53 protein-coding genes and 1 pseudogene (1 of these 54 running past the window's edge) are annotated in these 57,671 nt (G+C 45.2%); 25 read left to right on the top strand and 29 right to left on the bottom strand.

The genetic code is table 11. The features are described 5' to 3' along the window. The 4 genes from BCU12_RS07510 to BCU12_RS07495 form a co-directional block, all read left to right on the top strand. A protein-coding gene (locus tag BCU12_RS07510; RefSeq protein ID WP_102403724.1) for a hypothetical protein crosses the window boundary here: on the top strand, window positions 1-167 show its final stretch. The gene continues 706 nt to the left of window position 1, outside the view; the window shows 167 of its 873 coding nt (coding positions 707-873); its start codon lies beyond the left edge, outside the window; its stop codon occupies window positions 165-167. A gap of 275 nt (window positions 168-442) precedes the next feature. Beyond that, window positions 443-874, top strand: coding sequence for a TetR/AcrR family transcriptional regulator (locus BCU12_RS07505; protein ID WP_102403723.1), 432 nt, complete (start codon window positions 443-445; stop codon window positions 872-874). Window positions 875-1,155: 281 nt separating this feature from the next. Then, window positions 1,156-2,226: an efflux RND transporter periplasmic adaptor subunit gene (locus tag BCU12_RS07500; protein ID WP_102403722.1), complete on the top strand. Its 1,071-nt coding sequence runs from the start codon at window positions 1,156-1,158 to the stop codon at window positions 2,224-2,226. 48 nt (window positions 2,227-2,274) lie between these two features. Beyond that, window positions 2,275-5,361 carry an efflux RND transporter permease subunit gene (locus tag BCU12_RS07495; RefSeq protein WP_102403721.1) on the top strand — a complete coding sequence of 1,029 codons (3,087 nt, stop codon included), beginning with the start codon at window positions 2,275-2,277 and terminating at the stop codon, window positions 5,359-5,361. Window positions 5,362-5,663: 302 nt separating this feature from the next. Here BCU12_RS07495 and BCU12_RS07490 read toward each other — a convergent pair whose 3' ends face one another. From BCU12_RS07490 to BCU12_RS07480, 3 genes are all read right to left on the bottom strand, one after another. After that, the gene (locus BCU12_RS07490) at window positions 5,664-7,337 is read right to left on the bottom strand and encodes an iron ABC transporter permease (protein ID WP_102403720.1); all 1,674 of its coding nucleotides are present in this window, start codon (window positions 7,335-7,337) and stop codon (window positions 5,664-5,666) included. A 67-nt stretch (window positions 7,338-7,404) separates the two neighbouring features. Further along, window positions 7,405-8,367 carry an extracellular solute-binding protein gene (locus BCU12_RS07485; RefSeq protein WP_102403719.1) on the bottom strand — a complete coding sequence of 321 codons (963 nt, stop codon included), beginning with the start codon at window positions 8,365-8,367 and terminating at the stop codon, window positions 7,405-7,407. Window positions 8,368-8,371: 4 nt separating this feature from the next. After that, entirely contained in the window at window positions 8,372-9,388 is a 1,017-nt protein-coding gene (locus tag BCU12_RS07480; protein WP_102403718.1) for an ABC transporter ATP-binding protein, read from the bottom strand. A 321-nt stretch (window positions 9,389-9,709) separates the two neighbouring features. Here BCU12_RS07480 and BCU12_RS07475 point away from each other — a divergent pair, with 321 nt between their 5' ends. From BCU12_RS07475 to BCU12_RS07455, 5 genes are all read left to right on the top strand, one after another. After that, window positions 9,710-11,245 (top strand): DUF1566 domain-containing protein, encoded by a 1,536-nt coding sequence (locus tag BCU12_RS07475; RefSeq protein ID WP_198599276.1) that lies wholly within the window; start codon window positions 9,710-9,712, stop codon window positions 11,243-11,245. 136 nt (window positions 11,246-11,381) lie between these two features. Next, window positions 11,382-11,687: a DUF1330 domain-containing protein gene (locus BCU12_RS07470; protein WP_102403717.1), complete on the top strand. Its 306-nt coding sequence runs from the start codon at window positions 11,382-11,384 to the stop codon at window positions 11,685-11,687. A 457-nt stretch (window positions 11,688-12,144) separates the two neighbouring features. After that, window positions 12,145-13,833 carry an ATP-binding cassette domain-containing protein gene (locus BCU12_RS07465; RefSeq protein WP_102403716.1) on the top strand — a complete coding sequence of 563 codons (1,689 nt, stop codon included), beginning with the start codon at window positions 12,145-12,147 and terminating at the stop codon, window positions 13,831-13,833. A gap of 297 nt (window positions 13,834-14,130) precedes the next feature. After that, complete coding sequence (gene rsgA, locus BCU12_RS07460) at window positions 14,131-15,198, top strand: ribosome small subunit-dependent GTPase A (protein ID WP_198599278.1); 1,068 nt, start codon at window positions 14,131-14,133, stop codon at window positions 15,196-15,198. Between the two features lie 118 nt (window positions 15,199-15,316). Further along, entirely contained in the window at window positions 15,317-16,135 is an 819-nt protein-coding gene (locus tag BCU12_RS07455; RefSeq protein ID WP_102403715.1) for a response regulator, read from the top strand. Window positions 16,136-16,295: 160 nt separating this feature from the next. Here the strand turns inward: BCU12_RS07455 and BCU12_RS07450 are convergent, their stop codons facing one another. Beyond that, window positions 16,296-17,336 (bottom strand): alkene reductase, encoded by a 1,041-nt coding sequence (locus BCU12_RS07450; protein WP_102403714.1) that lies wholly within the window; start codon window positions 17,334-17,336, stop codon window positions 16,296-16,298. A 167-nt stretch (window positions 17,337-17,503) separates the two neighbouring features. Between BCU12_RS07450 and BCU12_RS07445 the strand changes: the two genes are divergently transcribed. Together BCU12_RS07445 and BCU12_RS07440 are read left to right on the top strand one after the other, a co-directional pair. After that, window positions 17,504-18,082 carry a TetR/AcrR family transcriptional regulator gene (locus BCU12_RS07445; protein WP_102403713.1) on the top strand — a complete coding sequence of 193 codons (579 nt, stop codon included), beginning with the start codon at window positions 17,504-17,506 and terminating at the stop codon, window positions 18,080-18,082. A 125-nt stretch (window positions 18,083-18,207) separates the two neighbouring features. Next, on the top strand, window positions 18,208-18,465 hold the full coding sequence (locus BCU12_RS07440) for a YdcH family protein (protein WP_102403712.1): 258 nt from the start codon (window positions 18,208-18,210) through the stop codon (window positions 18,463-18,465). A 283-nt stretch (window positions 18,466-18,748) separates the two neighbouring features. Here BCU12_RS07440 and BCU12_RS07435 read toward each other — a convergent pair whose 3' ends face one another. The 4 genes from BCU12_RS07435 to uraH all read right to left on the bottom strand — a co-directional run bounded on the left by BCU12_RS07435 (window position 18,749) and on the right by uraH (window position 23,980). Next, complete coding sequence (locus BCU12_RS07435) at window positions 18,749-20,110, bottom strand: 8-oxoguanine deaminase (protein WP_102403711.1); 1,362 nt, start codon at window positions 20,108-20,110, stop codon at window positions 18,749-18,751. Between the two features lie 236 nt (window positions 20,111-20,346). Beyond that, a complete protein-coding gene (locus BCU12_RS07430; protein ID WP_102403710.1) occupies window positions 20,347-21,774 on the bottom strand; it encodes a nucleobase:cation symporter-2 family protein in 1,428 nt (475 codons plus the stop codon). A gap of 306 nt (window positions 21,775-22,080) precedes the next feature. After that, a complete protein-coding gene (locus tag BCU12_RS07425; protein ID WP_102403709.1) occupies window positions 22,081-23,421 on the bottom strand; it encodes an NCS2 family permease in 1,341 nt (446 codons plus the stop codon). Window positions 23,422-23,626: 205 nt separating this feature from the next. Further along, window positions 23,627-23,980 carry a hydroxyisourate hydrolase gene (uraH, locus tag BCU12_RS07420; protein ID WP_102403708.1) on the bottom strand — a complete coding sequence of 118 codons (354 nt, stop codon included), beginning with the start codon at window positions 23,978-23,980 and terminating at the stop codon, window positions 23,627-23,629. A 525-nt stretch (window positions 23,981-24,505) separates the two neighbouring features. On the opposite strand from uraH, the gene puuE reads away from it, so the two are divergent. The 5 genes from puuE to BCU12_RS07395 all read left to right on the top strand — a co-directional run bounded on the left by puuE (window position 24,506) and on the right by BCU12_RS07395 (window position 29,041). Beyond that, complete coding sequence (puuE, locus tag BCU12_RS07415; protein WP_102403707.1) at window positions 24,506-25,417, top strand: allantoinase PuuE; 912 nt, start codon at window positions 24,506-24,508, stop codon at window positions 25,415-25,417. Between the two features lie 27 nt (window positions 25,418-25,444). Then, window positions 25,445-25,960, top strand: a complete 516-nt coding sequence (uraD, locus tag BCU12_RS07410; protein ID WP_102403706.1) for a 2-oxo-4-hydroxy-4-carboxy-5-ureidoimidazoline decarboxylase — start codon at window positions 25,445-25,447, stop codon at window positions 25,958-25,960. Window positions 25,961-26,063: 103 nt separating this feature from the next. Further along, window positions 26,064-27,068: an allantoicase gene (alc, locus tag BCU12_RS07405; RefSeq protein WP_102403705.1), complete on the top strand. Its 1,005-nt coding sequence runs from the start codon at window positions 26,064-26,066 to the stop codon at window positions 27,066-27,068. A gap of 40 nt (window positions 27,069-27,108) precedes the next feature. Further along, on the top strand, window positions 27,109-27,702 hold the full coding sequence (locus tag BCU12_RS07400) for an ureidoglycolate lyase (RefSeq protein ID WP_241909772.1): 594 nt from the start codon (window positions 27,109-27,111) through the stop codon (window positions 27,700-27,702). Window positions 27,703-27,757: 55 nt separating this feature from the next. Beyond that, window positions 27,758-29,041, top strand: a complete 1,284-nt coding sequence (locus tag BCU12_RS07395; protein WP_102403704.1) for a urate hydroxylase PuuD — start codon at window positions 27,758-27,760, stop codon at window positions 29,039-29,041. 200 nt (window positions 29,042-29,241) lie between these two features. Here BCU12_RS07395 and BCU12_RS07390 read toward each other — a convergent pair whose 3' ends face one another. Next, on the bottom strand, window positions 29,242-30,117 hold the full coding sequence (locus BCU12_RS07390) for an AEC family transporter (protein WP_102403703.1): 876 nt from the start codon (window positions 30,115-30,117) through the stop codon (window positions 29,242-29,244). A gap of 253 nt (window positions 30,118-30,370) precedes the next feature. Here BCU12_RS07390 and BCU12_RS07385 point away from each other — a divergent pair, with 253 nt between their 5' ends. The 3 genes from BCU12_RS07385 (at window position 30,371) to BCU12_RS07375 (ending at window position 34,211) form a co-directional block, all read left to right on the top strand. Next, on the top strand, window positions 30,371-31,519 hold the full coding sequence (locus BCU12_RS07385) for a sugar diacid recognition domain-containing protein (protein ID WP_102403702.1): 1,149 nt from the start codon (window positions 30,371-30,373) through the stop codon (window positions 31,517-31,519). Between the two features lie 171 nt (window positions 31,520-31,690). Beyond that, window positions 31,691-33,046 carry a GntP family permease gene (locus BCU12_RS07380; protein ID WP_102403701.1) on the top strand — a complete coding sequence of 452 codons (1,356 nt, stop codon included), beginning with the start codon at window positions 31,691-31,693 and terminating at the stop codon, window positions 33,044-33,046. A gap of 22 nt (window positions 33,047-33,068) precedes the next feature. Beyond that, entirely contained in the window at window positions 33,069-34,211 is a 1,143-nt protein-coding gene (locus BCU12_RS07375) for a glycerate kinase (RefSeq protein WP_102403700.1), read from the top strand. A 453-nt stretch (window positions 34,212-34,664) separates the two neighbouring features. Here BCU12_RS07375 and BCU12_RS07370 read toward each other — a convergent pair whose 3' ends face one another. From BCU12_RS07370 to BCU12_RS07325, 10 genes are all read right to left on the bottom strand, one after another. Further along, window positions 34,665-35,030 (bottom strand): cupin domain-containing protein, encoded by a 366-nt coding sequence (locus BCU12_RS07370; protein WP_102403699.1) that lies wholly within the window; start codon window positions 35,028-35,030, stop codon window positions 34,665-34,667. Window positions 35,031-35,131: 101 nt separating this feature from the next. Then, complete coding sequence (locus tag BCU12_RS07365; RefSeq protein ID WP_102403698.1) at window positions 35,132-35,761, bottom strand: LysE family translocator; 630 nt, start codon at window positions 35,759-35,761, stop codon at window positions 35,132-35,134. Window positions 35,762-35,975: 214 nt separating this feature from the next. Next, on the bottom strand, window positions 35,976-36,368 hold the full coding sequence (locus BCU12_RS07360) for a GFA family protein (RefSeq protein WP_198599277.1): 393 nt from the start codon (window positions 36,366-36,368) through the stop codon (window positions 35,976-35,978). 122 nt (window positions 36,369-36,490) lie between these two features. Continuing rightward, on the bottom strand, window positions 36,491-36,949 hold the full coding sequence (locus BCU12_RS07355) for a hypothetical protein (RefSeq protein ID WP_102403696.1): 459 nt from the start codon (window positions 36,947-36,949) through the stop codon (window positions 36,491-36,493). A gap of 123 nt (window positions 36,950-37,072) precedes the next feature. Next, window positions 37,073-37,426 (bottom strand): RidA family protein, encoded by a 354-nt coding sequence (locus BCU12_RS07350; RefSeq protein WP_102403695.1) that lies wholly within the window; start codon window positions 37,424-37,426, stop codon window positions 37,073-37,075. 385 nt (window positions 37,427-37,811) lie between these two features. Further along, the gene (locus tag BCU12_RS07345; protein WP_102403694.1) at window positions 37,812-38,588 is read right to left on the bottom strand and encodes an SDR family oxidoreductase; all 777 of its coding nucleotides are present in this window, start codon (window positions 38,586-38,588) and stop codon (window positions 37,812-37,814) included. A gap of 60 nt (window positions 38,589-38,648) precedes the next feature. Further along, window positions 38,649-39,032, bottom strand: coding sequence for a MerR family transcriptional regulator (locus tag BCU12_RS07340; protein WP_102403693.1), 384 nt, complete (start codon window positions 39,030-39,032; stop codon window positions 38,649-38,651). 109 nt (window positions 39,033-39,141) lie between these two features. Further along, window positions 39,142-39,783: a LysE family translocator gene (locus tag BCU12_RS07335; protein WP_102403692.1), complete on the bottom strand. Its 642-nt coding sequence runs from the start codon at window positions 39,781-39,783 to the stop codon at window positions 39,142-39,144. 57 nt (window positions 39,784-39,840) lie between these two features. Further along, window positions 39,841-40,254, bottom strand: coding sequence for an NUDIX hydrolase (locus tag BCU12_RS07330; protein ID WP_102403691.1), 414 nt, complete (start codon window positions 40,252-40,254; stop codon window positions 39,841-39,843). A gap of 276 nt (window positions 40,255-40,530) precedes the next feature. After that, window positions 40,531-41,805: a glycosyltransferase gene (locus BCU12_RS07325; protein ID WP_102403690.1), complete on the bottom strand. Its 1,275-nt coding sequence runs from the start codon at window positions 41,803-41,805 to the stop codon at window positions 40,531-40,533. 188 nt (window positions 41,806-41,993) lie between these two features. Between BCU12_RS07325 and BCU12_RS07320 the strand changes: the two genes are divergently transcribed. Beyond that, window positions 41,994-42,584, top strand: a complete 591-nt coding sequence (locus BCU12_RS07320; RefSeq protein ID WP_102403689.1) for a TetR/AcrR family transcriptional regulator — start codon at window positions 41,994-41,996, stop codon at window positions 42,582-42,584. A 134-nt stretch (window positions 42,585-42,718) separates the two neighbouring features. Here the strand turns inward: BCU12_RS07320 and BCU12_RS07315 are convergent, their stop codons facing one another. Together BCU12_RS07315 and BCU12_RS07310 are read right to left on the bottom strand one after the other, a co-directional pair. Further along, window positions 42,719-43,117, bottom strand: coding sequence for a heme-binding protein (locus tag BCU12_RS07315; RefSeq protein ID WP_102403688.1), 399 nt, complete (start codon window positions 43,115-43,117; stop codon window positions 42,719-42,721). A 14-nt stretch (window positions 43,118-43,131) separates the two neighbouring features. Continuing rightward, window positions 43,132-44,103 carry an aldo/keto reductase gene (locus BCU12_RS07310; RefSeq protein ID WP_102403687.1) on the bottom strand — a complete coding sequence of 324 codons (972 nt, stop codon included), beginning with the start codon at window positions 44,101-44,103 and terminating at the stop codon, window positions 43,132-43,134. Window positions 44,104-44,281: 178 nt separating this feature from the next. Between BCU12_RS07310 and BCU12_RS07305 the strand changes: the two genes are divergently transcribed. Next, entirely contained in the window at window positions 44,282-45,175 is an 894-nt protein-coding gene (locus BCU12_RS07305) for a LysR family transcriptional regulator (RefSeq protein WP_241909771.1), read from the top strand. 36 nt (window positions 45,176-45,211) lie between these two features. On the opposite strand, the gene BCU12_RS07300 is transcribed toward BCU12_RS07305, so the two are convergent. From BCU12_RS07300 to BCU12_RS07275, 6 genes are all read right to left on the bottom strand, one after another. Beyond that, the gene (locus BCU12_RS07300) at window positions 45,212-46,216 is read right to left on the bottom strand and encodes an alpha/beta hydrolase (protein WP_102403686.1); all 1,005 of its coding nucleotides are present in this window, start codon (window positions 46,214-46,216) and stop codon (window positions 45,212-45,214) included. Then, window positions 46,213-47,121: a hypothetical protein gene (locus BCU12_RS07295; RefSeq protein WP_157939861.1), complete on the bottom strand. Its 909-nt coding sequence runs from the start codon at window positions 47,119-47,121 to the stop codon at window positions 46,213-46,215. The genes BCU12_RS07300 and BCU12_RS07295 overlap by 4 nt, the downstream gene beginning before the upstream one ends. Before the next feature lie 168 nt (window positions 47,122-47,289). Further along, the gene (locus BCU12_RS07290) at window positions 47,290-48,228 is read right to left on the bottom strand and encodes a DUF2860 family protein (RefSeq protein WP_102403684.1); all 939 of its coding nucleotides are present in this window, start codon (window positions 48,226-48,228) and stop codon (window positions 47,290-47,292) included. A gap of 408 nt (window positions 48,229-48,636) precedes the next feature. Continuing rightward, window positions 48,637-49,131 (bottom strand): YcxB family protein, encoded by a 495-nt coding sequence (locus tag BCU12_RS07285; RefSeq protein ID WP_102403683.1) that lies wholly within the window; start codon window positions 49,129-49,131, stop codon window positions 48,637-48,639. Between the two features lie 345 nt (window positions 49,132-49,476). Further along, entirely contained in the window at window positions 49,477-49,878 is a 402-nt protein-coding gene (locus tag BCU12_RS07280; protein WP_102403682.1) for an ACT domain-containing protein, read from the bottom strand. Window positions 49,879-50,333: 455 nt separating this feature from the next. Then, window positions 50,334-50,954, bottom strand: a complete 621-nt coding sequence (locus tag BCU12_RS07275) for an SGNH/GDSL hydrolase family protein (protein WP_102403681.1) — start codon at window positions 50,952-50,954, stop codon at window positions 50,334-50,336. A gap of 414 nt (window positions 50,955-51,368) precedes the next feature. Here BCU12_RS07275 and BCU12_RS07270 point away from each other — a divergent pair, with 414 nt between their 5' ends. The 3 genes from BCU12_RS07270 (at window position 51,369) to BCU12_RS07260 (ending at window position 53,472) form a co-directional block, all read left to right on the top strand. Continuing rightward, window positions 51,369-51,578: a hypothetical protein gene (locus BCU12_RS07270; RefSeq protein WP_102403680.1), complete on the top strand. Its 210-nt coding sequence runs from the start codon at window positions 51,369-51,371 to the stop codon at window positions 51,576-51,578. A 497-nt stretch (window positions 51,579-52,075) separates the two neighbouring features. Continuing rightward, window positions 52,076-52,888 carry a helix-turn-helix domain-containing protein gene (locus BCU12_RS07265; protein ID WP_102403679.1) on the top strand — a complete coding sequence of 271 codons (813 nt, stop codon included), beginning with the start codon at window positions 52,076-52,078 and terminating at the stop codon, window positions 52,886-52,888. Window positions 52,889-52,974: 86 nt separating this feature from the next. Next, window positions 52,975-53,472 (top strand): VOC family protein, encoded by a 498-nt coding sequence (locus BCU12_RS07260; protein ID WP_102403678.1) that lies wholly within the window; start codon window positions 52,975-52,977, stop codon window positions 53,470-53,472. Window positions 53,473-53,547: 75 nt separating this feature from the next. On the opposite strand, the gene BCU12_RS07255 is transcribed toward BCU12_RS07260, so the two are convergent. Both BCU12_RS07255 and BCU12_RS07250 read right to left on the bottom strand, forming a co-directional pair. After that, the gene (locus tag BCU12_RS07255; RefSeq protein ID WP_102403677.1) at window positions 53,548-55,029 is read right to left on the bottom strand and encodes a glutathione synthase; all 1,482 of its coding nucleotides are present in this window, start codon (window positions 55,027-55,029) and stop codon (window positions 53,548-53,550) included. A 51-nt stretch (window positions 55,030-55,080) separates the two neighbouring features. Further along, window positions 55,081-56,256 carry an aminotransferase class I/II-fold pyridoxal phosphate-dependent enzyme gene (locus BCU12_RS07250; RefSeq protein WP_102403676.1) on the bottom strand — a complete coding sequence of 392 codons (1,176 nt, stop codon included), beginning with the start codon at window positions 56,254-56,256 and terminating at the stop codon, window positions 55,081-55,083. A gap of 293 nt (window positions 56,257-56,549) precedes the next feature. Here BCU12_RS07250 and BCU12_RS07240 point away from each other — a divergent pair. Continuing rightward, window positions 56,550-56,990 (top strand): annotated as a pseudogene (locus BCU12_RS07240) (IS5 family transposase); the annotation flags it as partial. Window positions 56,991-57,671: the final 681 nt, after the last annotated feature.

The following is a 57,671-nucleotide window of genomic DNA, read 5'->3' as shown; positions in this document are numbered from 1 at the left end:
GATACAGTCAACTCGCTTGGGTGCTCCATGCGTATCTTAGGACTACAGATAACTCTGACAGCGGGGTGCAACGAGAAGAATTGATAAAGCCACTGACTGAGTTAATAAAGCATCTACGAAGTGTAGAGCAAGCAGAAAAGCAGCATTTTGTGCTTGAGAAAATCTAGTCAGTAGTTTGTAGGTGTTTTTAATGCTATATCAGCTAATTCATAGATTGCTAATTTAGCAAAGTATGTGATCTAGCTGATATGTATAGCTCAGATTTGCCCCAAAGTGAGTTTACAATGAAATATTGGAGATTCAAATTGGGCTCAGAATTACAGGGTTATCATTTAGTCTCTATTGCCAAGCATGGTTTATCAATGTTGTATGTTATTTGACTGCTTTGTTTCCAGCGTGTTGATATACGATATGAGAGATTCAGGTAATAAGAGGATAAACTATGGGTAGAGCAAGCGTCGCAGAAGCTGAGTTAACCAAGCAGAAAATCATTGATGCTGCTTTTAAGATTACGTTAGAGCAAGGTTTCAACCAACTTACGTTTTCTAATCTTTCCGATCATTGTGGCGTGTCTCGCTCAGGGATTAACCGCCACTTCCCAAAGAAAGCGGATCTCATTCAAGTTCTAAAATTAAAACTCAATCGAGTTCTAATGAAGCACCTTGATTTCACGTCGACGGATGCATTTTATCATTCTTGGGTCAACGGCTTATCCAATAATAAGGAGTTTAAGTCCGCCATTCTCGCGGCAGCCCCCATTATTCCAACACGAGAGGGAGTCAGCAATTTAAAGCATCTTATCCAGGGGGCCGAGGAAGAAGTGCTGAAATGCATCTATGTTTGTATTGGCTATGCTATTGTGAATTTACGCTAGACGCCAGTCTCATTGCTAATAAAAATCTAATCACTTAAGCAATTATTAATGTCTATATATAAATTAGATTGATATGAGTTATAATTCTTAGATACACGATAGGCACACTTGAAGTTTAGGTGTGAACCATAAATACCACCACATGTTGATATTATAGCGTCTAAATAGCGGAATTCATCCGCTATTTTAAAAGGTGTATTATTGATGTAATAGTGAGCTCTCCTCTTTTTTACTGGTTATGACAAACACGTGATTTGAGGATTGAGAATGAGGAAAGGTTAATGAGCCAAAAAGCAATAATGCGCCCACTTGTACTTCTGACCGCGACCATCGCGTTATTTGGGTGTAATAACGACAATGTAGCACAAGAAACTGAGCAAAAAGTTCGCCCAGTAAAGTGGGTTTTAACGGGCATTCATAATGCTGTTGAAGTGAGTAAATTCCCTGCCGTTGTGACAGATAATCAACTCGTTGAATTAAGCTTTCCGTTTGGCGGAAAAATCGAGCTATTTGATGTGCAAAGTGCTCAGGCTCTAAAAAAAGGTGATGTGATTGCAAAGCTCGATCAGCGCGAGTTGCTTAACAGCTTAAACAAAGCCAAAGCACAAAATAAAAATGCAGAAATAGAGTATCAAAGAGCGAGCAAACTTATAAAAAGTAAGGCAATTTCTCAAAGTACGTTTCAAGAGCTTGTGACTTCAAGGGATGTAAGTCGGGCGCAGTTGAATGCGGCAAAGCAAGCGCTAACCGATTCTGTATTAAGGGCTCCGTTTGATGGCGTCATTGCTAGCAAAATGAGCGACCAAGGCCAGGCTATTTCTGGGGGCCAAACGGCAGTTATATTCATTGGCGGTACAAAATTGGAAGCATCTATCGACTTGCCAGCTGACTACCTAGCTACACTCTATAAGCGCCAGTTTGAAAAGCGTTCAATTGATTCATTCATTGCATTAGATGTAGCGCCAGAAACAAGCATTCATGCGGTATACAAAGAAGCCACTCTTTTAGCGGATACTTCAACGCAAACTTATACAGTGACTTATGAATTTGAATCTCCAAAAGACTTGCTTGTGCTTCCAGGTATGAGCGGAACCATAGAGGTCCACGTCGGTGCACCAAGTGCAGGCAGTCACATCACTTTACCGTTAGCGTCCATTACCAGTGATGGCGAGGGTACTTATGTATGGGTTGTCGATAAACAGAGTATGAAGGTGGCGAAACGTGAAATTACGGTTGCGGAAGGCGTCGGTAATACCTTAATTGCAGAGTCAGGTTTGGAAAAAGATGAGTTGGTAGTAAGCGCAGGTGTTGCCTACCTATACGAAGGGATGAAAGTAAGAGAGTGGAAATAACCTTACTGAATCAGTTTGTAAAAGCGACCAACGAACAGGCGAATTGAAATGAATATAGCTGAATTTACAATTAAGAATACGGTGCTGAGTGTCATCGTTATTTTGCTAACCATTGCGGGTGGTTGGCAAGCATATCAAAACATGGCTCGTTTTGAAGATCCCGAGTTTACAATTCGACAAGCCGTGATTGTCACGGGTTATCCGGGGGCCAACCCACATGAGGTTGCTCTTGAAGTTACCGAGCCGTTGGAAAAAGCGATACAACAACTCGCTGAAGTGAAAACCATTGACTCAGTATCAACTTACGGCAAATCAGAGATTAATGTTGAAGTAAGATACGACGCCTCAAAAACGCGAGGTGATTTACAACTGGTTTGGAATAAGCTGAGAAATAAAATCAGTGATACGGCTGCAGGTCTGCCGCCGGGGGCTCAAACCCCTTATGTCGCGGATGATTTTGGTGATGTATTTGGCTTACTCTATTTCCTAACGGGCGACGGATATTCAAATCTCGAACTTAAGAAATACGCCAAAACACTGCAGAGTTCCTTACTGCAGGTAGACGGTGTGGCGCGTGTTTCTCTTGATGGTATAAAAAAGGAAGCCATCTACGTAGAAATATCTAAGCAAGATGCAAAAAGGCTTGGCCTGTCTGTTTCAAGCATTGTTGATATGCTAAGCCAGCAAAATGCAGTTGTCTCTGCAGGCAGTGTAAAAGTGGGCAGCAAACGCTTAGTGATTGACCCGACTGCCGCCATTGACTCTATCGATTCTATTCGTAATTTAATGATTTCGGTAGATTCTGACGGAAAGCTCATTTACCTCAAAGATATCGCAAATGTTTGGCGTGGTTACCAAGAGCCGACGGAAAAAGAGTTTTTGTATAATGGTCAGCCCGCAATTGCGCTTGGTATATCCGGAGTCCTCGGCAGTAACATTGTTCAAATTGGTCAAGAGATCGATCTTAAAATTGCCGAAACAGAAAATCTAAGACCGCTAGGTATTGAACTGCATGAGTTCTACCACCAAGGCAATATTGTTGATTCGTCGGTTGAAAATTTTGTTGTAAACGTTATTGCGGCACTGTTGATTGTTATCGTAACGTTGTTCATTTTTATGGGCTTCAAATCTGCGTTAGTGATTGGGTCCATTCTTCTGCTTACAATCTTTGCGACGCTAGCGACAATGAACTTTGTTGATATTCCGATGCACCGAATTTCGTTGGGTGCATTAATCATTGCACTAGGAATGATGGTCGATAACGCGATCGTTGTTACCGAAGGTATTTTGGTTGGCGTGAAGTCGGGGGCCAAGAAATTAGAGATAGCAAAGCAAATCGTTCAACGCTCTATCTGGCCTTTACTCGGCGGAACGTTAGTAGGAATCATTGCGTTCGCACCGATAGGTTTTGCTCCAGGGGCGACAGCTGAATATACCGGACATCTATTTTGGGTAATCCTAATTTCCTTGATGTTTAGTTGGTTGTTTGCCATTACGTTAACACCTTTATTTTGTCATTGGTTATTTAAAGAGTTAACTGTCGTCGAAGAGGGCAAGCAAAAAGAGAGCGGATTCACCAAAGCGTATAAACGTTTGCTGTTTGTTTCTCTTAAACAACGTTACCTAGTGGTTGTTGGTATTGTTGCTATGTTCTTTGTGTCGGTATGGGGTTTTCAGTTCGTGAAACCTGGCTTCTTCCCTGCCTCAACGACCCCGTTATTTGTTGTTGACTATTGGTTACCACAAGGGACGGATGCGAGCACTACCAAGAATGATGTTGAGCGTTTAAATAAGTATATTCAATCACTTGATGGCGTGGAGGATGTTCAAGCTTCCATTGGGGGTGGTGTTCCTCGGTTCATGTTGGTCTACGCTCCAGAGTCGTCGAACTCGGCTTATGGGCAATTGTTGGTTAAAACTAATGATTACCGAATCATCGATGGGTTGCTTGCTGATATTCAAAGCCATATTGATGAGTCGTTCCCTGACGCTCAAGGTAAAGTGTGGAAGTTTGTTCTTGGGCCGGGTGGCGGTTCCCGTATTCAAGCCAAATTCAGTGGTCCAGATACAAAAGTCTTGAGAGAGATTGCCAGCCAAGCGAAAGCCATTATGGCGGCAGATGGCAAAGCGTTATCAATTAAAGATAACTGGCGTCAGCCTATCAGCGTTATTGAGCCGATCTACTCAGAAAAGTCGGCGCAAAGAGTTGGGGTTTCTCGTGAAGATCTCGCCTCAGCGTTGGAAACCAATTTCTCTGGCAAAAATATTGGCGCATATCGTGAAAATGATGAGCTGATCCCGATTATTACTCGTGCTCCTGAATCTGAAAGTCACGATGTGAGGGACATTAAAAATATCCAAGTTATCAGCTCGGTAACAGGTCATGCGGTGCCTATTGGACAGGTTACCGACGGCTATCGCACAGTATGGCGCGATGGTTTAGTAAGAAGAGTTGATCGCCAATGGGAGATCAGAGCTCAGTCTGATCCAATTCCGAGTGAATTAACCTCCGATTTATTTGAGCGATTAAGGCCTCAAATTGAAGCGATTCCTCTTCCTGATGGCTATCAATTGGAGTGGGGCGGAGAGTACGGTGATTCTAAAGAATCGAATGAAAACCTAGCATCTACCATTCCACTTGGTTTGTTGGCAATGGTGATTGTGGTGTTCATCTTGTTTGGGACGGTAAAACAGCCGGTGGTGATATGGCTCGTGGTTCCGCTGGCGTTAATCGGTGTGTCAGCAGGTTTGCTTGCAACAGGGACCCCAATGGAATTCATGGCAATATTGGGCTTGTTGTCATTGTCTGGTTTGTTGATAAAAAATGCGATTGTTTTGGTGGATCAAACCGACTTGGAAATTGCTGAAGGTAAACCAAGGTTTGATGCCGTTATCGATGCTGCGGCAAGCCGTGTGAGGCCAGTTATCATGGGCGCGCTAACAACAGTCCTAGGCGTTATCCCACTGTTCTTTGATGCGTTCTTTAAGTCGATGTCTGTTGTATTGGTGTTTGGTCTTACTTTCGCAACATTATTAACGTTAGTTATTATCCCTGTCTTGTATGCCATTTTCTTCAGCATAAAGCCAAATGAAGTCGAACAAACAAAATTTGATAGCAACCGAAGAGTACGATAGCTATCTAAAGGTATAGTAGCGGTATTGGTAGCAATACTGCTAACTCACGCCTGTACTCTCAATTCTGATGGGTAAGACTTACACTATCACTTTTTGTCCAGAAATGTGATTACTTGATTTCTTATCCACGGCACTTTCTAACTCGAAAGTGTCCAAAAATGAGTTTGAAGTGCCCAAAACCAGATGTTTTATCTTTTAGGAATGGTTAGCATCGCACTGCTTTTCGCGAAAATGCCCTCACTTATCTATGGATGATAGGTGAGGGCATTTTTATAGGGCGAGTCATAGCCACTAAGCACTAGCTAGCTTTGACTCGACCGCTTCGATTCTATTATTTTGAGTAACGCCAAAATCGATACCGTGACGGTGACAACGACCAGCGCCATTGCCATTGCTAAGCTTGTGTTGCCTTGATCAAACTCACTGAAAATGAACGTCGCTGTGGTTTCAACACCAGGTGGTTTTACCATTAACGAACCGACTAATTCGCGTTGCCCAATTATGAAGCTCATTGTCCATCCGGCAATCACTCCAGGAAAAATCAGCGGTAGCGTAACCTTGGCAAAGTGATAAAAGGTAGAAGCACCGCTGACTTTGGCGGCATCTTCTAGGCTGTGACTTAACTGCTCAGCTGCTGATTTCACGTACTGAACTGTGTAGGGTAAAAATAGGACAACGTAGGTGATAACCAGCATGCCTTTGGTGTTGTAAAGTGGCGCAGGGTTATTGGGCGAGTTCCAAAATAGTATTAGGCCAAAAACGACGACAATCCCGGGCACCGTGTTAGACAAAAGGCTCGCAAAATCGATGACTTTAGTTAGCTTTGATTGACCCTTAACGATCAATAATCCATACCAAATTCCAAGTGCAGCGCAGAGTGTGGCTGAAATCAGGCTAAGCTGAATGCTGTTTAACAAGGCTTCAAACGCGTAGCCATCGGAATCAAAAACCTGAAGAAAATGTTTAAATGTTAAGTTGTCCCAACTTAATCCCAAACCCGCTAAATCAATCAGAGCTGTTGCCGTTATCGAGAAGTATGGCACACCAATCGAGAGCCCGAGTATGACCGTAATGATGCCCCAGCAGAGCAGCGTCGGCCAACGACCAAGATCAATGATTCGAGATTGATTGCCTTTACCTGAAATCAATTGATATTGATAGCGGTTAGAGATGTACAGCTGACCCATCCACATCAGCATACTGGTGCTCAGTAACACCAGAGATAAGATCGAAGCTTTGGCGAAATCGATCGGCCAGGTAGACGTAAAACGATGAATTTCTGTGGTGAGAACGTAATAACCGATCTGTTTACCGAGAGTGGCCGGTGTTCCGAATTCAGAGATGGTTTTGACAAACACTAAAAGCGCGCCCATAACATAGCCAGAAAGTACAAGTGGTGCGGTGATTTTCAGGAGAATTCTGCGCGATGACGCACCGTAGATGGTAGCGGCTTCCTCTAGGCTGGCATTCACACGTAATAGGCTATTTTTGATCACCAAATACATAAATGGAAACAGTGACAGACTCATGATCAGAACCATACCCGCGAGTGAAAAAAAACCGGATTGGAGCCCTGATAAACTAGGGAATAGTTGTTCCAGATAGCCCCTTGGTCTCATAAAAGTCATCCACCCCATTGAGTCAATAAATGGAGGTGTCATGAAAGGAATAAGAATGACTATGTCGAGCCATTTGTGTCGTCCCAAGGTTGTTTTTGCCGTTATCCACGCGAGAGGCGCAGCGAGTAGGGTAGCTACAATCGTCACAAGAAACGCCAGCTGAATAGAATTCCAAAGCACGCTAATGGTATAGCCATCAATCAGTTGATTGAATAACGAGATAAAATACCAATCACCACCTTGGTAGACGCTATTGGCGAGTATGGTGATCATTGGCATTAAGGTGAGAATGGCGAGGCTAACAAGAGCAAGTACAAGGTACTTGGCGTTCGATATATACGCTGAGAATGTGGTCATAAAGAATCAGTAATGGATGGATTGAGTAGAATATGGAGAGGTCCCCCCCTCCATAGAAAGTCGGTTTTTAGCGGAACATGTCACCAAATTTGTTGGTCACAGAGGCTTGGTTTTCGAACATCCAGTTCCAGTCATAATCGAGCTGTTTGATGTCAGCGTAATTAGGGCGAGTTGGGTGAGCTGGAATGTCACTTCGACCAGGCAATAATAATGCGTCTGCTACAATCTTTTGCGCTCGGTCACTGAGTAAGTATGCAACAAAGTCTTCTGCGGTCTCTTTATTCTTACTTGATTCAAGCACCATGGCCGGTCTTGGGGCAATTACAGTCCCTTCTTCTGGGTAGATCACTTCGATTGGATTGCCCTTTTTCTTTTCGCCGTAACCCATGTAATCGACACCAGCAAGTACGACAGACTTAGAACCGTTCACGACTTGATTGAGCGCAGGGCGGTTGGCACCATTAACATCCACTTCATTGTCATGCCAAGCTGAGAAAAGATCCCATGCGGCTTTTGAATCATTGGCAATAAAACCAGAAATGAAATCAAGGGCAGAACCGGACTCCGATGGATCGGGAATCACAACCTGGCCTTTCCAGTCACTTTCTGTGTACGCTTTTAAAGAAGCAGGGGCATCTGAAACTAATCGTGTGTTGTAAGTAATTCCTAACGCAGAGCCAGAATAGGCAAATAGCTGATTTTGATTGCTCCAACCTTCATGCAGTTTCTCGGCATTTTCTGGTGAGAACGAGTGCAACAATCCTTCACTTTGTAGCCCCATTGCAGCAGGCCAAGACGCCAGAATTACTGCGTCGGCTACTGGACGGGATTCTTCGGCTTTTAAGCGTCCAAGAATACGACCTGTTGTGGCTTGGTACGTGACGACTTTATTGCCAGAGGCCGCTTCATAATCTTTAATGAGCTTGTTGGCGAGGCCTTTTGGGCCAGCCGTATAGACAGTAAGATCCGCCGCCGCTAATGGTGTAGAAATTAGCCCTAGCGAGATGGCCAAAAGAGTGATTTTTTTCATGTTGCTATCCTTGTAACTGAATTTGGTTTATGTGTTCTGGAGCGCAGTAAAGTGACACACTTTGACCGGCTTCTAAGCGTTTAGGAGCACAGAAATACCACTGTTCTCCACCTACATCCGCTTCAATCAAATAGTGCTGTCCTTGAAAGCGAGCGTTCTTGATTGAGGCTTCGAATCGAACATCACTGTCGTTTGCGGCTTGTTGAAACTTAAGCGCTTCCATTCGAATAAAGGTTCGACCATTGCTATTGGGTAATCGGTTATTTTTACCAATGAAGTTGGCGACAAACTCAGTTGCCGGTTTGTGATAAATGGCTTCTGGTCGGTCAAATTGCTCCACTTTACCTTGATTCAATATCATCACCTTATCGGCCATTGACATGGCCTCGGCCTGATCATGAGTGACATACACTGCGGTTAACTGATGCTCCTTGAGAAGGGCAACGAGTAGCTGCTGAATTTGGTCTTTTAAGACAGCGTCGAGTGCAGACAAGGGTTCATCGAGCAAGATCAGTTGAGGTTGAATTACAATGGCTCGGGCAATCGAAACACGCTGTTGTTGCCCACCCGACAATTGGCTTGGGAAGCGTTGCGAAAATTGACTCAACTGCACTTGTTCGAGTGCATCAGAGACACGTTTATCTAAATTCTGAGTTTGCTTTCGGGCACGAAGGCCAAAGGCGACATTCTCAAAGACGGTTAGGTGTGGCCAGAGGGCGAAATCTTGAAAAACCATACCGAGGTTGCGTTGCTGAGTTGGTAACGAAATGGGTTTATTCTTTCGTCTATGGCTGACCTCGCCTTCTAAAACGTTGCCTGCATACACGACAGTGTCATTGATAATGATTTTTCCTGACGAAGGCTCTTCAAGGCCTGCGATACTTCTTAGTAGTGTTGTTTTTCCACAGCCAGAGGGCCCAACCAGAGCGGCCAGCTCTCCTTGTTGCAGATTTAAGTCAATATTAGAGAGGGCATCGACATCCCCAAATTTTTTACTGATCTTTTGTATTGTCAGACTCATCGACATCACCATTATCTTGCTGATGGGCTATGATGATTTTTTCGTATTAAAGATTTATTACTCTTCTATTAATGTTTTGATGAAACTATAAATAGCCAATGTGAAACACAAAAATGAAATACAAAGATCATCAAATAAACATGAATTTGTCATGATTCGGTCGCTCGTGCGTAGGAAGTGGTTTATCAATAGATGCGCAAAATGAATGCGCCATCAAAGAAGAGGGTAGGACGCTCTCTTTACGCAACTTTACCGCGACGCGCTGTTTATTTACTTAGCAGCATCTAAAGTAAGAAGAGTATTCATAGTAGGGAAAGCAGAATGACAATGGTTATAAGAAATGTACCGACTCAGTTGGCTTTAATCACCAGCGCGTTATTGGTGACCAATAGCGTGGCTTCAACGTTAACGACGCCCATCGTCGATACTCATCAGACACAGTGTTTCGGCAACAAAAGTAGCAAAAGCTGTTCGAGCGGTTCCAGCCTTAAAGGGCAAGACGCGAACTACCAGGGCAATCAACCCAGCTACAGCAATAACGGTGACGGTACGGTGAGCGACAATGTCACGCGCTTGATGTGGACGCAAACGACGGACACTGACGGCAATGGAATCATCGATGCCAATGACAAGTTAAGCTACGACGACGCGTTGAGCTATGTTTCATCGCTTACCACTGGCGGCTTCACGGACTGGCGCCTGCCCACGATCAAAGAGCTCTATTCGCTGGTGTTGTTTGATGGTCAAGACCCAAGCGGGCTTAACAGCTCAGGCAAGGTTAACCTCATTCCTTTTATTGACGGGCGTTACTTTGCGATCAACGCGGGCGACACAAAAGCGGGTGAACGACTTATTGACAGTCAGTTCGTGTCGAGCACTCGATATGTTTCTACCACCATGAATAAAGATGAAACCGTGTTTGGCGTTAACTTTATTGATGGGCGTATCAAAGGATATGGCATTGAAAGCCCGAGAGGCGGGAAGAAAACCTTCTATGTCTTAGCGGTGCGAGGCCATTCTGATTATGGAGTGAATACGTTTTCGGATAATAAAGACGGCACCATTACCGATTCCGCGACAAGCCTGGTTTGGCAACAGTCAGACAGTCAGCAGTCGATGGATTTTCCAAACGCATTGGAATACTGTGAAAGCCTCACTCTTGCGGTCAGCAGTGATTGGCGTCTTCCAAATGTGAAAGAGCTGCAATCTATTGTGGATTATTCCCGTTCACCTGCGACAACCAATTCCCCCGCGATTGATCCTATCTTTGCCAGCACTTCGATAACGAATGAAGCGAATCAGAGCGACTACGCAAGCTACTGGAGCAGTACCACTCATGTGAACCTGCGTAATGGCGCGAATGGTTCATACATTGCCTTTGGTCGTTCAATGGGCAACATGAATGGGAAATGGATGGACGTACACGGAGCCGGCTCACAGCGTAGCGATCCTAAGGTGGGCGACGCGAGTGATTACCCAACGGGGCACGGCCCACAAGGCGATGCGATTCGCATTAATAACATGGTTCGTTGTGTCTCGGGTGGTGCAAGCGAGTATGTAGACACCCCCACACAGGTTAAACGCCCGTCTATGAGTTTTGTGAACAGTGCGAATGGTGCATCTAACCAAATGAATCAGGGGCGGGGTCAAAAACCGAGTGGGCATCAATCGATGAAATCGAGCGGTGGAAAATCGAGCGGTGAAAAGTCGAGAAGTGGTCACTTTGAAAAAATGGATCGAAATGGCGATGGCAAACTGTCTCGCAGTGAGGTGAAAGGCCCACTTGGGAACGATTTTGATCGACTCGATAGCAATAGTGACGGTTACCTGTCGAGCGAGGAGTTGCCGAAAAGATAGCAGTGCGCAGTGAGGGAAGATGTACTAATGCTATGGTTTGATCAAAGTGATGTATCGACAACACGTTTCTTTTCCTAGCGCCTATACTGTTTGAGTAAATAGTAACTTACTAAATTATCAATAGAGGTAAAGTAAGATGTCTAAGTATTATTCAGTAGTAGAAGTGACGCCGAGCAGTACGGATTGGATTCCCGATTACATTGAACAGGTCACCAAGCTTGTCGCTAAGCATGGTGGCCAGTATCTCGCCAGAACAGGCAGCTTTGATCAGATGGAAGGCGATCGAGAAAAAGCCGCGTTGTGCGTGATCATTGAATGGCCGTCCAAAGCGGCAGCGTTAGGGCTGATGGAAGACTCAGATTATGCCCCTCATTTTAAAGCACGCTCTGAAGGCGCGATGAATCACCACATGTTTGTAGAAGCTAAGGATGATTTTATCTAGCCTGTGCTCTTTTCTATCACCGGAAGACAATCCCTATTCAACGGCAGCCATGAACATTGTCAAAGTCCTTGTTTTCTTGTCCTTGGGCAATGTTCAGTCAGGTAGAATAATGATCTTGTTGCTATTTTATACAAAGTGCCGTTACACTCCCTACATCCCACATTTAGGAGTTTACGCCAATATGAATAACTAATACCTGTCATCCATTTACACATTTATTTTTTTGGATCTACAGGGTTAGTAGGCGTAGCTTTTCGCTCGTTGCGAGCCAGAATGTCGTTCATCTTGAACTGCATTCCCTACATACAACACATTACATAGAAGATGCACTCGTTTTACTTTGCCATATACCTATGAGTAAATAGTTTGGTGTTGATCTATCTAAGGTTTCGCCTAGAGATTTGGGCGCTCCTTTTTATGGCTACGTCTTACGCCCCTGTCCTACAGGAGGCACTTTATGCCACATATACAATCGAAATCATTACTTGATAAACCATTGCAAGATAAACCGCTCGCGCATCAGCGTTCGGTACACGTATCCCATCCACCACACTCTGGTTCAAAGCGACGATCAACGCCTTTGATTCAGGCTAACAGTGTGAGCTACCAATTTGACGACGGAGAATACCTATTTCAAGGCATCTCTTGCACCCTAAATCATCGCCGTATTGGGCTTGTTGGGCGAAATGGGGTAGGGAAATCCATCTTTGCCTCTCTGCTGATTAAGCAGCTCGAACCTACGCACGGTAGCGTGCTGCTCAATGCCCGTGTAGCGAGTTACAGTCAGTTGCCTTCCGAGCTACTTGAAAGTGAGATGAGCATTGCTGAATACCTAAAGCTTGATGAGGTCATCATGGCGCTGGATAGAGTGGAAGCGGGGGAGTGTTCTGAGGCTCTATTTTCGACTATTGGTGAGCAATGGACGGTTAAGGGTGACCTAGAGCAGCAGCTTAGAGCGATGAAGCTGCCGCCGGATGCACACTTCCCTTGTCGCCTGCTCAGTGGCGGCCAATTGGCGCGGCTTCGTTTATGGCAACTGTTTCAATCAGACGTTGAATTGTTGGTGCTCGATGAGCCGTCAAACCATTTGGATGTAGACGGACGTTCGTGGTTGGTCAATCAGATGCAACGTTTTTCAGGTGATTTACTCTTGATAAGCCATGACCGTCAACTACTTAGGGAAATGGACCGAATTTGGGAATTAACAACGCTGGGTTTAACGCAATTTGGTGGCCATTTTGATTTTTATTTAGAGCAGAAAAATCAAGAAGTGATCGCGATTGAAAGGCAGATCAATAGTGTCACCAAACAGAAAAAACATATAGAAACCCAAGCCCAAAAGAACAAAGAAAAATACGAACAAAGAGCCGCAAAGGGCAACGCACTAAGGAAGACAGGGGGAGTGCCGAAGATTGTGCTGAATCAGCGTCGAAGTGACGCAACGGCCAGTGTATCGAATCGCTTAAAAAATGAAGGGGGTCGAAGAGAGCAATTGCGAGAAAAAGAAAAATCTCTACGAGTAAGACAAGAGCAACTAAAAACTCAAAAAGTGTATATGGCAGAGGGTGACAGTCGCGCTCGACACTGGGTGACCATCGTTAACGGGCAGCTGCCTTACGTTCAGAGCAATCCGATTAACCTTCAGCTGAGCAGTTCGGTCAAACTGCATTTGGAAGGGGGGAATGGCAGTGGCAAATCAACGCTGCTTAAAGTCATGCTAGGTGATGTTGAGCACGCAGGAGGAGAGTGGAGAATCAACGCGCCACTGTATTATCTTGACCAGCATTTTGGCTTGATGAAAGCGCAATTATCCATGCTCGAAAACGTCGTTCTGTTTTGCGATGGCTTGCTAGAAAATGACGCCAGAACATTGCTCGCAGGCATTGGTTTTCGCCGAGATGATGTTCATCGTACAGTGAACCAACTCAGTGGCGGTGAAAAGATGAAGCTGGCGATGCTGGTGGTGAGTCATCAAGAGAAACAGCCATTACTGTTGCTGGATGAGCCCGATAACCACTTAGACCTTGACTCAAAGAGCATTCTGGCTGATGTGTTGAGGCAATACAAAGGCCCATTCGTGCTCGTGAGCCATGATGCTGACTTTGTTAAAGAGAGTGGGGTGAATCAGGTTTATCGTCTTGATTAATGCTGATATTGGTCATGGCCTTAATCACCGCTAGGTAAGTGGTTTACTGAGTGAATTCATAAAGCGACGCCATTAAGAGGTGTCGCTTTCATTGCTCGCTTGATCCGCTGCCGTAAACCCCGTAACTGAAGATTAGGTGGATGACGTTAAGTCTTGACCTGTCTATCGCTTTATAGATTACCATGAACAAACGACCTAGAGAACCAATGCACAGACCGACAGTGAGAACTGCGCTAATCTTCACTTAGGCGACAGTTGCAATCCGTAGAATGACAAATGGTGAAACCCGTGAACCCAATGAATGAAACCCATGACGAGAATAAAATGCAAACACCCTCGCTAGTGCAACTTGGTTGGAGACCTTATTTCCAGCAGCAACTGAGTCTTGATGACTTGGACGCTTATCAAGTGGGTCGAGTGTTAGAGCAACATCGAAGTCAGCTTGTGGTCATGAGCGAACAAGGGCTAGTGAAACTGACGTTCACCCCCAACCATGATCGAGCATGCGTCGGTGACTGGGTATTGTTTGATAACGAACACCGCTTGCATAAGTTACTTGAACGGCAATCGCTGTTTCAGCGTAAAGCACCGGGTTCAAAGGTCGACACTCAGCTTATTGCTGCGAATATCGATAGTGTTTTCATCGTGTGTTCGCTTAATGACGATTTTAACCTCAGCCGAATCGAACGCTTTCTGGCCATTGCCAAAGAAGCCGATGTGGAGCCGGTGATCATCCTCACTAAGGCCGATTTGTGCCCAGAGGTTGAAGAGAAACGCCAGCAAGTTCAATCACTCGATCCCTTCTTGATGGTACACGCAGTCAATACTTTGGATGCGAGTCATCTCGCTGAGCTTGGTCATTACTGCAAAACAGGAAAAACGATTGCCTTTCTTGGATCCTCTGGCGTTGGAAAATCAACACTGGTCAACGGGCTAATGGGTGAGCAAGTGATGGAGACCGGCGCCATTCGAGAAGATGATAGCAAAGGCCGACACACCACGACTTATCGCGCCATTAAATGGATGCCACAAGGCGGATTATTGATGGATACCCCTGGGATGCGTGAACTGCAACTCAGTGATTGTGAACAGGGCGTGAGCGATACCTTTGGGGAAATCACCCAACTTGCTGAGCAGTGTCGCTTCAGTGACTGTAGCCATGGTGCAGAGCCAGGTTGCGCCATTCAGGCAGCACTCGATGATGGTTCACTGGAAGAGAGGCGCTTTACCAGTTATCAAAAGCTAATGAGAGAGCAAGCATTTAACAGCGCAACGCTTGCTGAAAAACGCGCCAAAGACAAAGCGTTCGGTAAAATGATCAGCACGATTCAAACTGAGTCGAGAAGCCGAAAAAAAGGCCGATAGCGATAGAAAAAACCTCTACATGCTGACATTTCTTTTAGCCAACCCGCCGTTGGCTAAATCTTTGTCTAGACTTATCACTATTAAGGTCATGACAAAGATACAGTGATAGAGAGTTAACATGGATTGCCCTAAAGACACACGACTTCTGCTCGTTGAAGATAGCAAGGTGAACCAAAGGTTTGCACAGGCGTTATTGGAAGATTTAGGCTTTAAGGTAGTCATCGCTCAACATGGGGCAGACGCCATCGAGTTTTTGTTGGACACCACAAATGAAGCGCCCATTGAATTGGTTTTAATGGACTGTGAAATGCCCGTCATGAACGGTTACGAGGCGACCAAAAGCATTCGGCAGGGTAAAGCGGGCGATGACTATAAGCAGATTCCTATTATTGCCATGACCGCGAGTGGCACATTAGGGGATGAGAAAATTTGTTTTACAGCAGGCATGAATGACCATTTATCCAAACCCATCAGTACGCAAAAACTTCGATTGAAATTAGAAAGATACTTAGTCAATGCCGAAGTGAACGTCGCGTGTGAAAAGCGTGTGTCAATCCCCGCTAGTGTTCCCACGGATTCGGTTCATAGCCCACTTACTTGGGACAGGGAATCAGCATTGCGCCGCCTCAATCACAGTGATGAATATATGGTGCTGATCTTAAAAACGTTCCTAGACTCATTACCAGCGCAAATTGGCAATCTAGAAAAAACACTGAACTCAAACGAGTTAGAAACGGTAAGAATGGAGTTTCACTCACTCAAAGGTGTGGCAGGCAATATAAGTGCGATGGCGTTGATGAAACAGGCCAGTGATATGGAGCGGTTGGTGAAAGCGAAACAGTTGACCACAGTCAATGAACAGTGGCCTCAGTTTTTGCAACAGTTAGAGCAGCTCAAATCGGTTTTGATGGCGTATATTTCAGAAGTTAGCGAATGAGACAGTCAGGAAGGCTCTCGAAAGCAAAAAAAACCGCCAATAAATGGCGGCAAAGATCGAAGGAAATTTAGTGTGTATCTAATGGGCAACGCCTATGTAGGCTAAAGCATGGAGTTGTCATCCATGAAAATGGAACGCTTTTAAAATCTAAACTCTAGAATTAAACCAAGGACATCAGCATCTCATCAGAGTACTCAACAAGCGCTTGGCCTGATTTGACCTTGGCAACGTAATCTGGATTAGCGATAAGCGGGCGACCAATCGCAAGAAGATCAAATTTGTTCTCTTCAATGGCTTTGCTACCGGCTTCTGCCGTTAAGCTGCCGACACCAACCAAGGTTTTTGAGTAGTTCGCTCGAATGTACTCAGAAGCACTGCCTTCTAGGTAATCGAACACCATGGCGTCATCAAAAATACCAACGTGTAAGTAGGCAAGGTTGCGAGCGTCGAGTTCTTTCAGGAAGTAATCAAATACAGTGCGGTCTCTTTTATCTGCGTCAATGTTGAAGTATGCGCCCGGTGAAACGCGCAGAGCCGTACGGTCTGCACCAATTCTTTCAGAGACTGCGTCAGTCACTGCTAGTGGGAATCGAGCCATGTTCTCTGCATTGCCACCAAACTCATCATCTCGGGTGTTGCTGCTGTAGTGTAAGAACTGGTCAAGTAAATAACCGTTGGCACCATGAATTTCAACGCCATCAAAGCCTGCGTCTATCGCATTAGCCGCTGCTTGGCTGAAGTCTGCAACGAGTTGGTCTAATTCTTCTTTAGTGGCTGGTTTTGGCACGGTGTAGGTTAACTCACGCATTCGTGGTACCGAGCCATCGACTGCGATCGCTGATGGTGCGAGCACGAATTCACCGTCGAAGAAGTGAGGGTGTGCGACTCGGCCAGTATGCCAAAGCTGAGCAAAAATCTTTCCGCCATTTTGGTGAACGGCATCGGTTACTTTTCGCCAGCCATCAATTTGTTTTTCTGAATATAGGCCCGGAGTGTTTGGGTAGCCTTGTCCATCAGGTCGAATGATGGTGGCTTCTGAAATGATCAACCCAGTGCCGGCGCGCTTAGCGTAGTAGTCTACCATCGCTTGAGTCGGTACTAATTCATCGTCTGCCATGCAGCGAGTCAGTGGTGCCATTAAGATTTTGTTTTGTAGTGTGATCGTATTGTTGAGCTCAAGCGGTTGAAATAGATTTTGCATGGTGACCTTCCGTTATCCATTGAATGTTTCTTGAATGCCCATTCAAATTAGACTAACTTGAATGCCCATTCAAATTAGACTAACTTGAATGATCATTCAAGTACTATTTTGAACAATCATTCAAAATAGGGTATGGTAAACGGGTATTATCAAAAGAGAGAATCACAATGCGCAGTGCGGAGTTTGATCGCGAGAAGGTGTTACGCTCAGCTATGGATGCCTTTATTAGCAAGGGCTACAGCAAAACAAGTATGCAAGATTTAAAGGCAGCGACAGGGCTTCATCCTGGGTCGATTTATTGTGCTTTTGAAAACAAGCGCGGCTTACTTGTGGCGGCACTTGAGCATTACCGTTCTGAACGAAACGATGAATTTGTTACGCTTTTTGATAGTCAAAGCACAGTGATGGATGGATTAGAACTCTATCTGCAAGGCGTGGTTGAAGAGTGTGAAAGCGCACAAATAAAACAGTGTCTGCTACAGAAAGCCCTCAGCGAACTGGCCGATCAGGATGAAGAAGTAGAGAACATTATCAGCACCATGCTGAACGATTGGCAGCGCGGTTTCATGGACAAGTTAAGTGAAGCACAACTCAACAAAGAAATTGCCGCCGATCGTGATTGTGAAGAGTTGTCCCAGTTTTTGGTAATGGGGATCTATGGCCTACGCACCTTTTCTTACACGAACCCTGAAAAAGGGGTGCTGTCTCGTTTAAGTAAGCAATTGCTTGGCTACATTCGAGGCTAGTTATCGAACCCTAAAAAGTGCGAATGATGGCGGTGGCTGATTTTACTGCTCTGAGTTTTCTGTCACAGTTATCTCTTTGAATTATTCCTATATTAGTCATGACATAGACTGAATAGGAAGTGCCCATGCTTAATGAAAATCACGCCTTTATTCTCGATTTCCCGGAACTAAAACTCGACATTGTTCAGCTTAACCACGACGACCCCGCGTTCAAAGCCGATATGCAGCGATACCATGAACTTGATTATGATATTCGAGAACTGGAAGTCTCTGGCAGCCCAATCGATGACACCAATATGCACGACTTAAAACAGCAGCGTTTAGAACTTAAAGATACGCTTTATCGTCAACTCACCAAGCACCATGAAGAAGCCAGTAATTAAGTGATCGCTTTGAGTGATCACCCGTAGGCAAGAAATGAGTGTGGGTGGATGAATCGTGGGCAACGTTAAGCAAAAGGCATTTGCCCTGCCTTGATAGCTTTGAATCCATGATGGAATTTTTGAAGATTGACTGACCAAAGAAGATCGATAAAAAGGGGAGCCATTCGCGTGAATGGCTCCCCTTTTTAGTTTTACCGATTTTCTAATCTATGCACTTCTAATTCGACAATATCGGATGACGAGATACTAATTGCGTTTCTATCGGTTTTCTTTGTGGTTGACACTAGGCACCGCTCGACAACTTGGCCAATCTCATCGCCGCAGCACGGTGTCGGTGAATCAAGCCTTCAAGGTCAACCCCAATCACTTGGCCATCATGAACTCGCCATTTCCCTGCTATCATCACGCGATCGGCCTGTTGAGCCCCACACAATAGTAAGGCCGCTAGTGGATCGTGACTGCCTGAAAATCGAATGTCATCAAGCTTGAACATTGAGATATCCGCTTGCTTACCCACACTCAGCTCACCAATATCCTGTCGCCCCATCGAACGCGCTGAGCCTTTGGTCGCCCAGCGAAGCGCATCAAAATGTGAGACATTACTAGAGCCGTATTGGAGCCGTTGCAAGTACATGGCCATGCGCACTTCACCAATCATGTTCGAGCCATCGTTCGAGGCTGAACCATCAACACCAATACCCACATTAACGCCAGCGCCTTCCAGCTGATTGTTTTTGCAGATACCTGAGGCGAGCATCATATTAGAGGTAGGGCAGTGGCTAATGCCTATTTTGGCTCGGCCCAAGCGCTGAATCTCTTCAAGATTGAAATGAATTCCATGAGCAAGCCAGGTTCGTTCATTCAGCCAGCCCACATCTTCAAGGTAATCGACCGGGCGTAAGCCAAATTTTTCCAAACAAAAGTCTTCTTCATCAATGGTTTCACATAGGTGAGTGTGAGTCATGACGTTCTCTTGCTTAGCGATTCGTGCTGTCTCTTTCATAAGATCAGTCGTCACTGAAAAAGGGGAGCACGGCGCAAGCGCGATTTGCGTCATTGCCCCTTCATGACTTTGGTGATGGTCACGAATGAGTCGCTGGCTATCATCCACAATCGCTTGTTCGGTTTGAATGGTATGACGGGGAGGCAGCCCACCGTCATCTTCTCCTAGGCTCATTGATCCGCGAGTGAGTATGGCACGCACGCCTAGTGTTTGTGCGCATTCTACTTGCAAGTCGATTGCATTTTCTAAGCCGTCAGGGAACAGATAATGATGGTCTGAAGCCGTGGTACAACCCGACATCATTAATTCTACGAACGCCAGTTCCGTTGCAACGCTCATCATTTCAGTGTCGAGGTTTGCCCATACCGGATACAAAGATTGTAGCCAGGGAAACAACTCTTTATTGAGCGCATCTGGGTAAGCCCTGGTTAGAGTTTGATAGAAGTGATGGTGTGTGTTTACTAACCCGGGAGTGACGACATGCTGTGATGCGTCGACGGTGTAGTCAATAATCGAACTCGGTTCTTGATGACGTGCGAGCAGTTCAATGATGATACCATCTCGTACTACTAGGCCGCCTTCCGCGTTTTGATTCGAACCCGTGTAAATTGCCAGTGGATTCTTAATCCAGATTGTTTCCATTCATGGTTGTCCTTAGCCATCTCAGCCTTTTCAGGGAAGAGGGTCTTTCAGTGTTATTTAAGTGTGATGCAGTGTTTTATCATAGATAAACATGCGCTGTGGTGCAGTGTTACGCTGCGGTTTTTGTTGCTTGGCTTTCGTTTACTGGTTATAAGTTAACCATGCTTTTAGCTTAGACTTACTTTTAAGCGAGTTTCATCTCAAATCATGTTTTGTTTCTATTATGCTTTTATCTGTTAACCCGAGTTCTTAGATGACGCCAATGAAGTTGATGCGCCTGATTCAACATCTTGTTGTTGGGCAACGTGAAGTTCGGTTTGCTCCGCCATCTCTTCCTCAACCTGCTGTTGGCTTTCTGCAAGCGCTTCTTGCTGCTCTTTCACGCTCGATTTTGGAAGTAAAACATTCAGCAATACCGTCACAATCGTGCCAGTGGTGATACCAGAATGAAGGAAATTGGACAGATCGTGAGGCAAGTGTTGCAGCAACCTTGGTTCAAAGGTAACCGCCAGCCCAGATGCTAAACCTAAGCAGATGACCAGTGCATTACGCTTGGTATCGGCGGCCTTTATCAGCATTCTTATGCCGGCGTACGCAATCATGCCGAACATGACAAAACCCACACCCCCTAATACTGGTTTTGGAATCGTAACGGCAAACGCAGCCAGTTTTGGAAATAAACCACCTAGAATGAGCAATCCACCCGTTGTTGCGACCACGTATCGGCTTGCAACACCTGTAATGCCTACAATGCCCACGTTTTGGCTAAATGAGGCCAGTGGCATTGCGGTTAAGACAGAAGAAAGTGTGCTGCCTACGCCATCAGCAAGCAGGCCTCGTTGCAGATCTTTACCACTGACTTTGGCGTGGCAGTTGTTCCCAAGCGCCATAAAGTCGCCTGTGGCCTCAGCAATAACAACGATGTAGACCAAGCTCATGCTGACGATCGCACTCAGTGAAAAGGTTAGGCCAAATTTAAACGGTTCTGGACCACTGACCCAAGCCGCTGTACTCAGTTGCTCTAAATTGACCATACCCAAAGACAGCGCGACGATGTATCCGCCAGCCAAACCGATGACAATGGCAGACGCTGCGACCGCACCTTTACAGTAGACGGAAACGGCGACCACGATACCTAGCGATACGATGGCCAAAAACAGTTTAGGCAAGGTGGCAAACTCTTCGCTCACGGTAGGAGAGTCACCGACCCAATTCATCGCTACGGGCAAAATGGTTAAGCCAATCAAGGTGACAACTACGCCACTTACGACGGTTGGAAAAAGTTGTCGAACTTTATCCATGTAGAAGCTGGCAATGATCACGACAAAAGAACCCACGAGGGCGGCCCCCATAATACTGGCGACTCCACCTTCTTTTCCGATGGCGATCGCCACACCCAAGAAGGCGAAACTGGAGCCCATAACAACGGGAAGGCGGATACCAAATGGCCCTATCCCAATACACTGAGCAATGGTCACGATGCCTGATGCTAATAAGGCGGCGTTTATCAGTGACACTATGTCTGCACTGGGTAGCCCGATGGATGAGCCAACAATGAGTGGTACGGCAACAATGCCACCAATAGAGGCGAGCATATGTTGAATCGCGAGAAGTAGGGTCACGCCTTTTGGAGGGCGCTGGTTTAAGGTGTAGAGAAGTTTCATGTTCTGTTCCTCAAGAGTGTAATGAAGACTCTTAGTTGTTTAAAAACAATGACTTCTACAAACTGCGTAGGGTCAGCTATATCAGCATCAAACGTGGTTGAGCTGAATTTTGGGCGCACAAAGCCGATGAAGGACATTCTTCAGCGTTGAGCGTGATTCCGTTGTGTAGTGACAGTTGTGTTGTAACAGCTGTGCTGTATCGGTTGGTTTGCCTATTGAAAGGCAGCAAAATACGTAGGTAGTTAAAAGCCAGCTCTCTTATGGGGTGAGAAAAGCTGGCTTAAATGAGACGAGTTAAGCCTGTGTTTAGATATAAACGAGCTTAGCAACGAAGATAGCGGTCAGGACATACATCGAGATAGAGACGTCTTTCGTTTTACCTGTCGCGACTTTTAAAACGGTGTAAGTAATAAAGCCAAGCGCAATACCGTTAGCGATTGAGAAGGTTAATGGCATCATTAGCGCGGTCATGGCCGCTGGAGCACCGTTCGTGAAATCTTTCCAATCAACGTGCTGCATGCTGCTCATCATGACAAAGGCGACATAGATGAGCGCGCCAGATGTTGCGTATGCTGGGATCATACCGGCCAAAGGAGAAAGGAAGATGGCCGCGACAAACAGTGCGCCTACGACAATCGCAGAAAGGCCAGTTCGAGCGCCTGCTGCTACACCTGCTGCACTTTCAACGTAACTGGTCACGGGTGGACAACCCACACACGCCCCGGCAACACTTGCGATACTGTCTGCTTTAAGTGCTTTACTTAGCCCTTCAATGCGGCCAGTTTCTTTGTTGATGAGGTTTGCACGATCTGCCACACCCATTAATGTGCCTGCGGTATCAAACATATTCACGAATAAGAAAGCCAAGATGACACTGACCATTGAGATGTTCAATGCACCTGCGATGTCCATGGCCATAAAGGTGGGCGCAATGCTTGGTGGAGCCGAGAAGAAGCCGCCGTATTCAACCAGACCCAGAGCCATACCAATCAGTGTGACGCTTAAAATCCCGATAAGAACAGCACCAAATACGCGGCGCTCACTCAAGACCGCAATGATTAAGAATGCCACGGCCGCGAGTAGTGCGTTAGGGTTGGTGAAATCCCCCAATGAAACTAATGTTGCTGGGTTTTCAACAACGATACCCGCTGTTTTCAGGCCAATAAGCCCCAGAAACAGACCCACACCAGCAGTCATCGCGTAACGCAAACTGTGGGGGATACTTTCAATGATCCACTCGCGAACCTTATAAAAACTCATCCCTACGAAGAGCACGCCAGAAATAAATACCGCACCCAGTGCCACTTCCCAGCTGTAGCCCATTTCACTGACAACGGTGAATGAGAAAAACGCGTTGAGACCCATGCCCGGAGCAAGCCCGACGGGCCAGTTAGCAAACAGTCCCATTAAAATACAACCTATGGCGGCACCAATACAGGTGGCGACAAAAACAGCGCCCATATCCATGCCTGAAGCGGCCATAATCTGTGGGTTGACGAAGATAATGTACGCCATGGTCGCGAAAGTGGTGACACCGCCCATTAGCTCGTTTTTTACACTGCTTCCGTGTGCTTTAATTTTAAAAAAGCGCTCTAACAAGCCATCACTAGGCTGTTCGTTGAGTACATCTGCTTTACTTTCATTCATTACAGCAAGTCCTTTTTCTTATTTATGTTCCGTCATTGAATCTGAAAAAACTTCAACGATATTCTTGTATTGCTGTTAATCGCTCCCTATTACCCAGTGACAATAGGGCGGTGATCAACAGCACTAATAAAATAAGTTTGGTGCTCTGTTGAACCGTTAACGTCGCCTTATATTGATTTATGAATTGGCGGTTAACGACGTTAGATTAACTACCTCGGTAGGTTGAAAAACTGTATGGGGAAACCAAAAGTGGTACGTGGTAATGCGCGTCACTGTCATTGAGTCCAAATCGAATCACAACATCGTCAAGAAAGGGAACATCGTCGAGCGTGACGCCTTGCTTTTCGAAATAACTTGCGACATGAAATACCAGTTGATATTTCCCTGATTGAAATTCATCACCTTCTAGTAACGGGGAGTCGGTTCGACCGTCGTTATTGGTATAGGTATGGCCGACTGATTGAAGCTGCTCACCATCAAACTTGAATAATTCCACTTTGATTTCTGAGCCAGGCGCTCCCTTCATTGTGTCTAATACGTGCGTTGTGAGTTTTCCCATTGTGCTTCTGCGCGGTTGCGCACTCCTTGATAGCTACTACGAAATAATTCGCTTTATAAATAGATCGTCTTTCTTAACATTCACACGAAACGTTGTTCTCGTGGGTGTGCTATTAATATGTACACAATTTTTGGAATAGTAAAGCTTAATGTTATGGGTTTGTTACGTGTAATTGATGATTTAGTCGATTCTAATCCAACTGTGATATTGATCTTAGTATGACTGTTTGGTTGTAAGTTGCTGATTTTAAAGTATGACTTTATTTTAATTAACTTAATAAACATTTTCTTTACATTAAAATAAAAAATTGTATACAATGTAAGTGTAGGGTTTAGAGAGGTAAGCAAATTTATCCACTTCGATTATTGAGTCAGGGCTAAGGTAGCCAATTCAGTGAACGGTTTTCTTCCTACAAAGACATAGAGTCATTACCCATTTGTCTCAGGCTTAACCGCGCATTTCGAATTGAGGGTAGGTTCTATAATTAACATTGTTTCTCTATTGAATTGAGCAAGGAGCATTTGGATGAATAAGGATTATTCCCGAGATTTAATTGGTTATGGCCAAAATCCACCTCATCCCCATTGGCCGAATAACGCCAAAGTAGCCATTTCGTTCGTCCTTAATTATGAAGAAGGCGGGGAGCGTTGCGTACTGCATGGCGATGGTGAATCGGAAGCCTTCTTATCCGAGATTCCTTCTGCGCAGCCGATAAAAGGCGAGCGCCATATGAGCATGGAATCCATTTATGAATACGGCAGCCGCGCCGGAGTATGGCGTGTTCTTCGCTTGTTCGATGAATACCAAATTCCGTTAACTGTGTTTGCGGTTGCGATGGCGATTGAACGTCACCCTGACGTTGCAGAAGCCATGGTGAAAGCCGGCCACGAAATTTGCAGCCATGGTTATCGCTGGATCGATTATCAATACATGGATAAAGATCTTGAGCGCGAGCACATGAGTAAAGCCATTGACATTATTGAGCAGGTGACAGGGTCACGACCTGTGGGTTGGTACACCGGAAGAACAGGCCCAAACACACGTCAACTTGTCGCGGAAGAGGGCGGATTTTTGTATGACTCCGATGCGTATGACGATGACCTGCCTTACTGGCATACCGAAGCAGGCAAACCGCAACTGGTGATCCCCTATACATTAGACGCCAATGATATGCGCTTCTCAACCGTGCAAGGCTTTAACAGTGGCGAGCAGTTTTATCAGTACTTAAAAGACACCTTTGACACCTTATATCTCGAAGGCGAAACCGCACCAAAAATGATGTCGGTGGGGCTACATTGCCGTTTAATTGGCCGCCCTGGGCGTATTGCCGCGCTTCGTAAATTCTTATATTACGTAAAACAGCACGATCGAGTGTGGCTGACACGCCGCGTCGATATTGCACAGCACTGGCACGAAGTGCACCCATACTCGAAATAATCATCATTAATGCTCAAGGAGGGCGCAATGACCCAGTTTAGATTTTGTCAGCCAACTCAAATGGATAAAGAGACGTTCGTCTCTCACTTTGCTGATGTGTATGAGCACAGTCCTTGGGTGGCGCAAGTCGTTTATGAACAAGGGCTTAGTGATGAAGATGACCACGTAGAAAATCTACACCTTAAAATGTCGTCATCACTGCTGAATGCCAGCCAAGACAAACAGTTGGCACTGATTAATGCTCACCCCGATTTAGCGGGTCGAGCTGCCGTGAACGGTGAACTTACTGCTGCCTCAACCTCAGAGCAGGCTGGCGCAGGCATTGATCAATGCTCGTCAGAAGAGTTTGCTAAATTTACCACCTATAACAATAGCTACAAAAGTCGCTTCAACTTTCCCTTTATCATGGCGGTAAAAGGGGCCAATCGTTACCAAATTCTCGAGTCGTTCGAGACGCGATTAGGCAATGATAGTGAAACTGAGTTTGCTACTGCGATTCAAGAGATCAACAAGATCGCTCTGTTTCGCCTCCGAGACATGTAAGTCACCAGCGACAACTGTTTCGGCTTAAATCGAGCGCCTAAAAAAGCCTCGGTACTCATTTTATTATTTATTGATAATTGATTCATTGGAAGGAATTAGACGAATGACCCTAGAAGTAGAAAAAACAGAGCAATTTCAAGGCTACACAAACTTAGCAGACGAGCGTTTAGGTGCGGAAGCGCTGTACGCAACGGATGATTTCTTTGCCGATAAGTCTCGCATGCTACGCCGTGAAGCGCCTGAATGGAAAGACGATGTCTACGATGATAACGGCAAGTGGATGGATGGCTGGGAGAGTCGTCGTAAGCGCGGTGAAGGTTATGACTACTGCGTCGTGAAGCTGGGTCTAGCGGGCACGATTGCGGGCGTCGACATTGATACCACTTGGTTTACCGGCAACTTTCCACCATCAGCGTCGTTGGATGCCTGTTACAGCCCTGAAGGCGCACCTTCTGAGTCGCAAGAGTGGGATGAGATCATTGCTTCCACAAGCCTTCAAGGTGACAAGCACCACCTTACTGAAATTGACAGCGACAAAGTTTACACACACGTACGTTTGAATATTTACCCTGACGGCGGTGTCGCTCGTTTGCGTGTTTATGGTCGCCCGAGCGTGGATTGGGATAACCTCAGTACCACGCAGACAATCGATTTCGCTGCCGTTGAAAATGGCGGTCGTGCGCTGGCGTGTAGTGATGAACACTACGGCACAAAATCGAACATTCTTGGCCCTGGTCGAGGTGAGAACATGGGTGATGGTTGGGAAACCGCGCGTCGACGCACCCCTGGTAATGATTGGGTTATTGTTGCACTTGGCCACTCTGCCAATATCTCACAAGTGATCGTTGATACCGCGCACTTTAAAGGAAACTACCCAGACAGTTGTTCAATTCAAGCGGCGTACGTAAAGGGCGGAACCGACGACCAAGTCGAAACACAAAGCCTTTTCTGGCGTGAGCTATTGCCTGCTCAAAAACTGTCGGCTCACGAGCTGCATGAGTTTAATGAACAGGTGAACGACTTAGGCGCTGTTACGCACGTTCGACTGAACATCTTCCCAGATGGTGGTATCAGCCGTTTACGTTTATTCGGCACAAAAGCAGAGTAGTAATTGTTAAGTAATGGCGAAATCTAGGTAGGAACTCTTTATGAGTAATGAAAGTGGCATGAGCAAGGACAACGCGACAACGACGCTTCAATCTCTGGTGATTGAACCATTAACCAAGCAAGCATTTGCAGAGTTTGGTGAGGTGATAGAAGCTGAAAATAGTGATTTCTTTATGATCAATAATGGATCGACTAAGCGTTTTCATAAACTCGCCAGTGCCGATGTAGAAGAGCAAGGTGGTCGCACTATTATGAGTATTTTCGAGGCAACGCCACTTGAATACCCGCTAACTATAAAGATGTTAGAGCGACACCCACTTGGCTCTCAAGCGTTCATTCCTTTACTTGGTCAGCCTTATTTAATCGTTGTAGCCCCTAAGGGAGACAACCCAGCCCTATCTCAATGTCGTGCTTTTCTAAGCAATGGCAAACAGGGCGTGAACTACTTGAAAGGGGTATGGCATCACCCAGTATTAGCGCTCACCGAACAGGATCGATTCTTAATTGTCGATCGCGCCGGTGAGGGGAATAACTGCGATGAAGTGCATTTTGAAGACAACTTGGTTTCTTTGCATTTAGATGATCTCCCTAATTTGAATAATCAGGATGAAAAACAGTTCGCGATCGCTCATTGAAATCCTTTGGGATGAGAAATAAGACGAGAGCGTGGCTGTGTTAAAGGAGTAAATTATGGATCCGCATATTACTGAATGGCTGAACTTAGCAATTCGCTGGGTTCACATGATAGTCGGTGTCGCATGGATCGGCGCATCGTTCTACTTTGTTTGGCTAGAGAACAACTTAAACCGTGTTAACCCGAAAACAGGGTTGTCGGGCGATTTATGGGCAATTCACGGTGGCGGTATTTATCACCTAGAAAAGTACAAGCTGGCGCCGCCAGAAATGCCTGAGCATTTGCACTGGTTTAAGTGGGAAGCGTATTTCACATGGATCACAGGTGTCGCCCTGCTAGGGGTGGTGTACTACCTCAACGCAGAAATCTACCTAATTGCACCGGGTTCAGGACTTGATTCCACGACCGCCATTGCAATTGGTATTGGCGCTTTAATCGCGGGTTGGTTCGTTTACGATTTTCTTTGTGACTCGCCGCTGGGTAAGAAACCAGAACTGCTTGGCTTTGTTTTATTCTTGGGCCTAGTTGGCGCGGCTTACGGTCTGTCTCAGGTCTTTAGTGGTCGTGGTGCGTACATTCATGTTGGTGCAATCATTGGTACCATCATGGTAGGTAACGTATTTCGCATCATCATGCCGGCGCAGCGTAATCTGGTTAAAGCCATTGAAGAGAACAGAGAGCCAGATCCGACGTTACCAGCAAAAGGTTTACTGCGTTCGCGTCACAACAACTACCTAACGCTGCCAGTGCTGTTCATTATGATCAGTAATCACTTTCCAAGCACGTATGGACACGAATACAACTGGTTGATTTTAGCGGGTTTGTCTATTTTCAGTATCCTGGTTCGCCACTATTTCAATACACGTCATGGTAGCCAGAAATACGCATGGACAGTGCCTATTGCAGCGCTGGGTATGATTACGCTTGCCTTCGTGACATCCCCGTATGCGAAGAAATCAATGACCCCAGTGGTACAAAAGCCAGTGGTTGAACAAGTACAGCCAGCAACGCAAACAGAATCGACAACGCAAGAGCTTGTGGCCGCTTCTTCACAAGAAGCGCATAGCGACTCAAGCACGATTCCATTTGAACAGATCAATGATGTGATTCAAGAGCGTTGTTCGGTTTGTCACTCTGCCACACCATCGCATGCTGCTTTTGCCGCTGCGCCAGCAGGCGTTATTCTTGATACACCGGAAGAGATCAAAGCGAATGTCCCTCGAATTGTGGCTCAAACCGTCACAACCAAGGTGATGCCGTTGGGCAACCTGACTCAAATGACAGATGATGAGCGATCACTGATTGGTGAGTGGGTTGAGCAAGGTGCAATGATCCAATAACGGTTCAACAGCGTTCAATAGTGATTAATAGCGGCGATGAGGTTTCAACCCCCAACGCTAGAAATCATCTAGAGACGGAAAAACGCCCTTTCCAATGGGAAGGGCGCTCAATTTTAAGCACTGTTTAATATGGTGTTATTACCAAAAGGCAAGTTTCTACAAGGCAGTTGCTACAGGGAAGCTCGCTGTATAGAAAGACGCTACAAAGAAAGAGCAAACAGTAATAAAACGGGCAATGTGACGACGCTGAGGAAGTTTGAAAACAGAACCATAGACGCAACATTTTCAGGCTCAACATTAAAACGCTCAGCAAATAGATAATTCATGACTGCGGGTGGCAACATGGTAAATAAGACCATCATCTGTAGGTGCAGTTTTGGCAGTGGAATAAAGAAGTAAATGAGGGTGAATGCGACAGCCCCAGTGAACAACGATTGTGCAGTGCACAGCAGACCAACCTTTAAACCACTCAAGCGTAGGTTGACCATTTGAGACCCTAGAGACAACAGCATAATCGGTACGGCAGCTTGGCCTAATAATGAGCTAGCTTCGTATAGTGGTGTCCACACCGAAATACCCGATAAGTTCAAGATCATGGCAAGCGCTGCTGCGAGAAAAACGGGCATGGTGAAAATCTGTTTAAACGGGTTTCCCGAACTGAGTAGCGCCAATCCAACGCTGATGTGAATACAAGCTGACATAACAAACAGAAGCACGGCGGGTGATTGCGCCGCTTCGCCGAACGTATAAGCGAACAGTGGAATGGCTAAATTGCCACTGTTGCGAAACATGTGGGGCGGCGCCCAAGCCTTAAAATTAAGCCCTGAAAACTTGCAGATTGGAATCATCAATAAACCAGGAACCAACACCGCAACAAGTGACGCGTAGATCAATGGGAGCTGCTCTGTATCCAGTGGCATGGTGGCTAACGAAGCAAATACCAGCGCTGGAATACAGACATTCATATTGATTTGGTTAATCGGACTGAAATCAGGTTTTAGCCAGCGACTGACGAGAAAGCCGGTGAAAGCGAGAGCAAAAACGGGGAAGAGAATATTGACTACTTGCTCGAACATAGAAACCCTTAAATTATTGATAACGCAGTGAAGAAGTGAAAATCATCGTCTTCTTTACGTTATCAATAATTTACTGTGTCGTCACTCAGTGTTATTACGAATTGTCGTTAGACTGAGCTGCCAATTCAGGGTAAATACGACAATCGTAAGACAAAGTCAGGAAAGTAAAGCAGGAAACAATTTGTGCGTTTGAACAAGAAGTTTGGCTCAGTTTGGATATACTGAATTTTGATTTGAATGAAGAGTCATCACCATGCAGTTAAATTCACTGATCGCGCGACAGATTGTCGAAAGAGCCAGCAAAATAATTCAATACCCCGTCAATGTGATGGATGAGAATGGGCAAATCATTGGGTCAAGCGACCCTAAACGACTCCATCGAACGCATGAGGGAGCATTGCTCGCCATCAATGACAATCGCACGGTAGAAATCAATAAAACGGTTGCGAGCACACTGATTGGTGTAAAAGAAGGCATCAATCTTCCCATCGTCTATCAAGACACCGTTATTGGTGTGGTGGGCGTTTCAGGGCTTCCGGATGATGTACGAAGCTTTGGTGAATTGGTTCAGATGACCGCAGAGTTGATCGTTGAGCAAGCGGCAATGATGGCGCAAATTCAGTGGAATAACCGGCACCGAGAAGAGTTGCTAATGCAGCTGATTGGCGGTTCGAGCCTGAATGATCATCAACTGATGTCGATAGCCGAGCGGTTGGATCTTGATCTTGTACAACCTCGTGTTGCGGCACTGGTAAAAGTGGTGCCTAAAGCGAATAAGACTGTGACTCAAGAGCAACTGCATAAGCTGGTTAATTTATTGGAATACCCAGCCCGCGACAACATCGTTGGCATTGTGTCAGTCTCGAGCAATGAAGTGGTGGTACTCAAGCCCATCACAGTAAAAGACGAGCAGTGGTGCATTGCAGCGGAAAAGGTTCGAGTGGATAAACTGATTCGACGAGCAAAGAAAGAGTGTGATTTTGCGATACAAATTTTTGTCGGAGGCTATTTTGAGGGGCTGTCAGGGTTGGCTCGCTCTTACGAAACCGCGAAAGCAACCTTAGACTCGTGCATGCCAACGTCTCGCAGTTCACTGTTTTTCTATGATCATAAGTTGTCGGTCATCATCAGTAGTTTGAAACAAGACTCTTGGAAAACGGATCTTCTGGTTGCTCCAATTAACACACTCAAAGAGCAGGATGGAAAAGGAACGCTGATTCGCACGCTGAGGCAATATTTCGCGCAAAACTGCGACCTAGCGCAAACTTGTGAACAGTTACATATTCACCGTAATACATTGAGGTATCGACTCGATAGGGTGGGAGAGATTACTGGCTTAGATATTAATAAGTTAGAGGATGTTATTCAGTTGCATCTTGCTCTGAAAACGGTGGAAGACTAATTAGACAAATGTGCAAGTGCACAATCTTTGGCGTTATAAATGTAAGTAATTTGTTAATGTGCCTAAAGGAATAGAGGCAGAGTCTCTCGATAATGGTGCCGTCCCTACAGACGCACCCAGTATAAGCAATGATGCCATGCTGGAGAAACATATAACGAACAAGGAATTACCATGACACTTATCTTGATATTGTTGGGGGTGATAGCGTTTATCGTCCTTTCAACAACAAAGTACAAAGTACATCCATTTCTAGCACTCATATTGGCTGCTTTTTTAGCGGCTTTTGCTTACGGCTTGCCCGCAGAAAGCATTGCTAAGACCATTGCGTCGGGCTTTGGCGGCATTTTGGGTTACATTGGTCTTGTTATTGTACTGGGTACCATCATTGGCGTGATACTCGAGAAGAGTGGTGCCGCGATCACTATGGCGGATACCGTGATTAAAGTGCTTGGTGAACGTTACCCAACGCTCACGATGACGATCATTGGTTACATCGTGTCTGTTCCTGTTTTCTGTGACTCTGGCTTTGTTATTCTAAACTCTCTAAAAGAGTCGCTTGCTAATCGATTAAAAACCTCAAGTGTCGCGATGAGTGTTGCCTTAGCCGCCGGTCTTTATGCCACACATACGTTTGTGCCGCCGACACCTGGCCCAATCGCAGCCGCAGGTAATCTGGGTTTAGAATCCAATCTTGGCTTGGTGATTGGCGTTGGTGTGTTCGTCGCCGCGGTCGCTGCTTTAGCCGGAATGCTTTGGGCTAACCGCTTTAAAGACGTCGCGCCAGACGGTGAGGCTGATGAGTTGGCTGAAGCCAATCAAGATTGGAAAACGCTGAAAGCCTCTTATGGTGTACTTCCAACGGCAGGCCAAGCATTCGCGCCTATCTTTGTCCCTATTCTATTGATTTGTTTTGGCTCTATTGCACGATTCCCTTCACTTCCTTTGGGGGATGGTTTCCTGTTTGATGCGCTGAACTTCTTAGGCCAGCCGCTAACGGCATTGATCATTGGTTTGTTGCTGGCAACACGACTTCTGAAAACAAGCAATAAAATTGAAGAATTTGGTGAGCGCATTAACCAAGGCATTGTTGCTGCCGCGCCTATCCTGCTTATTACTGGAGCGGGTGGTGCCTTTGGTGCCGTCCTTAAAGCAACGCCACTGGGTGACTATTTAGGCACTACGTTGTCAGCATTAGGTGTGGGTATCTTTATGCCGTTTATTGTTGCGGCGGCGCTGAAATCGGCTCAAGGATCTTCGACCGTTGCATTGGTAACAACCTCAGCATTGGTTGCCCCTATGCTCGCGCAGCTAGGTCTTGATTCTGAAATGGGTCGTGTACTGACTGTGATGGCGATTGGTGCAGGAGCGATGACAGTATCGCATGCGAATGACAGCTTTTTCTGGGTGGTGTCTCAATTCAGCCGTATGTCGGTAGGTTTGGCATATCGTGCGCAAACTATGGCGACCTTAGTTCAAGGGGTTACAGCGATGACGCTAGTGTACCTATTGAGCTTGGTCCTTCTCTAAATTTAACTATCAGGACGACTATATGAAAGTGGTTATTGCGCCGGATTCGTACAAAGAAAGCCTAACGGCAATGGAAGTAGCAACAGCGATTGAGCGTGGCTTTAAACAAGTCATGCCAAATGCGCAATACATCAAGCTGCCGATGGCTGATGGCGGTGAAGGAACGGTTCAGTCACTCGTCGATGCGACAGGTGGGGTCATTGTTGAGCAACAAGTCACGGGCCCATTGGGCGATTCCGTGCAAGGCTTTTTTGGCCTTGTGGGTGATGGCTCTACCGCTGTGATTGAAATGGCAGCGGCTTCTGGATTACACCTTGTTGAACCCTGCCAACGGAATCCGTTGTTGACCACTTCATATGGTACCGGAGAATTAATTAAGTCTGCGTTAGATCGCGGTGTTAAGCACATTATTATTGGTCTGGGCGGCAGTGCGACAAACGATGGTGGAGTCGGGTTGGCTCAAGCATTGGGCGTAAAAATGCTGGATAGCCGCGGCAATGAGTTGGCGTTTGGTGGTGGTTCGTTGGATAAGCTTGCAAGTATCGACCTATCGAATCTTGATCCTCGTTTGAACACCGTGGCTCTGGAAGTCGCGTGTGACGTTGATAACCCTCTTTGTGGCCCTAAAGGCGCATCGAATGTGTTCGGCCCGCAAAAGGGTGCAACACCGGAGATGATTCAGACTTTAGACGCCAATCTTGAACACTATGCACGAATGATTTTTGATGCGACCGATGTGAGCGTTAAAGATGTATCCGGCGCTGGCGCGGCGGGTGGTTTAGGCGCGGCTCTGATAGGTTTGTTTAACGCGAATCTGCGTCCAGGCATCAACATTGTGATGGATGCGGTCAACCTTTCTGAAGTGGTGAAAGATGCAGACCTTGTGATCACAGGCGAAGGGCGTATTGATAGCCAAACCATTCATGGGAAAACCCCTGTGGGCGTTGCACGAACGGCTAAACAGTTTGATCTTCCTGTTATCGCTATCGCTGGCTCAACGGCAGCCGATTGCGCTGTTGTTCATGAGCACGGTATCGATGCGGCTTTTAGCGTGGTTTTGGGCGCGACTGATTTACCCACAGCGCTAAAGGAAGCGGCTTTCAATGTGGAGATGACCTCTCGAAACGTGGCGAAATCACTGTCTATTCAGTTTGGTAACGCATAGCTTTCGATAAGCCTCAGTGATTACAGTCTTGTTAGACTGACAGCCAAAAGGAGCATTCAATATGCTCCTTTTTTACGTTCATCATAAAAATGACTGAATATCAGCGATGTAAAGGTTAAGGCCGATGGAAGCCGTACCGACTACAGCAGGTGCAACCATCCCAAAGTCTGTTTACGGTTACAATTGTCGGTAACAGAGTGACTATTGTAGTGGGCCCGCTCGTTGTTACTTATTCTAGATTGTTAATATGAGCAGCCTATGACTATCCCTGTTTCATCCACAAGCGGCGAGACAATGAAGATTTAGCACGCTTATTTTCCTCACATCCAACTTTTCGCTAGCTATGTTGATAGCAAAAGAACGGTATTTAAGATCGTATAAACAAGGTTGTAGTCTTAATTGAACGTAGGTGGTTACTCGCCACTCGCCATTCATAGAGACGTGCTGACAGGGTTAAATCCAAACCTGTTGTTCTGATGCGACGGTTACTTCACTTTTCTCTTCGCCTGTATGAGCTGTTGATGAGGGTTCTATCATCATGAAGTGGGTGTCGGGATCTGCTTTGGGGCAATGTTCAACGCCTTTTGGAACCACGTACATTTCACCGGGATTAAGGACGACATTGCCAGATTTCATCAATAAGGTTAGCTGCCCTTTAAACACAATAAATAGCTCGTCTTCATTTTCATGCTTATGCCAAACCAGCTCACCACTTCCTTTGGCTATCTTGACGAGTTGTTCATTGGATTCGGCGATGATTTTAGGTGTCCACTCTTCTGAAAATAAACCAAACTTCTCGCTAATATTGATCTTATTCATTTGATCTCCTTACGTATAATGCATTATTAAACAGAGGGTGTTGAGGCAGACTCGAACGAACGCATCTACCTCGTTGTTTCTATCTGGCAAACGTAATCATTCTAGTTTGTGCGCGTCGCAATAACCTTGATACCCAACATTATCATTGCGCCACCTAGAACACGGTCTATCCAGTGACCAGATTGTTTAAAACGTAGATTAATGGCGGGTCTGGATAAAATACCGACAACGAGAGCAAACCATGCGAATTGAATCAGCATGATCCAGGCACCGTAGATGGCGATTTGATAGAGCGGCATATCCGGCGACAACACCACCGTGAATAGAGAAACAAAGTAAATTGGGGCTTTCGGGTTGAGTGCATTACACAAAAAGCCAACGCCGATGCTTTTCTTTGCAGAGTATCTTTTAGGCGTGACGGTCTCTTCGACAGAGGTTGTTGCGGCTTTTGCTTTAAGGCCTTTGATACCCAAGTAAATAAGGTAGCCCCCACCGAGGATTTTGATCACCCACAATGCGCTCGATGAGTTTGCAATGACGGTGGCTAAACCAAAAGCAGAATAGGTGATGTGGATAGAAAGCCCCAATGCGATGCCAATACTGCACATTATTCCTGCTTTTTTTCCATTAGATAATGTTTGCTGAGAGACCAACACAAAATCGGGGCCGGGTGAAGCGGCCGCTAATAAGTGAATGGATGTAATTAGCAGCAAACCTTGTAAAAGTTCCATTTTGATACCTCAAATAAAGTGACGGCAGTGGTTAACATTGCATTAACGAAGGACAGGTCAGTTTGCCACAATGAACGAATAAGTGAAACGGGCCTGTCTTCATCGCCTATGAAAGAGTGTGAGTCGTATTAGTTTTGAAACTAATACGGCGAGAAATTTGGCCGCATCTTGTGGACGGCTGAGTACAGCTAGTTTGGGGAGTGTGGCTTCAACACTAACGATCCGCTGGGTGGTTGACCCCATCGTTAGTCACTACGCTGTCTAAATCAAAGGGGTTGACGCCATCTAAACACCCCACGTTAAAACCATACTCAGTAGGGTCTGAACGGCGTTGGTGGTGCGTATAAATGCCGCAGTTCGAGCAGAAATAATGTTTGGCGGTATTGGTATTAAATTGATAGAGCTTCAACGAGTCTTGCCCTTTTAGTATCCGAATGCCATCAAGCTTTACTGACGCAACAATCGCGCCTTTTCGACGACAGATCGAGCAGTCGCAACGTCTTGGTTTTTCAATCCCATTGGGCAGATGTAACTCAAGCTCTACTTCGCCACAATGGCACGTTGCTTTATGGCGAACGCAAATTTCGGTGTTTCCAACTTGTTTAATCATGTCTGCTCCATTCTGATGATGCCTGCTCAAGGTGTGAATGATTACAGTACAAATACGAATGTGCAACACTGTACTGATTGAGTTAGATGCGTTGAAAATGCCACGCGTCGTAAATCCTTTTAAGCAACTTTATTATTGTTAGGTCTCGCCAATTTTGTCCATTGCTGCTTTGTGCCCACAGCAAATAAACCGCCTATCAATAAACAGATGCCAGAGCTGACCAACCAAAAGGTTAAAGAATTGTCTGGAAACGATGGGATTAACACAACAAAGGCGACGGCCCTTAAAAGAAAAACCCCTGTAATCAACACGAGTACTGTGCGTGTCAAAGGCAGTGTGAGAATCGCGCCTGATCCCGACAGCGCAAAAAGCCCCCAAACAGATAAAACCACTGCTATCGCGAGTGTCACCAAGGTTGGATACCAAAGACCTTTCTCCGCCATGAGAGCCATCTGTTCACCTGCACCTAAAGCTCTGTACCAGTCAGCACCAAAGGCAATGCAGCCCAAATGGGCTAGGGCGGCCAGAAAGCAACACACAGACGCAGCGATTAGATACCTATTATTGCTGTGATTCATCGATCCTCCTGATCGTTTATCGCGTTTAAAGTGGTCATTGGGGCGATCGTTTGTTCATGGCTTTGGTAAAATGCCACGAGCCTTATCAACTATTTATATTATTGGAATATAGATCGTTTGAATTTAGAGCGTGCGAATGGCTGTCACGGTGACTTCAATCAATACGTCACCTTCTAGATTGACTCCCAGGCAAGCTCTTTGGGGCCAATCGTTTGGGTTATTGCCTAACCAGTCACTCCAGACTTCGTCCATCTTGGGTTTATCCGCCATATCGCTGATGTAAACTTGTGCGCTCATAATTCGGTGCTTGTTTGAGCCAAGCTCAATGAGGTTGGCTTCTATTGTTTCGAGCGTTAGTTCAGTTTGGCCAACAATATCTAATGAGGTGTCCGATGAGGTCGCCACTGTCCAAACTAAATCTTTGTAGGCCGAAGATTTGTTTCTTCCGCTATAAATACCCTGTTTTCTTTCTAGCATAACGCCTCCTTAATTCGTTGATTGAGTACACGATAGATTACCACGTGTGCTCATCTAGGTTCTCTATGAGTGAATATTTATCATTGGCTTTATTTGCCACTGGACTTGCTATTGAGGTTATTTACTGCAGACCTGATTGTAACCATCTCACTTGTTATGAAGATTGGCACTGAGTTGTGAAAGGTAAGACAAGGCACGGTTTTACCGTCAAATGTCTAAATATTCAATGCTAAGTTTTGCATCGTCTTTGCTTTCCTCTCAAGCCGTATCAAGCGGCAATGAAATCGTTGATAGCAACAAGGTGTTCCCCGTTCTAAACTCATCAACTCTTCATTGTCCGCTTTAACGGTTTTGCTCGGGTTTGGTTGCGAAAAAAGCGAGCCCTCTAGATGTTTATCATCGCTTTTTCATACATTCCCAATATAACAGACCTAGGTAGAAGTCGATTGAGAAAGACATAAACCTTATTTTCTAACGTTGGAATTTCACGAAGCTGTCCTTTGAACATTGCCTTCAAGCCTAATTGAGCGATCTTATCCGGATCAGCGCGGTGTTTTAAATCGAAAGTGCCACTGCTGTCTTTCGAGGTATCCACACCATCAAAGGTAAAGAAGCCGGTATTGGTTCGTCCGGGAGACAGGCAAGTGAGTTTGACACCACTGTTTTTCGTTTCAACGGCTAACGCTTCGGTAAAGCTGGCGACATAGGCTTTACTGGCGGCATAGGCGGCAAAGTAGGGTTGGGGCTGGTACGCCGCGGTGGAAGCAACATTAAGAATATGACCACTTCCGACTTCAGTCATGGTGGAAACGAAATAATGGCTCAGTCTGGTGAGCGCAGAAATATTCACCGCCAACATGCCTTCGACTTCATCAATGCTCAATTCCAATTGACGACCATACAGCCCAAAACCTGCGTTGTTAATGGCAACGTCAATGGTTTTTTGGTAGCTCTTTAATTCAGTGAAAAGGTGGTCCAATTGTTGATTATCTGCAAGGTCTGCGGTGATCGTCCGCGCGACATTAGGAAGGGATTTTTCAAGCTCATCAAGCTTACTTTGGTTACGTCCATGCAAAATGAGCGAGTAACCTTGTTTAGCCAGTAACTTTGCAAAAGCCAAACCAATACCTGATGTTGCGCCTGTAATAAATGCTGTTTTCATGTTTGTTACCTCATTTCAATGTGTGAGGTAACAGCTTAAACTCTCCCCTAAACAGGAGAGTCAATCCCTATTTTCAAAAGATTCCAATAAACAGGCATTGTGATGGGCAACGTCCTTCTCAAGCTGAGTTAACCCGCTCAACATCTCATTCATTTTTTCCATTTTTTGCTTTATGTTTTGCCGCTTTTTCGCAATTTCATCTTTTAACAAATCCATTGGTACAAAACCTTCATCCGTTTTAGCTTTGGCAATATTTTGCAGCTCGTTCAGTGTGAAACCTAAGCTTTTAGCCAGTTTAATCATGGCCAACACATCAAGGAAGCTCGCGTCATAAACTCGGTACTTCCCTTGTCTCGCTGGTGTTTTAATTAAAGCGATATCTTCATAATGTCTGATCGCTTTGATACTTACTCCAGACTTTTTAGACAGTTCACCTATGTACATTGGGTACTCCTAAATAAACATTCCAACCATCATTACCGAATATTTCATACGTTTGTTTGATGGCGCTAAGGCGTTGTTAAGTGTTGCTGTGTGTAGGCTTAAGCGCCGATTACCCATTCTTCATTAAGGCTAATTTGGAGCCAAAAGCGATAAAAACGATGCCTGTAATGGCGTTCAGCCAAGCCTTAAATTTACCATTATTGGTCGCGCTTTTAATTTTAGAAAGCATCACAATCATCATTGAAAACCATAGGAAGTTAACCACTGCATGTGCGGTGACTAACGCATACGCATTGAGGGCACTCTCGGAGTTAGGCATGAATTGCGGAAAGGCCGCCAAATAAAACATAGACACTTTCGGGTTCAACACATTGGTGATAAAGCCTTCAGAAAAAGCCCTTCGTATGGAGACAGTTCGAGCACTGCTTATTGGTGCTTTCTTTTTAGGTGACGCTTGACTCTTTTTGAAGGCACTGATGATGGCTTTCACACCAATCCAGATTAGATATGCAGCACCTAGCATCTTAAATACAAAGAACGCTTGAGCGGATTGAACTAAGAGAATTGAAATACCAAAGATGGATAAAGTGCCATGCACATAAAACGCAGCGACAAAGCCCCATATATTTGCAAAGCCAGCTTTTTTCCCCGAAACAGGGACAGTTCTAGCGATGAGGAATCCGTTAGGGCCAGGTGAAATAACGAGTAAAGTAGCGACCGCCATAAAGGCTAAGATGGTGTTGATGTCCATATACTTTCCCTCTCTTTAACGATGAACGTGCGAATGGGTGCATTTTGAAAGGTCTGACTAGGCAAGCCCCGCCAGATCTTTAGATTCTTTGAGTAAGTTAGTCAGTGGCAGAAATAAAGGTTCTGGCAGATCATTTAACTCGAACCATTTCCATTGCTTACATTTATTGGGCTCCATTATCATCGGTTCGCCACTCGATTGAGACGCCACAACAAAGAGTGTCACGTAGTGTTTGTTCTCTTGGTCGAAAATGTCGTTGGTAAAACCCAACTTTCGAAATGATTCAACCACTAACCCCGTTTCTTCGAGTGTTTCGCGCTTGGCGCACGCTTCAATACTTTCACCCAGTTCAAGGTGTCCGCCCGGTGTCGCCCAAGTGTTTGCTCCGTGAGAACCCATGCGCTCGCCGAGTAAAACCTTACCGTCTCGTAAAATAACGGCCGCAACGCCGACTCGTACTTCATTATTCATGTTGAGTTCCTTTTCAGACACTACGTTGTATCACATCGAGCGAGAGTTTGAACAATCGAACCCCGATTTGTGCTTCACTTAAACCATGACAAAAACGCTACGCAAAAATACCAAATATTCTCGGTCATCGTGAACAGCTTGCTAGGTGACTACCACCACTTTCCACCATTTAAGACAGTTATGGATGGTAGTGAGGACAAAACGGCCATGTAAAGGCCGTCAAATACGTGATATGACTCTTCTCAATTGAGCTCAGTTAGGTGGATGTTGGAACGATCAACGAGCGTGTTTCAAGAAGCCATTTTTCTCCATCCACTCAATTGCATTATCGACGCCATTTTCATTAGTCAGTTGTGTCGAAAAGTGCTGTGCGTTCTCTTTGAATCTTGGCTCTGAAACCAGTTGTGTTAAGGCCTTTCCAAGGTTTTCAACCGTGAGCTTCTTCTGTTTTATCGGCTTTGGCCCTAAACCATGGATCTCAATTAGTTTCCCCCAAAAGGGCTGGTCGCCAAAGAACGGGCAGATTAACGTCGGTCTTCCAGCGGCAAGCCCTGCGGCTGTTGTGCCAGCGCCACCGTGGTGAACAACGGCGTCTACTTTGGGAAACAACCAATCATGGGGGGCCGATTCAATGGCAAGAATATGGTCTGGTAACTCTTCAACTTTCAAGCCACCCCAGCCTGTCGCAATGATCGCTCTGACACCCGATTCTTTTATCGCATCAATAAACAGTTGTGCTTTTTTGGCAGGGTCATTTCCAGACATACTCCCAAAGCCGATGTAAATGGGCGTGGTGTCATGGGCTAAGAAATCGCTCAGGGCTTGAGAAGGTTGGTAGTTGCTGTCTTCAATTGGTAATCGCCAGTACCCAGTGATGGTTGATTGCAGTGGCCAATCTTGTGGTCGTTTCACCAAGTGTTGACTGAAAGCGTGCAATACAGGGACTTGTCTGCCGTCACTGTGGTTTAAAATGCCTTTGTTGTTGCTGAGTTTTGGCAGTGCTAAAAGCGTTTCACGTTGCTGGTTGAGTTCCTTCGCGTACTGCTTGTACCCTAAATGAACTAAGCCATAACTGAGTTTATTAATAAATGCACCTAGGTTCGGCAATCCAGTTGGTGGGAAACTGGCCGTTTTTACCACCAGAGGCTGCAGCGCCGCCATTATTGCGGGAATACTGAACTTCTCAGCGATAGAGACCGCGGCAAGGCATTTCGGATGGTAGATAATCAGTTCGGGTTGCACGGCTAATCCGGCCTGAATGGTTTCCATGATCATTTGACGGTTTATCGGCTTCGAGATTTTGATCAACTTCGCCATGGTCTGTATACCACTGACCACGCTCCCCATACTTTCGAGAGAATTGCCTTCCATGATTTTGAACAGGTCATCGGTTAGGTATTGGTAACTTAAGCCGTTTTCTTCCACCATTGACTGAAATCGAGAGGCGGTACAAAGATCGACCTGATGCCCTTTCTCAGTCAGCTGCTTACCCAAGGCGACAAAGGGTTCAACGTCGCCACGGGAGCCGACCGTCAATAAGAGTATTTTCATTTCACTTCCTTTGTTATGACCATTGCCTACGAATCTAGAAGTTCAGAGCATGGGGGCACGGCTTAAAATGTGTACCAAATTTAGTTATGAAATCTAGTGGGCTATTGGTTCATAATTTAACGTTAACTATTTTTCTAGTCAAGGATATGAAATAAACTTAAAATGGAGTTCATAAGTTTGGAGGGGATATGACGCAAAAAGATGGGTTTCAGAAAAGAGCCGAACAAAAAAAACAGCAGATACTACAGGCCGCTCGTGCGCTCTTTTTTAGCCAAGGCCCAGCGAAGACAACCATAACTGAAATCGCGAAGGAAGCGCACGTTTCACAGGTGAGTATTTACAATTATTTTGGATCTAAAGACGCATTGATTGAGTTAATTGTTGAGCAACACTTGCATCAATCGATGGGTGAAGCTGAAAGCATACTGCTATTGGAGTGCGCCTTCCCCGACAAACTTAACGCACTGTTTGCATTAGGTGGCAGCAGTGACAAAAGTGTCGATGACAATGCTCTGAAGTATTTTGATTTGCAAGATCCTACTATCACCCGAATTTACGAACGGTTTCATCAAGAACGACAAATTCCATTCATGTTGGAGTTAGTCAAACAAGGTCAAGATGCTGGTGAAGTTGCTGAATTTTTGCAACCTACCGCCATCATCGATTTTATGAACGCCAACATGAGTATTTATAAGCAGAGCGGATTTTTAGAGCATGGGGCAGAATACATTGCAAGTCTAGGGCACCTTTTTTTCTACGGCATTCTTGGCAAAAAGTAACGCAGTTTAGGGCGTGCCCTTGAGGAATAAACCATAAAAGTCGAGGCATTGAGACGCAAGCCGTTTACGGCGAGAACGGTTTAGTGTTGGCTGACTAATCCGTTCTCGATACTCCTGACTGTTTAAAAAAAGGTTTACTCGGCGACACAAGAGTTAATCACCGCATTGGCGAAGCGTTCGTCATCGTCTTCGCTCATTCCGCTGATGCCAATGCCACCCACAACCTGACGGTTCATGGTGATGGGAAGCCCGCCTTTAAACCCTGTGATTCGTTCATCGGTCCAATAAGAGAGTGTTTTCCCTGTCTCTTTCGCCCATGCGCCGAGGTTACCGCTGGGTTGTCGATCGCGTGCGGAAGTATAGGCTTTGTTTTGAGCCAGAACACCGGCCTGAAAACTGGCGTCTTCCATACGTAAGTAGCCCAATAACTCACCGTGTGAATCAACCACACAGACTGCGATGTTTTGATTCTCGCTTGTGGCTTTTGCAATGGCCGCGTCGAGAAGGGCTTTGGTCATGTTCAAATCTAGCATGGTTATTCTTCTCTCTATGGCAAACGGCTGTTGCGCGCTTTTACAAACAAGGTGTACCACTCTTCACGAGTAAGGGTGATACTGGTTGCGAGTGCGCTCGCCTTAATTCGTTCTAGGTTCGTCGTGCCAATAACAGGTTGAATATTGGCTGGGTGGCGAAGCAAGAAAGCCAGCACAATGGCTTCAGTTGGTACTTGATACGCGTTAGACAGCGTGGCGACATACTCTGCGGTTTCACGAATGTGCTGATGCTCAGAGCTGAGCCCTTTCTCAGAGAATGCACCTTGTGCGAGGCAGCCCCAAGCCTGAATTTGAATGTTGTTCAATCGGCAATGTTCAAGCGTTCCTGGGGTATAGGTATTCTGATGGTCGCCTTCACTGCCCACCATGACGCCTTCATTAAACGCGTCCAATTTCGACAGTGACATCTCAACTTGATTGGCAATGATGGGCATGTCCAAGTGCGCTTGCAGAAACTGAATTTGATGATGACTCATGTTTGACACACCAAGATGCTGAAACTTACCCGCTTCATGCAGCTTGCTGAGTGCTTGGGCGAGATCATCCACTTCCATTAAAGGATCTGGCCTGTGAAGTAGAAGAATATCAAGGGTTTCGGTATGAAGACGTTTGAGGCTGTTGTTCACAGAATGCGTAACCCAATCCGCTGAAAAATCATAGCGACCAGGGGCTTGCTCATCTTCAAAACGAATCGCGCATTTTGATTGTAGGTAGAGGTGATCTCTCAAAGAAGGCGATTGTTTTAGTACCTCACCGAACACTGATTCTGCTTTGCCACGGGTATAAATGTCGGCGTGGTCAAAGAGGTTAATATTGGCTTCCAATGCGGTCTCGATGACTTGTTGCGCCTGAGTGGTATTTTGCCCCGTGAATGGTTGGTCATCCCATCCTCCACCAAGTCCCATGCAACCATAGGCGATGTTACTGGCATTGGGTAGGTGCTTGTTAATTGGGTACTGTTTCATTTTGTTCTCCCTATTTGAATACCTGTATAGTATTGTTTCCTTATAAGTCTAAATAGGGCTTGTGAATAAATTCAATGTTTCATATTTGGAAACTTAAACTTGTAAACCATTGCCTGAAACCCTCATAGCGCCTAGAAGCAATAGCACTTGAGAACTCATGACCTAAAGAGCGAAACCCATGGAATTTAAGAACGTAGAACGATTGATGATGTTTCTTGAAGTTGTCGACAAGGGCAGCTTCACCGAGGCAAAAGACGCATTGGGGATCTCAAAAGGGTATCTCTCAAAGCAAGTGAAAGCCTTAGAAGAAGATTTGAAAACCAAACTCTTGGTGCGTTCTACTCGGCACATGCGGTTGACCTTGGAAGGGCAGAGAGCCTATAAGCATGGCCTTGCTCTTCGAGCTCAGATTCAAGCGTTTGACGGCCACGTTCAAGAAGAGAATGAGCGGATCAGTGGGCTACTACGAATCACCGCTCCAAAGATGTTTACCGAGGTTTTATTGGTGGATATTTGCGCTGCCTTCCAAGTTGAACACCCGGAAATACGATTTGATATTGATTCAAGTTTCACCACGCATGACCTGATGAAAAATGAAATCGATTTGGCGATTCGTGCCACCATTGATCCTCCAGAAAACATGGTGGCTAAGCGGTTGCTGTCCTATCATCACATTTTGGTGGCTTCTCCTGACTATTTAAGCCAAGTCGGAACACCTACTGCAGTGCAAGATCTTAATGCGCATCAGTGCTTAGCGACTCAGCATCAGCAAAACTGGCCGATGCGAAATGAGGACTATGGCGTTGAAGGTTGGTTATCACTCAATGACAACCATTTGTTAAAGCAACTTGCGCTCAACCATAAAGGCATTATTCGAGTGCCTAATTATTATGTACATAAAGAGATCCAAAACGGGCAGCTAACCGAAGTATTACCCAATCATGCCAGCGAACAAGGGAATGATGTGTACCTTTTATATCCTCAGCTTACCTACGTTCCAGAGAAGCTGAAGACATTCTCAATGTTCTTGCAAAACTACTTAGACCACAACGAAATCATCAGTGCGTCATGAATGTAGAGTAGTAAAAAGCCGTCTCGATGCGAAGTTCTAGCGTGCTTCTAACCAGCTTGATAGCGCATCCAAAAATTCAGGAGAATACGCGCGTTCACCATAGAAATAGAGTTTCAATAGGAAGCCAAGCCCCGGATTTCTCTCATCAAACTCCGGGTATTTGAGTAACCCATGAGTCGCATTCGGCACCACCTTTAGTGTGACGTTATTGGCTTGCCCAAAGATAGTCGTTAATACTCTGTGAGTGCGGGTGGTACTCACGTTTGCATCTTTATCTCCCATCAAAATAAGAAGGGGCTGATGAATACCAATGTAGTCGTCCGTGGCGTCTGAATGCACGTTTTTTTTGATGAAGTTGAAGCGATCTTCTGACAGGTTGTTTGAGTCAATGTTGTATTTATTAAGGTAGTCGCGGTAGCTAGGGTTCGTCGCCCAAAATTCTAATTCTTGATAATGTTCTTTCCTCGCCATCTCTATTTCGGCTGGCGTTTTCGCCTCTTCGAGTAGACGCGATTTTGTCATGTACCAGCCTTGATCCATCCAGTTAATCGCATAACCAACACCAACCATGAAACCAATGTTTGGGTTGTTTTTCATCACTGCTGGCGCGACCCAGCCTGCCTGACTGAATCCCATCAGGCCGATCTTTTCATCTGTGTAACCATAGGTGTTTTTTACGTAATTGATGGCGGCGCTGACTTCACTTTGGCGGTCTTGCATCGATTGGTTAAGCCAGTTTCCGGTGGAGTCACCAATGCCGGGTTTGTCCCAGCTAAAAACAGCGTAGCCTTCATCCAGTATGACCTGCCAAATGACCGCGTAGTAGCCATGGGCGTCATAGGGCGTTTCGCCATCCCCTGCGACAAACAGAACCACGCCTTTGATCGCATCTGCATTTTCTGGTGTCTTGTAGTAACCAGTGAGTAAATCCTGTTGATGCTGAAATTGAGGTCGTTCTTCGATTGAGTTGGCGAATGTAAACCCACTAAAACAGATAAACATCGCGGCCAAAACAAGACGCTTAATACGATAGGATGTCATTCTTTCATTTCCTCTAGCTGAATGTGGTAGCTGTCGCCATTCTCGTGCCCAAAGACTTGGACGAAAAAGGCAACGTTGGATTCGGATTCTGAAAGCCAAATTTCAATCGGTTCGGCCTCGTCGGGTTCTAAAGTGTAATGTTGCGCTTTTATTTTTGTTGATAAAGCAGACGTGGATTTTTCCGGTAACGTCGACTGTGCTGAGGTTTTTACATCAAACTCAGTTTCGCCAAGGAGTTTCGTCTTCGCGGTAAAGAGAGTTAAGCTTTCTGTATCAAAGATCGTAACGGTTGAGGGTAGTGAATGATTGGAACGTTGCCAGTATTGGGGTAGGGCAGCAAAGCTCGTATCAAAATGATCTTGAGTAAATTTCGCGTTCTTAGGCGTGTTGCTGCCATCAGAGAGAAGCAGCGATCCTAGCGAAATCGCGTAACCAGCACCAGGAATAAAATGAGCCACCGTTCCTGCAACCAGTTCAACGGCTTCGGCTTCTTCTTTCTGTTCAGACGTCGTGACTTCAGAGTGAACGGCGAGGTACTCGTTGTTGGATAACGCGACCTGTGTCCAGAATGTCTTGCCATTGTGAACTAATTGGTTGTCAGAGCGTTCAAGAGTACCGTGATTGAGATGATGCTCGACTAAAGTACTTTGAATGGCCGTGTCTTCTAAAAAGCCAGTGATGGTAATATCGGTTGTCTGTTGAATCGACAACGCGCCGTCATCATTCTGTTTAGTGATGCTTGTCATTGTCCCAACGGCCTTGTCGTCGATGTTGACTTGATAAGCCATCTCTAAACGCGTTTCTATATTCGGCTTGTCGATATTCTGACTATTGATAAGCGCCATGCAGATCGGCGCATAGACGAATAGAAAGGCAGCACTACAGAGATAGGCGAGATTTGTCATAGATCGCATCATTATAGGTCGTACCATCGTAGGTCGCATTATCATCGTTGCTTCTTCCATCTTCTTGCAATGAAGCTCAAGGTTCTTCCATTCCATGTCTAAGATTCCACTTTTAAATAGACTCGTCGATGGAGGCACGTGACACCATCGACTTGAGTTCAAGCAGGTTTAGAACTCGTACAAGCTACCTAGCAGAAATGAGACATCTTCTTCGCTGTAAAATGCGATGTTTGAATCTGTCTCGCTGTAGGAGACTTGAGCAATCAAGCTAAGCGGTGGAACATTAAATATGCCTTCCTCGATTAACGACGCAGTGAGACTAAGGTGGTCATCTTTTCTTGTGGAGTTAAAAACCGGATTCACGGCGTTGAAATCTGATTTCGCGTATCTTCCGTTAAAGATGAAGGTGTATTCGTTCTGTAGAAGCGTGGCTGAAACCCCCGCGCCCAGCTTGTCGAACGCCATAGCCGCTCCCGTTGCGTCATCCTTTTGATAATAAAGGCTTGGCTCGATAAACAGGTGACTGGAGAAAGGCAAAACGAGGGCTATTTCCGCGAAGTACCCTTTGCCGTCACGATTCAGTGTAGCGTGTTGAGAGCCTTCCGATTCAATGTCTCGATCATAATAGGCGAGGTTGGTGGTGAGAAATTCATTTTCGAATTTTAGGCGATATGCGTTGCCTTCAATATCGGTTTCCACTCGTTTTGTTCCGGTGAGATAAGGGTTTTGCCAAACTTTTCCTTTTATGATGGTTGGCGATACAGCAAGGCTTAGCAGTGAACCCGGGCTGAGTTGATACCCATAACCCAGCTCAAGAGCCAAAATGCCTTTAACAAAGGTATCTTCACTTTGGCCTGCGAAAAACAGATGTCGGTCGGATTGGTAACGTATGTTTCCTAGTGGGAATACAGCGCCCGTTGAGATGGAATCGCCGTTATTGTCTAATGAGGTGATCAGCGCGTCACTGTCGGTTGAAAGGTTACTTTTCCCCTCGCTATAGAGCGCAAACAAACCCAGATCCCCAGAGAAACCTTGTGGATTCTCATTTGCCAAGCTGACTGATGATGCCAGTAATGTCGACACCAAAATAGATATTTTCCTTACCACTGTATTTCCCTTCTATCGGTAGAATGATGAGCTGTTACGAGAGAGGAAATACGATAGGAAACCCCGTCCTATTTGCTCTGAAAATCGATTCTGGCATGAAGGAAATGATAAAAAGTGTCCCAGATTGCTATTGGTGGTATTTATCTTTTATTTGGTAGAAATGTGTTTTGTGAATGCTTGTGCTGGGTGGGGGAGCTTGTTAAGAGCCGTGTGTATGCAGAGTACAGGGAGGAAATGTCACAGGCTGTAAAGCGTCCAATCTGGTTTTAATCAGATATAAGGTCGTGGCCAATGTCATGGCCAATTTTATTTAGCCACGACACTTGAACTAGAATTTACACACTCTCATCAAAAGAGAAAAAGACTTGAATGACTTTTTCTGTCTCCCAAATATTACGTACATTGACGTTAGAGTGTTTTCGATGCCGCGTGCTGAGCGATAATGAACGCTTTTGCTTCATCATCTAAGCAGGATTTACTCACGTATTGGCGCTGTTTGCCGATGTGAAAAATGAACCCTAGATCGGTTTGCTCAAGTTGGTCGATGTCACTCCAGGCGATGCTGCGTGTATTTTTTCCGTTTTTATAACTGACACCACTCAGGCCAAGTTGAAACAGCACTTTGCTACCTGAGCCTGAGTTGAACTTCTGTCGCCATAACCACCAGGTTCTTTTGAAGTAAATACTGAGCGCCTCTACAACACTCAAACCAACAAAGAACCAACCCACAGAGCTGCTAGGCAGTAGCTGAAATTCTAATAGCGCCAAACCAAAAATAAGAAAAAGTACTCCCTTAAAATAGGCTTGGGGAAACTTAGTTGGAAGGCTAGTTTGATCATAGCACTCTGCAAAAAAGGTCTTGTCGAGGGTGTACTCTGTGGTGAATTCGAAATCTTTAGACATATGGGGCTGCTTTCAGGTTTTCTGTGAATGAGTGTTCCATGCTGCGATTTCGCAACTTGAGCATTGTATCGCTTCTCGGTGCTTTTCTTGAGCTATTTTGAACCTCTTTTGTAAATCGATGATACCGACAGGGTCTATTTACGCCATAGTCAGTGTGCCATCTAAGCTGGTACTAAATGATGGGCTAGCATACTCGCTAGCTCGCAAATGGAAAGAAGCTCGTTAGAGTGGATCCACCAGATCATCCCTTTCAGATAACGTCTCGTACCCTAAAACGGAAAAGACCACCGTTATAGACAGTGGACAATTTGCTTTTGCCCAAAGTTTTAGGCCGTTGACAAAATACTATTCAGATTCAGAAAACTCTTTAAGGGCACTCATCGCAGCGTCAGCTTTCTCTTTCTGGACAAAAATATGATCGTGATAATAGCCCGCAACCACGTTGGCACTGATACCGTACGAACCCAGTTTCGTTGCAAAGGCAGCCGTTAATCCTATCGCTTCAAGGCTAGAATGTACCGATAAAGTTATTAGGCTGAAGATAGCATCAAAATCGAGTTTAGCTGCTGCGGCTTTTTCTTCTTCCAGAACCAAAGTCAGTCCCTCTTTTTCTTGAAAAGTCGCAATTGGCTCCAATGCTAAATAATCGGATAATGCACCGTCAACAGTGCAAAAAACGTAGTTCCCTTCAACAAGTTCTGGCGACATGGATTTCAAAAGAATCTCTAAGTCAGTAATTGCAGTCATATTTTATTCCTGTGGTAATGTCAGCGTTCTTCCATTTGAGTGATGTCGTCAACGATAGAAGCGAAGGTGGAATAAGTAAAATTAATTAGATTAATCGATTATAAGTTTAACTAATTCTGAATTGTTGGGCGCGTAGAGCAAAAAGTACCAGAGGTCGAAAAACGATTCTGCATCAATTAAGTTGTATTCGGATGTGCCACTTTTGAAAGCTATGGGCGTATTCTTGCTCCGCCCCTAAACGTCAGTTATGAAGAAAAACACAGTGATTCAAATGACACACTCAGCCACCGAATCATTGCATTAAATTGCAAAGGGGCAAAAGAGCGTTATTAACTTTCAATGGTTGGTATTAGTATCATGAAATTAGCCTGGGAGCGTTCCATTGAGAGGCATCATGACCCAGCTACGCAAAGAGTAGAGCACATATCATAGCCGGGAATAGAGTTTATATCGGTCTATAATATCGTTGGGACTTTCTGCGCTAAAGCCTTTGCAAATTTACTATGTTGATCTGGTTGCCAATGAATACCTTCTCTTTGACACGGTTGAATAAAGGAGGCTGCATCGATGAAGTGACACCCTAACTCCTCTGCTCGACGTTTATAGTAGTGACCTAACTGTTTTGACTTCTCTTCTGCGTTTGTAAATCCTTCTTTTAAAGGGTCAACCTCTAAGACATGTGTTGGAGATACGAGCAAAACTTGTGGTGGATTTGGCATGAAACTGTGTCGAAAGTTCTGTATTAATTGCACAAGCCTAGCGGCTCCTTTTGAAATATCACTTGCAGTGACATTAAAACGAGATTTTAGGTCATTGGTGCCCAACATGATGACAACGAGGTCTGGATGATGGCTTTCTAAGCAAGGCAAAAGATAGTTCAACCCATTTTTACCTGGTTCATACGGGTCTTCCAATACAGTTGTTCGACTATTTAGCCCTTCTTCAATGACCCTATAATCCGTCGGTAATTGTTCTTGTAGAAGCATTGTCCATCGTTCTTCGGTGTTGTATCTACGAGGTAAATCAGGCGAACAGCCCCAAGTGTTTGAATCTCCAAAGCATAGGATAGTTTTCATGTGACCAATATTCGTTAGTTCGACAATATGAATTATTGTATGACAAATGGAGATGGGTGTCATTTCAATGTCAAGCGTAATTACGAAGAATCAAGTTCAGATCAAAGCTATGGTTTGCGTTTAGTCTTTACAGAGATACTTAATACGCAAACATACAAGGTAGTGCAGTGTGTAATGTCTTCATGCGAGCGGTGAATATTGCCCAATAAATGCCGAAGCGCCTGAATTTTGAGTTTAACGTGACGATTGAGTACTAGGGTGGCTAATGAAAACTTGCCTGTCTATAAAACATGATATTGCTTCAACTCTGTACAAAAATAAGCCATAAAACGTTCTCGCTTTGATGTTCTCCGACAACCCCCTCAGTACATATGTATATTTATAGAGAACTTGATAATTGACGAAGAGGTTACAATGTTGAAACCAACAAAGCCGGAACTATATACGTATCTTATCTCGGAGGCTCCAAAGAAAACTAAAAAAGAAGTTAAACAAGAATTGGCGGCGGAAGCTAAAAAACTGCGCGAAAACACCAAGAGAATTAACCATAAAATAACCCAAACTAGACAAAAAATTGAGGAAATCATGGAGCAGAGAAAATTTGATAAGCTTCATGAGTTGTGATGATTCTGGGCCAAATCTCAGGACAATTCAGGTTGCTATTACTACAAGACAGATCGCGTTAGCCATCCCTCAGTAAAATTATGAATGACCAGTTTAGCAAAGACACTCTCTCAGTATGAGTTAGCCATAATGAATGGTTTAACATGTCTTTGGACAATTCCAAGTGACGACCCATCGCTCACTCTGGCTTTTCGGAATATTCTTCGCATCGCAACCCTACGGTGGGCCAACATGGGGGTGACAGAATTCCCTTTTCCACGTCATAAAGCTTTGTTTTCTTTGTCTGTCATGAAATAGGCAGGAAAGGGTATAGCTGCCCATTCGCCATCAAATACATATCTTGAGCCCTGTCTCAGGTATGAATATTGACAATGTTTCCTGAACACAATTAGAGTTTGTGGCACGTGTAATAGACGGTTCAGTTGCTTTTGAAATATGATTTGAAGATTGATGGAAGCCCCTTTAGCGGCGGAATAATATAGGGAAGTAACACACTTATGAATTATCAGACCTTTGAGCCACACCCAGATCTAGGATCGATAATCAGTTGTTACTGGACTTTGGAAGTGCCGAAAACTGAGGAGACTCAAAGGCAGCGAATCATTCCAGACGGCACCATCGAAATGGCCTTTATTCTTGGAGACGATATAAAAAGATACACCTCCGAAGACCGCTTTATAATCCAGCCTAGAGCTATGGTGTTGGGCCATACTACCGACCCTTTTTATATTGAGCCGACAGGGAGCGTGAACACGTTCGCCATCCGCTTCTATCCTTATGGCTTTGCGCATTTCGTTCATGCTCCCATCAAGGCTCTAGCCAATACTGAGACCCCCTTAGTTGAGTTGTTTGAGGAAAAAGAGGTTAGAAAGCTTGAGCAGGACATCATTCACGCGGCAGATGCGCAGCAGAGAATAGAGATAATCGAGTCATTTCTGCTTAGCAAGCTCAATGAAAAAGCAACGTTAGATAGTGTCGTCAAATCCACAATCGAGACACTCTTCGAAACAAAGGGAAGTACATCGATTAGCAAGATCCTCAACGACGACTTATCCAAAAGAAGGCAACTTGAAAGGAAGTTCGTAAAACAGATTGGGGTTAGCCCTAAACAGTTGGGTAAATTGATTCGGCTTCAAAGTGCCTTAAAAGTGATGCTGAACGAAGACGAAAGCCTTACTGACGTTGCTTATCAGAATGATTACTACGATCAGTCGCACTTTATCAAAGACTTCAAAGAGTTTACCGGAGTCAGCCCAAAAGAATTTCTTGGGAATGAAAACATGGCGCTTTCGTCTATTTTCTACAAGTGATTTTGATCTGTCGCATTTTTACAATTCCTTTTTCCATTGGCGACGTAACCTTTCCATAGCATTTCAGTCTGTGGGTTCGAGGTTACATGAGAAAAGCAATATTGGGTTTTACCGTTGCCATATTCGTTTTTGGCTACACTGCTTGTTACAGCGCAGACCGGGTTGAATCAGAAAAACAAAAGGACGAGTCAGTTATGAATCAAAGTGGAGAACGTATGAACAGCTATATTTCTATTTTTGAAATTCCAGCATTAGATATTTCTAGAGCAATCGACTTCTACCAGGCCATTTTGGGCATCAATATAGAAAAGATGGAAATGCCAGGCATGGAAATGGGCATATTCCCCTACGAGAATCAGCAAGTTATAGGTGTTGTTTTGAAAGAAGAAGGCTTCCAACCCTCGTCAAATGGCGTAACGATATACCTGAATGGGGGAGATAACCTGCAGAACGTTCTGGATGAAGTGGTGAAACATCGCGGTGAAATAGTGATCCCTAAAACCGCACACGCTGACGATAGTGGATTTTTTGCTATTTTCCTTGATTCTGAAGGGAACAGAATGGGGTTGCATTCGCCGAATTGATCTTGAACCTCTTCAAAGAACATTTTTGCGTTCTTTGAAGAGGTTGATCGTCTCTTACATGGCTGGGTTTATTCTTTAGCGATTGAGCAGAACAAGTGAATCCAAGATGCCTTGCCCACTGTGAATGCCCCCTTCATTTTCGCTCGCAGGTTTACTGCGAATAAGATAACCAGCATAGCCATGATTGTCGGTCACAGGTTTTCCCTGATAATGCACAGTAAACAATCCCACCTCACTGACAAGGTCGTCGACTACGGTTTGTTTTCCATCTCGAACGGCGATGGTGGCTGTGTCACGCTCGTGTGGGTAGAGCCGCTGCATTAACGCCCACGCGTCGTAGTCATCGGTTTTTAATTCGGCCAACGTGGCACTAATGGCTTCACCAAATACGCAATGGCCACCGCCTTCGCCCTGATTTTTAAGTACCCACTCTTTTTTGTCTGCACGGGTGTTAAACCAGTCAATACTCTCTGCGGTTATTGGCTTCATATCCGCCAGTACACTTTTGACAAGATTGGCTTCATCCAGTGTTAGCCCCCAATGACAGTATTGCTCTGCTGGCATTTGGGTTAGCAACATTTGCATGGACTTACTGGTCGCTAATTGTTGACTGATGGTGGCGTTCATTGCGACATAATGCTTTTCAATAAACAGGCGAGTTTGGCTTAATGTGTGGCAGCAAATGTTTTCATTCAGCTCTGGCGCCCAATAGTCTGAATATTGGTATCCTGCTCTTAAATAAACAGCGTCAATGGCACCAATGCCCTCAAGGATAAGGCGTTGATTTTCTCCGCTAGATAATTGACTGCTTAGCTGGTCAAACGTGCGCCTCACCGTGCACACGCCTTGATTTTGCAATGCGACCTCTAGTAGGTGCTGATCGTACACGTTATCCTCATTTTTCTGGACAACCATTAAGAAGGTGGGTTTTTCTTGATCTTCCTTTTTGTTGATAGCAGAAAAGTGGGATTTCACACTTCTTGCAGCTGTGGTTATGCCTAACGCGAGCTGCTCCATACCGCAATTTTCAGCGGGTATTGCCGAATCATCTTCTAGGTAGTGTTGATAGACATTCCCCCACTGATTGCGCACAAATTGATGCAATTCCGTTGCGCGTTGCCCAAATGGCCCCATGCCAGCAGCGATTCCGTTAAATTCAATCACCTTGGCACCATGTTGGCGATCATCCATAAAATCCGTTCTCATTAGGAGTAAAGGCTGACGATCGGGCTGTTTGGGGTGGCTAGCGTCACCATGCGCTTGATGATGAAGTTCCATCAAACGGCCAAAAAACGGATCGGCTCTCGCCATCGCGCTCAAAGATGTTTGCAGGAAGCTGTGATCCTCAGACACATTACTGACCAGTTTAGCGATCAAAGGCGTTACCTTGCGCAGATGTTCATACGCTGAGCGTTCCATTGTCATTGGCGCCATGCTAAACGGTACGTGCCTTGCCGTGTTGTCTGGTTGGCGAAAAGCAACGCCATGCATGATCTGCCATTCACAGGTGTCTTCAATGATGTGCTGAGAGACGAGTTGGGTTTTTTCTGTATTCATATTATTCCACTTTTTCTCGTCTGCTCAGCCATACCACGGTTGTAACGTTGATCATTTGAGTTTTTTGATTTCACTTAACAGCCGCTTCAATGAGGTTTCAATCTGAGGGAGCGGAGAGGCGAAGTTCATTCTGTAGAAGTTCTTATCCACCTCTCCAAACCAGGTGCCCGGTGTCAGCGCCAATTTGGATCGTGTTACCAGTAACTCTTGAAGTTGTTCAGGCGTTAAGCCAAGCCCTGAAAAGTCTAACCAAATCTGGTTGGTTCCTTCCGGTTTAAACACCGTTATTTCAGGAATATTCGTTTCTAGGAAATCGACAATCCAGTTCATGCTGGTTTGCGTGTAGTCTAAAAATTCGTTAAACCACGCTTCACCATGGCGATAAGCCGCTATGGTCGCGTAGGTAGTAAACGCATTGCCGTGATCCAAAGACATTGATGCTGACATCGCTTTTACTTTCGCGTGCAGTCCTGAATTGTCAGAATAAATGTAGCCATTAGAGATACTGCTGAGCCCGAAATTCTTCGCAGGGGAGCCAATAATAGAAAGACTATTGTCGTAGTTTAGCGACACAATGCTGGTAAATTCTGAACCTTCAAAAATGATATCGGCATGGATCTCATCGCTGATGATCATGGTTTGGTATTTCTTTGCAATCGCAACCAGCTTTTCCAGTTCCTCTCTTTTCCAAACTCTTCCAACCGGGTTATGTGGATTACATAGCAGTACCATTTTAACGTTTGAATTCTTTAGTTTCTCTTCAAAGTCTTCAAAATCAACTTCGTAGCGACCGTCGACAAGCTTGAGTGTGTTATCAACCGCCACTCGGCCCGAGGACTCAATCAAACGGCGAAATTGATGATAGACAGGCGTCTGAATAAGGACCCCCTCACCTTTATCAGAGAACTCGCGGATCAATAATGCGATGGCACTCAATACACCTGGTACTTGTACGAAATTTTTTGGGTTCAGGTCTAAGCCGTGACGGGTGTGATTCCACTGAGAAATGGCATTGAACACTGACTCAGAATCGAACTCATAAGAGAAGGTTTCGCGCGTTACTAAGCGCTGCAATTCTTGCGTTATAGCTGGTGCGATAGGGAAATCCATATCGGCGACCCAATAGGGTACAACATCATCACTTCCCCACATTTGATTGAGCATCTGGCTGTCACTTTTGATGAAGTTGTTTGCGATATCTTTGCGCGTTGGTTCAACGTTGAACATTCAATTTCTCCGATAGTATTCGTTGGTTACACAACTATGACGTACCAAGAGATGAGAAGACGAAAAAATAGCGAAATAAATTTGAAATAGATATTTTTGGTTAGAAGATCCCTAGAGGGAAGAGGGAAGAGGGAAGAGGGAAGAGGGAAGAGGGAAGAGGGAAGAGGGAAGAGGGAAGAGGGAAGAGGGAAAAAGAAAGAGGGAAGATTGGCTGCACCCTGCAAAAAAACGAAACCAAACACGAGGTACAAAGCATTCTCTGACAGGATCAGGCACAGAGTTGAAAAACAGATACTCATGAAGCTATTAGTGCGGAAGTCAGTCTTGTCAATGTTGGCGATAGTGAAGTGTTACCGACGTTACTCAACCCACTACGCAGAAAGGTCGCTGCCGTATCCGCCGATGGAGCATATGACACAAAAAATTGCCACGAGACTCTGAAAAATAAAGACTGTACTCCGTTGATACCGCCTCGAAAGACCGCAGGTCTTTGGGAAGACGGGCATCCCAGAAATGAGGCGGTAACAGCTCTGAAAAATAGAACGATAGCGGAGTGGAAAACTGAGTCTGGTTATCACTCTCGTTCAATATCTAAGACCGCAATGTCCCGATATAAAGGACGAACAAGCGGTAAATTGAGCTTGAGATGTTACAACGCTCAAGTGGGCGAAATCATGGCGAATGTCAAAGCGATTAACAAAGTCATAGGACTAGGTATGCCCGTTAGAAGCTAACGGCTAGCGAAGTATGGTGTCGTTGATCTTCAAGCTGATTTGATCAACAACGCCGTTTATCCAACCTGATATGTCGAGGTAAAACAAATTAACGTCCTTAGCCTAATGAATTAGCCATAATGAATGGTTTAGCACGTCTTTGGATATTTCTGAATTACACACTTTCCTAAATTAGCATTTCATGGATCATTTAAGATATGCCAATGTCTATAACCTTTCGGCCAAATTTATTGTTCCACGATACTACCTCGAAGTCATATTTATTTTCTGTGTCTTTACTTTTTTATTAAAGCTAGTGAAGGAAGAAGATAACTAAATTACACATCATTTATACTCCTTTCAAGGGTTCGATGAAAAGCACTATCACTGTTAGCCCGAATATTATAAATCCTTCGTTTACCAGACAGTGTCAAATTAAGTATCTCATACGCTAAGAATGAAGTAACAAGAGTTCGCTGCTGTTCTGAGGGTGGCTTCAGTGTTTATCCCTCAATGCCTTATAACCTAATTTTAGTGCTGGGCTGCAGGCTTCTGGGATACAAAGGCCAGGCAAGTAATATCTTGGCGATGGTTGAGTATCGATCTGTCGCCATTTGTGATGTATTTGATTGCGGAATAATTGATGTCATCAGGTGATATCAATTTTTTGTGTTTAATAAAAAATAAATTATTGATAATTTA

The organism is Vibrio sp. 10N.261.55.A7, assembly GCF_002877365.1.
In the GTDB taxonomy this organism is placed as follows: Bacteria; Pseudomonadota; Gammaproteobacteria; order Enterobacterales; family Vibrionaceae; genus Vibrio.
This window is presented reverse-complemented; position numbering and strand designations above follow the sequence as displayed.

Excerpts from the sequence above, each read along its gene's own strand:
- BCU12_RS07450 (WP_102403714.1), bottom strand. The coding sequence starts at position 17,336 with ATGCAAAATCTATTTCAACCGCTTGAGCTCAACAATACGATCACACTA.
- BCU12_RS07480 (WP_102403718.1), bottom strand. The coding sequence starts at position 9,388 with ATGAGTCTGACAATACAAAAGATCAGTAAAAAATTTGGGGATGTCGAT.
- BCU12_RS07285 (WP_102403683.1), bottom strand. The coding sequence starts at position 49,131 with ATGTCTAAAGATTTCGAATTCACCACAGAGTACACCCTCGACAAGACC.
- BCU12_RS07320 (WP_102403689.1), top strand. The coding sequence starts at position 41,994 with ATGACGCAAAAAGATGGGTTTCAGAAAAGAGCCGAACAAAAAAAACAG.
- BCU12_RS07465 (WP_102403716.1), top strand. The coding sequence starts at position 12,145 with ATGCCACATATACAATCGAAATCATTACTTGATAAACCATTGCAAGAT.
- BCU12_RS07445 (WP_102403713.1), top strand. The coding sequence starts at position 17,504 with ATGCGCAGTGCGGAGTTTGATCGCGAGAAGGTGTTACGCTCAGCTATG.
- BCU12_RS07275 (WP_102403681.1), bottom strand. The coding sequence starts at position 50,954 with ATGAAAACTATCCTATGCTTTGGAGATTCAAACACTTGGGGCTGTTCG.
- BCU12_RS07475 (WP_198599276.1), top strand. The coding sequence starts at position 9,710 with ATGACAATGGTTATAAGAAATGTACCGACTCAGTTGGCTTTAATCACC.
- BCU12_RS07490 (WP_102403720.1), bottom strand. The coding sequence starts at position 7,337 with ATGACCACATTCTCAGCGTATATATCGAACGCCAAGTACCTTGTACTT.
- BCU12_RS07425 (WP_102403709.1), bottom strand. The coding sequence starts at position 23,421 with ATGAATGAAAGTAAAGCAGATGTACTCAACGAACAGCCTAGTGATGGC.
- BCU12_RS07380 (WP_102403701.1), top strand. The coding sequence starts at position 31,691 with ATGACACTTATCTTGATATTGTTGGGGGTGATAGCGTTTATCGTCCTT.
- BCU12_RS07325 (WP_102403690.1), bottom strand. The coding sequence starts at position 41,805 with ATGAAAATACTCTTATTGACGGTCGGCTCCCGTGGCGACGTTGAACCC.
- BCU12_RS07390 (WP_102403703.1), bottom strand. The coding sequence starts at position 30,117 with ATGTTCGAGCAAGTAGTCAATATTCTCTTCCCCGTTTTTGCTCTCGCT.
- BCU12_RS07430 (WP_102403710.1), bottom strand. The coding sequence starts at position 21,774 with ATGAAACTTCTCTACACCTTAAACCAGCGCCCTCCAAAAGGCGTGACC.
- BCU12_RS07385 (WP_102403702.1), top strand. The coding sequence starts at position 30,371 with ATGCAGTTAAATTCACTGATCGCGCGACAGATTGTCGAAAGAGCCAGC.
- BCU12_RS07500 (WP_102403722.1), top strand. The coding sequence starts at position 1,156 with ATGAGCCAAAAAGCAATAATGCGCCCACTTGTACTTCTGACCGCGACC.
- BCU12_RS07370 (WP_102403699.1), bottom strand. The coding sequence starts at position 35,030 with ATGAATAAGATCAATATTAGCGAGAAGTTTGGTTTATTTTCAGAAGAG.
- BCU12_RS07260 (WP_102403678.1), top strand. The coding sequence starts at position 52,975 with ATGAGAAAAGCAATATTGGGTTTTACCGTTGCCATATTCGTTTTTGGC.
- BCU12_RS07395 (WP_102403704.1), top strand. The coding sequence starts at position 27,758 with ATGGATCCGCATATTACTGAATGGCTGAACTTAGCAATTCGCTGGGTT.
- BCU12_RS07495 (WP_102403721.1), top strand. The coding sequence starts at position 2,275 with ATGAATATAGCTGAATTTACAATTAAGAATACGGTGCTGAGTGTCATC.
- BCU12_RS07400 (WP_241909772.1), top strand. The coding sequence starts at position 27,109 with ATGAGTAATGAAAGTGGCATGAGCAAGGACAACGCGACAACGACGCTT.
- BCU12_RS07355 (WP_102403696.1), bottom strand. The coding sequence starts at position 36,949 with ATGAATCACAGCAATAATAGGTATCTAATCGCTGCGTCTGTGTGTTGC.
- BCU12_RS07365 (WP_102403698.1), bottom strand. The coding sequence starts at position 35,761 with ATGGAACTTTTACAAGGTTTGCTGCTAATTACATCCATTCACTTATTA.
- BCU12_RS07505 (WP_102403723.1), top strand. The coding sequence starts at position 443 with ATGGGTAGAGCAAGCGTCGCAGAAGCTGAGTTAACCAAGCAGAAAATC.
- BCU12_RS07280 (WP_102403682.1), bottom strand. The coding sequence starts at position 49,878 with ATGACTGCAATTACTGACTTAGAGATTCTTTTGAAATCCATGTCGCCA.
- BCU12_RS07375 (WP_102403700.1), top strand. The coding sequence starts at position 33,069 with ATGAAAGTGGTTATTGCGCCGGATTCGTACAAAGAAAGCCTAACGGCA.
- BCU12_RS07435 (WP_102403711.1), bottom strand. The coding sequence starts at position 20,110 with ATGGAAACAATCTGGATTAAGAATCCACTGGCAATTTACACGGGTTCG.
- BCU12_RS07345 (WP_102403694.1), bottom strand. The coding sequence starts at position 38,588 with ATGAAAACAGCATTTATTACAGGCGCAACATCAGGTATTGGTTTGGCT.
- BCU12_RS07300 (WP_102403686.1), bottom strand. The coding sequence starts at position 46,216 with ATGACATCCTATCGTATTAAGCGTCTTGTTTTGGCCGCGATGTTTATC.
- BCU12_RS07350 (WP_102403695.1), bottom strand. The coding sequence starts at position 37,426 with ATGCTAGAAAGAAAACAGGGTATTTATAGCGGAAGAAACAAATCTTCG.
- rsgA (WP_198599278.1), top strand. The coding sequence starts at position 14,131 with ATGAATGAAACCCATGACGAGAATAAAATGCAAACACCCTCGCTAGTG.
- BCU12_RS07310 (WP_102403687.1), bottom strand. The coding sequence starts at position 44,103 with ATGAAACAGTACCCAATTAACAAGCACCTACCCAATGCCAGTAACATC.
- BCU12_RS07250 (WP_102403676.1), bottom strand. The coding sequence starts at position 56,256 with ATGTTCAACGTTGAACCAACGCGCAAAGATATCGCAAACAACTTCATC.
- BCU12_RS07340 (WP_102403693.1), bottom strand. The coding sequence starts at position 39,032 with ATGTACATAGGTGAACTGTCTAAAAAGTCTGGAGTAAGTATCAAAGCG.
- BCU12_RS07470 (WP_102403717.1), top strand. The coding sequence starts at position 11,382 with ATGTCTAAGTATTATTCAGTAGTAGAAGTGACGCCGAGCAGTACGGAT.
- BCU12_RS07305 (WP_241909771.1), top strand. The coding sequence starts at position 44,282 with ATGGAATTTAAGAACGTAGAACGATTGATGATGTTTCTTGAAGTTGTC.
- uraD (WP_102403706.1), top strand. The coding sequence starts at position 25,445 with ATGACCCAGTTTAGATTTTGTCAGCCAACTCAAATGGATAAAGAGACG.
- BCU12_RS07295 (WP_157939861.1), bottom strand. The coding sequence starts at position 47,121 with ATGACAAATCTCGCCTATCTCTGTAGTGCTGCCTTTCTATTCGTCTAT.
- BCU12_RS07335 (WP_102403692.1), bottom strand. The coding sequence starts at position 39,783 with ATGGACATCAACACCATCTTAGCCTTTATGGCGGTCGCTACTTTACTC.
- alc (WP_102403705.1), top strand. The coding sequence starts at position 26,064 with ATGACCCTAGAAGTAGAAAAAACAGAGCAATTTCAAGGCTACACAAAC.
- BCU12_RS07270 (WP_102403680.1), top strand. The coding sequence starts at position 51,369 with ATGTTGAAACCAACAAAGCCGGAACTATATACGTATCTTATCTCGGAG.
- BCU12_RS07455 (WP_102403715.1), top strand. The coding sequence starts at position 15,317 with ATGGATTGCCCTAAAGACACACGACTTCTGCTCGTTGAAGATAGCAAG.
- BCU12_RS07485 (WP_102403719.1), bottom strand. The coding sequence starts at position 8,367 with ATGAAAAAAATCACTCTTTTGGCCATCTCGCTAGGGCTAATTTCTACA.
- BCU12_RS07265 (WP_102403679.1), top strand. The coding sequence starts at position 52,076 with ATGAATTATCAGACCTTTGAGCCACACCCAGATCTAGGATCGATAATC.
- BCU12_RS07440 (WP_102403712.1), top strand. The coding sequence starts at position 18,208 with ATGCTTAATGAAAATCACGCCTTTATTCTCGATTTCCCGGAACTAAAA.
- BCU12_RS07315 (WP_102403688.1), bottom strand. The coding sequence starts at position 43,117 with ATGCTAGATTTGAACATGACCAAAGCCCTTCTCGACGCGGCCATTGCA.
- uraH (WP_102403708.1), bottom strand. The coding sequence starts at position 23,980 with ATGGGAAAACTCACAACGCACGTATTAGACACAATGAAGGGAGCGCCT.
- puuE (WP_102403707.1), top strand. The coding sequence starts at position 24,506 with ATGAATAAGGATTATTCCCGAGATTTAATTGGTTATGGCCAAAATCCA.
- BCU12_RS07255 (WP_102403677.1), bottom strand. The coding sequence starts at position 55,029 with ATGAATACAGAAAAAACCCAACTCGTCTCTCAGCACATCATTGAAGAC.
- BCU12_RS07330 (WP_102403691.1), bottom strand. The coding sequence starts at position 40,254 with ATGAATAATGAAGTACGAGTCGGCGTTGCGGCCGTTATTTTACGAGAC.